The 57,671-nt window shown below is 53.6% G+C and carries 48 protein-coding genes and 3 tRNA genes (2 of these 51 cut by a window edge); 32 read left to right on the top strand and 19 right to left on the bottom strand.

Annotation, left to right across the window (positions count from 1 at the left end):
• From FFS57_RS08550 to FFS57_RS08505, 10 genes are all read right to left on the bottom strand, one after another.
• Positions 1-581: the 5' portion of an enoyl-CoA hydratase/isomerase family protein gene (locus FFS57_RS08550; RefSeq protein ID WP_137937360.1), read on the bottom strand. It extends 208 nt beyond the left edge of the window; the window shows 581 of its 789 coding nt (coding positions 1-581); its start codon is at positions 579-581; the stop codon falls past the left edge of the window.
• 3 nt (positions 582-584) lie between these two features.
• Entirely contained in the window at positions 585-1,163 is a 579-nt protein-coding gene (locus FFS57_RS08545; RefSeq protein WP_171013762.1) for a GNAT family N-acetyltransferase, read from the bottom strand.
• 14 nt (positions 1,164-1,177) lie between these two features.
• Complete coding sequence (locus FFS57_RS08540) at positions 1,178-2,785, bottom strand: carboxyl transferase domain-containing protein (protein WP_137937358.1); 1,608 nt, start codon at positions 2,783-2,785, stop codon at positions 1,178-1,180.
• 26 nt (positions 2,786-2,811) lie between these two features.
• Entirely contained in the window at positions 2,812-3,516 is a 705-nt protein-coding gene (locus tag FFS57_RS08535) for a M24 family metallopeptidase (RefSeq protein ID WP_137937357.1), read from the bottom strand.
• Positions 3,516-4,655: an acyl-CoA dehydrogenase family protein gene (locus FFS57_RS08530; protein ID WP_137937356.1), complete on the bottom strand. Its 1,140-nt coding sequence runs from the start codon at positions 4,653-4,655 to the stop codon at positions 3,516-3,518. Before FFS57_RS08530 ends, FFS57_RS08535 begins: the two co-directional genes overlap by 1 nt.
• Positions 4,652-5,134: a MaoC family dehydratase gene (locus FFS57_RS08525; protein WP_137937355.1), complete on the bottom strand. Its 483-nt coding sequence runs from the start codon at positions 5,132-5,134 to the stop codon at positions 4,652-4,654. Before FFS57_RS08525 ends, FFS57_RS08530 begins: the two co-directional genes overlap by 4 nt.
• An 18-nt stretch (positions 5,135-5,152) precedes the next feature.
• Positions 5,153-6,334, bottom strand: a complete 1,182-nt coding sequence (locus FFS57_RS08520) for an acetyl-CoA C-acyltransferase (protein ID WP_137937354.1) — start codon at positions 6,332-6,334, stop codon at positions 5,153-5,155.
• A gap of 57 nt (positions 6,335-6,391) precedes the next feature.
• Entirely contained in the window at positions 6,392-6,856 is a 465-nt protein-coding gene (locus FFS57_RS08515; RefSeq protein ID WP_137937353.1) for an ASCH domain-containing protein, read from the bottom strand.
• Between the two features lie 97 nt (positions 6,857-6,953).
• Positions 6,954-8,120: an isovaleryl-CoA dehydrogenase gene (locus FFS57_RS08510; RefSeq protein ID WP_171013760.1), complete on the bottom strand. Its 1,167-nt coding sequence runs from the start codon at positions 8,118-8,120 to the stop codon at positions 6,954-6,956.
• Between the two features lie 273 nt (positions 8,121-8,393).
• Positions 8,394-8,780, bottom strand: a complete 387-nt coding sequence (locus tag FFS57_RS08505) for a MerR family transcriptional regulator (protein ID WP_137937352.1) — start codon at positions 8,778-8,780, stop codon at positions 8,394-8,396.
• 127 nt (positions 8,781-8,907) lie between these two features.
• Between FFS57_RS08505 and FFS57_RS08500 the strand changes: the two genes are divergently transcribed.
• The 14 genes from FFS57_RS08500 to FFS57_RS08435 all read left to right on the top strand — a co-directional run bounded on the left by FFS57_RS08500 (position 8,908) and on the right by FFS57_RS08435 (position 24,362).
• Entirely contained in the window at positions 8,908-10,002 is a 1,095-nt protein-coding gene (locus FFS57_RS08500; RefSeq protein WP_249383945.1) for an MBL fold metallo-hydrolase, read from the top strand.
• 42 nt (positions 10,003-10,044) lie between these two features.
• Complete coding sequence (locus tag FFS57_RS08495; protein ID WP_137937350.1) at positions 10,045-10,881, top strand: CheR family methyltransferase; 837 nt, start codon at positions 10,045-10,047, stop codon at positions 10,879-10,881.
• Positions 10,882-11,583: 702 nt separating this feature from the next.
• Positions 11,584-11,880: a hypothetical protein gene (locus tag FFS57_RS08490; RefSeq protein WP_137937349.1), complete on the top strand. Its 297-nt coding sequence runs from the start codon at positions 11,584-11,586 to the stop codon at positions 11,878-11,880.
• A 171-nt stretch (positions 11,881-12,051) separates the two neighbouring features.
• Positions 12,052-13,260 (top strand): TolC family protein, encoded by a 1,209-nt coding sequence (locus FFS57_RS08485; RefSeq protein WP_171013758.1) that lies wholly within the window; start codon positions 12,052-12,054, stop codon positions 13,258-13,260.
• A complete protein-coding gene (locus tag FFS57_RS08480) occupies positions 13,257-13,787 on the top strand; it encodes a hypothetical protein (protein ID WP_137937347.1) in 531 nt (176 codons plus the stop codon). The genes FFS57_RS08485 and FFS57_RS08480 overlap by 4 nt, the downstream gene beginning before the upstream one ends.
• A 5-nt stretch (positions 13,788-13,792) precedes the next feature.
• Positions 13,793-14,899 (top strand): efflux RND transporter periplasmic adaptor subunit, encoded by a 1,107-nt coding sequence (locus FFS57_RS08475; RefSeq protein WP_137937346.1) that lies wholly within the window; start codon positions 13,793-13,795, stop codon positions 14,897-14,899.
• 10 nt (positions 14,900-14,909) lie between these two features.
• Positions 14,910-18,011: an efflux RND transporter permease subunit gene (locus FFS57_RS08470; protein ID WP_137937345.1), complete on the top strand. Its 3,102-nt coding sequence runs from the start codon at positions 14,910-14,912 to the stop codon at positions 18,009-18,011.
• A gap of 46 nt (positions 18,012-18,057) precedes the next feature.
• Positions 18,058-18,432, top strand: a complete 375-nt coding sequence (locus FFS57_RS08465; RefSeq protein ID WP_137937344.1) for a hypothetical protein — start codon at positions 18,058-18,060, stop codon at positions 18,430-18,432.
• Between the two features lie 647 nt (positions 18,433-19,079).
• Positions 19,080-19,595 (top strand): hypothetical protein, encoded by a 516-nt coding sequence (locus tag FFS57_RS08460; RefSeq protein WP_137937343.1) that lies wholly within the window; start codon positions 19,080-19,082, stop codon positions 19,593-19,595.
• 3 nt (positions 19,596-19,598) lie between these two features.
• Complete coding sequence (locus tag FFS57_RS08455) at positions 19,599-20,039, top strand: DUF411 domain-containing protein (protein WP_137937342.1); 441 nt, start codon at positions 19,599-19,601, stop codon at positions 20,037-20,039.
• Between the two features lie 26 nt (positions 20,040-20,065).
• On the top strand, positions 20,066-21,064 hold the full coding sequence (locus FFS57_RS08450; RefSeq protein WP_137937341.1) for a YncE family protein: 999 nt from the start codon (positions 20,066-20,068) through the stop codon (positions 21,062-21,064).
• 27 nt (positions 21,065-21,091) lie between these two features.
• Complete coding sequence (locus FFS57_RS08445) at positions 21,092-21,328, top strand: DUF2933 domain-containing protein (protein ID WP_137937340.1); 237 nt, start codon at positions 21,092-21,094, stop codon at positions 21,326-21,328.
• Positions 21,325-22,011 carry a methyltransferase family protein gene (locus tag FFS57_RS08440; RefSeq protein ID WP_137937339.1) on the top strand — a complete coding sequence of 229 codons (687 nt, stop codon included), beginning with the start codon at positions 21,325-21,327 and terminating at the stop codon, positions 22,009-22,011. The genes FFS57_RS08445 and FFS57_RS08440 overlap by 4 nt, the downstream gene beginning before the upstream one ends.
• Entirely contained in the window at positions 22,008-24,362 is a 2,355-nt protein-coding gene (locus FFS57_RS08435; RefSeq protein ID WP_137937338.1) for a copper-transporting P-type ATPase, read from the top strand. The genes FFS57_RS08440 and FFS57_RS08435 overlap by 4 nt, the downstream gene beginning before the upstream one ends.
• A 92-nt stretch (positions 24,363-24,454) precedes the next feature.
• On the opposite strand, the gene FFS57_RS08430 is transcribed toward FFS57_RS08435, so the two are convergent.
• The 6 genes from FFS57_RS08430 to FFS57_RS08405 form a co-directional block, all read right to left on the bottom strand.
• Entirely contained in the window at positions 24,455-25,831 is a 1,377-nt protein-coding gene (locus tag FFS57_RS08430) for a phosphomannomutase/phosphoglucomutase (protein WP_137937337.1), read from the bottom strand.
• 61 nt (positions 25,832-25,892) lie between these two features.
• Complete coding sequence (locus FFS57_RS08425) at positions 25,893-26,858, bottom strand: hydrolase (RefSeq protein WP_137937336.1); 966 nt, start codon at positions 26,856-26,858, stop codon at positions 25,893-25,895.
• A gap of 69 nt (positions 26,859-26,927) precedes the next feature.
• Positions 26,928-28,076 carry a hypothetical protein gene (locus tag FFS57_RS08420; protein WP_137937335.1) on the bottom strand — a complete coding sequence of 383 codons (1,149 nt, stop codon included), beginning with the start codon at positions 28,074-28,076 and terminating at the stop codon, positions 26,928-26,930.
• A 245-nt stretch (positions 28,077-28,321) separates the two neighbouring features.
• Positions 28,322-28,397, bottom strand: a tRNA-His gene (locus tag FFS57_RS08415).
• Between the two features lie 15 nt (positions 28,398-28,412).
• Positions 28,413-28,489: transfer RNA gene (locus FFS57_RS08410), tRNA-Arg, on the bottom strand.
• A 35-nt stretch (positions 28,490-28,524) separates the two neighbouring features.
• Positions 28,525-28,602 (bottom strand) — tRNA-Pro (locus tag FFS57_RS08405).
• A gap of 164 nt (positions 28,603-28,766) precedes the next feature.
• Between FFS57_RS08405 and folD the strand changes: the two genes are divergently transcribed.
• From folD to FFS57_RS08355, 10 genes are all read left to right on the top strand, one after another.
• The gene (folD, locus tag FFS57_RS08400) at positions 28,767-29,621 is read left to right on the top strand and encodes a bifunctional methylenetetrahydrofolate dehydrogenase/methenyltetrahydrofolate cyclohydrolase FolD (RefSeq protein WP_137937334.1); all 855 of its coding nucleotides are present in this window, start codon (positions 28,767-28,769) and stop codon (positions 29,619-29,621) included.
• A 316-nt stretch (positions 29,622-29,937) separates the two neighbouring features.
• Complete coding sequence (locus FFS57_RS08395; RefSeq protein ID WP_137937333.1) at positions 29,938-31,377, top strand: DNA recombination protein RmuC; 1,440 nt, start codon at positions 29,938-29,940, stop codon at positions 31,375-31,377.
• 79 nt (positions 31,378-31,456) lie between these two features.
• The gene (locus FFS57_RS08390) at positions 31,457-32,185 is read left to right on the top strand and encodes a substrate-binding periplasmic protein (RefSeq protein ID WP_171013756.1); all 729 of its coding nucleotides are present in this window, start codon (positions 31,457-31,459) and stop codon (positions 32,183-32,185) included.
• Positions 32,186-32,325: 140 nt separating this feature from the next.
• Complete coding sequence (locus tag FFS57_RS08385; protein WP_137937331.1) at positions 32,326-33,015, top strand: DUF599 domain-containing protein; 690 nt, start codon at positions 32,326-32,328, stop codon at positions 33,013-33,015.
• A 133-nt stretch (positions 33,016-33,148) separates the two neighbouring features.
• Entirely contained in the window at positions 33,149-34,195 is a 1,047-nt protein-coding gene (recA, locus tag FFS57_RS08380; protein ID WP_137937330.1) for a recombinase RecA, read from the top strand.
• A complete protein-coding gene (recX, locus tag FFS57_RS08375) occupies positions 34,179-34,637 on the top strand; it encodes a recombination regulator RecX (protein ID WP_137937329.1) in 459 nt (152 codons plus the stop codon). Before recA ends, recX begins: the two co-directional genes overlap by 17 nt.
• Positions 34,634-35,059, top strand: coding sequence for a BspC domain-containing protein (locus FFS57_RS08370; RefSeq protein WP_137937328.1), 426 nt, complete (start codon positions 34,634-34,636; stop codon positions 35,057-35,059). The genes recX and FFS57_RS08370 overlap by 4 nt, the downstream gene beginning before the upstream one ends.
• 404 nt (positions 35,060-35,463) lie before the next feature.
• The gene (locus FFS57_RS08365) at positions 35,464-36,162 is read left to right on the top strand and encodes an HAD family hydrolase (protein ID WP_137937327.1); all 699 of its coding nucleotides are present in this window, start codon (positions 35,464-35,466) and stop codon (positions 36,160-36,162) included.
• Positions 36,163-36,191: 29 nt separating this feature from the next.
• A complete protein-coding gene (alaS, locus tag FFS57_RS08360; protein WP_137937326.1) occupies positions 36,192-38,819 on the top strand; it encodes an alanine--tRNA ligase in 2,628 nt (875 codons plus the stop codon).
• Positions 38,820-39,017: 198 nt separating this feature from the next.
• Complete coding sequence (locus FFS57_RS08355) at positions 39,018-42,548, top strand: sensor domain-containing protein (protein ID WP_137937325.1); 3,531 nt, start codon at positions 39,018-39,020, stop codon at positions 42,546-42,548.
• Positions 42,549-42,578: 30 nt separating this feature from the next.
• Here FFS57_RS08355 and FFS57_RS08350 read toward each other — a convergent pair whose 3' ends face one another.
• Complete coding sequence (locus FFS57_RS08350) at positions 42,579-43,832, bottom strand: EAL and HDOD domain-containing protein (protein ID WP_137937324.1); 1,254 nt, start codon at positions 43,830-43,832, stop codon at positions 42,579-42,581.
• A 430-nt stretch (positions 43,833-44,262) separates the two neighbouring features.
• Between FFS57_RS08350 and FFS57_RS08345 the strand changes: the two genes are divergently transcribed.
• The 3 genes from FFS57_RS08345 to FFS57_RS08335 all read left to right on the top strand — a co-directional run bounded on the left by FFS57_RS08345 (position 44,263) and on the right by FFS57_RS08335 (position 49,862).
• Positions 44,263-45,570, top strand: coding sequence for a DEAD/DEAH box helicase (locus FFS57_RS08345; RefSeq protein ID WP_137937323.1), 1,308 nt, complete (start codon positions 44,263-44,265; stop codon positions 45,568-45,570).
• 808 nt (positions 45,571-46,378) lie between these two features.
• A complete protein-coding gene (locus tag FFS57_RS08340; protein ID WP_137937322.1) occupies positions 46,379-48,121 on the top strand; it encodes an ABC transporter ATP-binding protein in 1,743 nt (580 codons plus the stop codon).
• Between the two features lie 85 nt (positions 48,122-48,206).
• Positions 48,207-49,862, top strand: a complete 1,656-nt coding sequence (locus FFS57_RS08335; RefSeq protein WP_249383947.1) for an ABC transporter ATP-binding protein — start codon at positions 48,207-48,209, stop codon at positions 49,860-49,862.
• A gap of 25 nt (positions 49,863-49,887) precedes the next feature.
• Here the strand turns inward: FFS57_RS08335 and FFS57_RS08330 are convergent, their stop codons facing one another.
• Complete coding sequence (locus FFS57_RS08330; protein WP_137937320.1) at positions 49,888-50,781, bottom strand: LysR family transcriptional regulator; 894 nt, start codon at positions 50,779-50,781, stop codon at positions 49,888-49,890.
• A 158-nt stretch (positions 50,782-50,939) separates the two neighbouring features.
• Between FFS57_RS08330 and htpX the strand changes: the two genes are divergently transcribed.
• The gene (gene htpX, locus FFS57_RS08325; protein WP_137937319.1) at positions 50,940-51,827 is read left to right on the top strand and encodes a protease HtpX; all 888 of its coding nucleotides are present in this window, start codon (positions 50,940-50,942) and stop codon (positions 51,825-51,827) included.
• Positions 51,828-51,934: 107 nt separating this feature from the next.
• Here htpX and FFS57_RS08320 read toward each other — a convergent pair whose 3' ends face one another.
• Positions 51,935-52,237 (bottom strand): DUF2917 domain-containing protein, encoded by a 303-nt coding sequence (locus FFS57_RS08320; protein ID WP_137937318.1) that lies wholly within the window; start codon positions 52,235-52,237, stop codon positions 51,935-51,937.
• Positions 52,238-52,459: 222 nt separating this feature from the next.
• Here FFS57_RS08320 and FFS57_RS08315 point away from each other — a divergent pair, with 222 nt between their 5' ends.
• From FFS57_RS08315 to FFS57_RS08300, 4 genes are all read left to right on the top strand, one after another.
• Positions 52,460-53,911 carry an aminotransferase-like domain-containing protein gene (locus tag FFS57_RS08315; RefSeq protein WP_249383944.1) on the top strand — a complete coding sequence of 484 codons (1,452 nt, stop codon included), beginning with the start codon at positions 52,460-52,462 and terminating at the stop codon, positions 53,909-53,911.
• Positions 53,912-54,059: 148 nt separating this feature from the next.
• Positions 54,060-56,162 (top strand): O-linked N-acetylglucosamine transferase, SPINDLY family protein, encoded by a 2,103-nt coding sequence (locus FFS57_RS08310; protein WP_171013754.1) that lies wholly within the window; start codon positions 54,060-54,062, stop codon positions 56,160-56,162.
• A gap of 316 nt (positions 56,163-56,478) precedes the next feature.
• Positions 56,479-57,195, top strand: coding sequence for a substrate-binding periplasmic protein (locus FFS57_RS08305; protein ID WP_171013752.1), 717 nt, complete (start codon positions 56,479-56,481; stop codon positions 57,193-57,195).
• Positions 57,196-57,376: 181 nt separating this feature from the next.
• On the top strand, positions 57,377-57,671 hold the 5' portion of the coding sequence (locus FFS57_RS08300; protein WP_137937315.1) for a tetratricopeptide repeat protein. Its footprint extends 311 nt past the window's final position; 295 of the gene's 606 nt are visible here — the first part of the coding sequence; it begins with the start codon at positions 57,377-57,379; the stop codon falls past the right edge of the window.

The raw sequence follows: 57,671 nt of genomic DNA, 5'->3' as shown, positions 1-57,671 counted from the left end.
TTGACCTGATCATCCAACTGGTCAGCGGCAACCACTTCATGTACCAAACCCAGGCGCTGCGCGGTGACTGCATCAAAGCGTTCAGCTGTCAAAAAATAACGACGGGCCTGGCTGGCGCTCAATTTTCCGATTACATAAGGGCTGATCACGGCCGGGATCAACCCCAGTTTGACTTCGGACAGGCAGAAGCTGGCGCTATCACTGGCGACGACCATGTCGCAGCAGGCCACCAGGCCCACGCCGCCGCCAAAAGCCGCACCCTGGACCCGGGCAATGGTGGGGACGCGCAAACAATGCAGGGTATGCATCAATCCAGCCAGATCCATGGCATCGGCCAGATTTTGCGCTTCGCTGTAGTTGGCCATGCGCTTCATCCAGTTCAGGTCGGCCCCGGCAGAGAAGCTCTTACCCTCTGCCGACAACACCAGTACGCGCACCACAGGGTTGCTCTGCAAGGTCTGCAACTGGTGAGTCAGCTCCCGGATCAAGCTATCGTCAAAGGCGTTGTGCAGTTCAGCGCGGTTCAGGCGCAGCTCGGCCACACCACGGTCATCGATGGAAACGAGTACGGCGTCAGTCATGGCTTACTCCTTCAGTGATCGGCAAAGAATCATGCTGCGGAATGTTTGGCCATGATCTTCACGCGAGCGTTTCCGCATGATGCGGTCAAACCCCTGGCGAAACCAGAAACTCAATGCACTATCGTTGTTGATATAAACTTCTGCATAGGCGCTGTGGATACGCACATCCTTCCGTACCTGTTCTGTCAGGGCAGTCAGCGCCAACCGGCCATATTGCTTGCCCTGAAAGGCATGCCCCAGCACGAACATGGAGATATTGAACACGCCATCGCTGGGGGCGTTGAAGCGGTAATGTACGTAGCCGATTGCAGCGCCATCCAGCAGCTTGATCAACCGCACACCAAACGGTGTGGTCAGTTCCTTACCCTCGTTCTGCTGGGCGACCAGCTCATCGTACACTTCAATCGGCCAGTCGCCGAAGCTGGGGTCGACATCGGCCAGCATGGCGTTGGAATTGAACAGAGCCTGCATTACGGGCACATCGGCGGGCGTGGCTTGCACAAACTGTAACTGATCGGTTGTCCACCGCGTTGGCAGGCCAAAGATCGGGCCAAGCGGTGGGAAGTCGTATTCATTGGCCATGGGCATGTCCTCGCTTACATCCTGAACAGGCCGAATTGGGTCTCTTCAATCGGCGCATTCAGTGATGCCGAAATCGCTAAGCCCAGCACCATGCGGGTATCCGCCGGGTCAATGATGCCATCGTCCCACAGCCGGGAGCTGGCATAGTAGGGGTGGGCCTGCTCTTCGAACTGATTACGAATCGGCGCCTTGATCTTTTCTTCTTCATCGGCGCTGAGTGTTTTACCCTGTTTCTCCAGTGAATCCTTACGGACCTGGGCCATGACCCCTGCAGCCTGTTCGCCCCCCATGACCGAAATACGGGCATTGGGCCACATCCACAAAAAGCGCGGGCTGTAAGCCCGGCCACACATGCCGTAATTGCCGGCGCCAAAGCTGCCGCCAATGATCATGGTGAATTTCGGCACCTTGGTGGTGGCCACGGCTGTTACCAACTTGGCACCATCCTTGGCGATACCGCCCGATTCATATTTGCTGCCGACCATGAATCCAGTGATGTTCTGTAGAAACACCAGTGGGATGCCGCGTTGTGAGCACAGCTCCACGAAATGCGCGCCTTTCAGTGCGCTTTCCGAGAACAGCACGCCATTGTTGGCCAGAATGCCCACCGGGTAACCGTAGATATGGGCAAAGCCACACACCAGCGTGGTGCCATATAGCTCCTTGAATTCGTCGAAGCGGCTGCCGTCGACAATACGAGCAATTACCTGGCGGATATCGAATGGTTTCTTCAGATCGGAGGGGACGATGCCATACAGTTCATCGACTGGATACAACGGCGCTTCCACTTGTTTGGTGGCCAGCTGGGCTGGTTTTTTCCAGTTCAGATTAGCGACCACACGGCGGGCCAGGCTCAAGGCGTGGCGGTCGTTGTGTGCATAGTAGTCGGATACGCCGGATATCCGGGCGTGAATATCTGCCCCACCCAGATCTTCCGCGCTGACCACCTCGCCCGTGGCGGCTTTCACCAAGGGCGGGCCTGCCAGGAAGATGGTGCCCTGTTTCTTGACGATGATGGAGTAATCCGACATCGCCGGCACATAGGCACCACCGGCCGTGCAGGAGCCCATAACACACGCAATCTGTGGCACCCCTTGTGCAGATAGATTGGCCTGATTGAAGAAAATGCGGCCAAAGTGGTCACGATCCGGAAATACTTCATCCTGATTGGGTAGATTCGCCCCTCCGGAATCAACCAGCGCAATGCAGGGCAAGCGGTTGAATGCAGCAATCTCCTGCGCCCGCAGGTGTTTTTTCACGGTAATCGGGTAATAAGTGCCACCTTTTACCGTGGCATCGTTGGCGATGATCATGCATTCCACACCGGATACCCGCCCGATACCCGCGATGATGCCGGCTGCCGGCACCTGATTGTCGTGCTGGTCCCAAGCCGCCAGTTGCGACAGTTCCAGAAATGGCGAACCGGGGTCGAGCAGTGCACGGACCCGGTCACGTGGTAATAGCTTGCCGCGGGCAACGTGTTTCTGGCGGGCTTCTTCACCGCCACCCTGGCGGATCTGGGCCACTTTGGCACGCAAGTCTGCTACTAGGGTCTGCATGGCTTGCCGGTTCTGGCGGAAGACATCGGATCGGGCGTTGATGGTGTTCTTTATTGTATTCATGGAGGTGGACATCACTGTTATCGCTGTCAAAGCTCGGTCGCCTGGCCGTGCTGGTCAAAGTAATAGATGTTTTCGTATTTGAAGCCCCATTTGCCGCCAACCCGACGGATATGAGGTTCAAAGGTAAAGAACGGCGCTTCGTCCAGCCGCGCCGAGTTGTGCGCTTCGATAAACAGGCGCTCTTCGCGCCGTGTCGCAATGCTGTGGCCAACGTTGCCAAGAAAATCGAGATTTTCGTAACCGGCGGCCATGATCTGATGGTTGGCGTATTCGTACAGCTCGCCAAACTGGGTATTGGGCTCGACAAACCGCTGCATGGCTTGATGCAGGCGGCGCAACATTGCCATGCCGTGCTGGAATTCACTGGTTGCCGGTTCCAGCGTGGGGCGGCCTTGTTCCATGAAAATGGTACGGGCGCAATCACCCCATACTCGGCCAGCGGATGGGCTGAGATCGACAGTAATCACATTGGTGTCGCCCACCGGTTCCCGTGCCGGGATATAGGTGCGGCCGGATTCGGAACGACAACTGCGGCTACCCAGCAGGACCAGTACCGGACATTGGTAATACCAGGTTTCGGTCAGGCCGACAGCAGCTAGCAGTGTTTCCGCCTTGGTGACGATACTGGACTCGGTATCGTCAGGGGTGATCTGATTGACCAACTGCAGGGGAACGGACTTGGCACGGACTTGAACAGCACGGTAAGCGTCGACTGCAGTGGCGGATATCATCAGAACTCCTTGGCAATCTCGCGGGCAATCACCAGTTTCTGTATATCGCTGGTGCCCTCATAAATTTGGGTGACACGTACATCGCGATAAATCCGTTCGACCGGGAAATCGGTCAGGTAACCATAGCCACCCAGTGTCTGCAGCGCATCGGAACACACGCGTTCCGCCATTTCGGATGCAAACAGCTTGGCCATGGAGGCTTCTTTCAGGCAAGGCTCACCGGCATCTTTCAAGGCAGCCGCATGCAATACCAACTGGCGCGCTGCTTCGATTTGCGTTGCGCATTCAGCCAAGCGGAACTGTACCGCCTGATGTTCGTAGATCGGTTTGCCGAAGGTCTCCCGTTCCTTGGCATAGCGCATGGCACATTCATAGGCAGAGCGGGCCATGCCGATCGATTGGGCGGCGATACCGATGCGGCCGGATTCGAGATTGGCCAGCGCGATTTTGTAACCATCGCCTTCCTTGCCCAGTAGATTGGCTGCAGGCACAACGCAGTCGTCAAATGCGATTTGTGCGGTGTCTGAGCCGCGCTGGCCAAGCTTGTCTTCCACCTTGGTCACCACAAAGCCTGGGGTGTCGGTGGGGACGATGAAGGCGCTGATACCGCGTTTACCAGCCAATGGGTCGGTTACCGCAATCACAATGGCCAGATCGGCATTCTTGCCGGAAGTGATGAACTGCTTGGTGCCACTGAGGCGGAAGTTGGCATCGCTGCGGACTGCACGGGTTTTGATTGCCCCGGCATCCGAGCCGACATGCGGCTCGGTCAGGCAGAAGCAGCCCAGCTTGTCGCCGCGTGCCAAGGGCTTCAGAAAGCGTTCTTTCTGGATATCGTTACCGAATTGCAGAATAGGCCCGCAGGCCACTGAGTTTTGTACGGAAATGATGGTGGACAACGCGCCATCGCCCGCCGCCACTTCTTCCAACACCAGCGCGGTGGAGACATAGTCTAGACCGGCACCGCCCAGTTCGGTCGGCACCACCATGCCCATCAGGCCCATCTCTGCCAGTTCGATCAATTCGTCGGCGGGAAAGGCATGGGTCTGGTCGCGTAGGCCGGCCGTTACGATCAGCTTCTCTTGCGAGTAGGATCGAACTGCGTCGCGGATCATTTTCTGCTCATCGTTCAATATCATACAGAAACCTCGTCAGCAGCCCCTGAGGGGCGGGTGGCAACCCAGATGGCACACTCCAGGCTCATCACCATGTCGCCATGTTGGTTGTAAGTACGCCAGCAAGTGTGCACCACGCCAAACCCGGGTTTGGAGTGCGAGCGCTTGCGATTCAATACATCAAATTCAGATTGCAAGGTATCGCCCGGGCGTACTGGTTGGTGAAAGGTCAGCTTGTCGATTTGCAAGCCAATCAGGCCATTGGCAACCCGTTTCAGATCACTGTGGACAAACATGCGCATAGTCAACGCAGCGGTTTGCCAGCCGCTGGCGACCAAGCCGCCAAAGATGCTGGCACACCCACCGGCTTCGGTCAGGTGGAAGGGCTGCGGATCATATTGGCGGGCAAAGTCGACCAGTTCGTCTGCTTCCAGGGTGACCGGGCCGCCATGGAACACGCGACCTGGGTTCAAATCTTCAAAATACAGCTTTACTTCTGACATCGTTAAAACCTCAAGACCTCAAATCAACTCCACGGCCATTGCTGTGGCTTCGCCGCCGCCGATACACAGGCTGGCAACGCCGCGTTTCTGGCCGTAATGCTTCAACGCATAGAGCAGGGTGGTAACAATGCGGGCCCCGGATGCGCCAATCGGATGGCCCAATGCACACGCGCCACCATGAACATTGACCTTGTCGTGCGGCAAGTGCAACTCTTTCATGGCAGCCATGGTGACAACGGCAAAGGCTTCGTTGATTTCAAACAAATCCACATCGGAAACGGCCCAGCCGGTATTCGCAAACAACTTTTGAATGGCTCCGACCGGTGCGGTGGTAAACCAGTTCGGCTCGTGTGCGTGGCTGGCGTGGCCCACAATGCGTGCCAGCGGTTTCAGGCCACGTGTCAGGGCATCGCTTTCCCGCATCAACACCAGTGCTGAGGCGCCGTCAGAAATGGAGCTGGAATTGGCCGCGGTGACCGTGCCATCTTTCTTGAACGCAGGTTTCAGTTGCGGAATCTTATCCAGTTTGGCTTTGAACGGTTGCTCGTCCAGGTGGATCAGCTTGGTGTCACGGCCCATGGGTACCGGCACCGAGACGATTTCATCATCGAATTTGTGATGGGTGCTGGCATCCATTGCCCGTTGCAGGGAAGTGATAGCAAACTCATCCTGTGCTGCGCGGGTGAAACCATATTTTTCTGCACATTCTTCAGCAAAAGTACCCATCAGGCGGCCTTTGTCGTAGGCATCTTCCAGGCCATCCAGGAACATGTGGTCCTTGATTTCACCATGGCCCAACCGAAAGCCACCACGCGCCTTCTGAAGCAGGTAAGGGGCATTGGTCATGCTTTCCATGCCGCCGGCGACCATCACGGTGTTGTTGCCGGCCTTGAGCATGTCGTGGGCAAACATCAGTGCCTTCATGCCTGAACCACACATCTTGTTGATGGTAGTACAGTTGGTGGACAACGGCAGACCCGCCTTGATACTGGCTTGACGTGCAGGGGCCTGGCCTTGCCCGGCTGGCAATACGCAGCCCATGATGACTTCGTCAATATCACTGGCGGACAAGGTGGCGCGTTCGACGGCAGCTTTGATTGCCACGCTGCCCAATTCGGATGCGGTCAGTGCTGTAAAGTCGCCCTGAAAGCCGCCAATGGGCGTGCGGGCTGCAGAGACAATCACAATGGCGTCGGACATGGTTAAGACTCCTTAATCTAGTGCATGGTTAGGGCATTCAGGTGTGTGGCGGCATGATCAGCCCGTGTACACCATCTTGAACTGTTCGCAATACAACAAACTGTCTTCGCTGAAGGTATAGCCGAACTCGGCGGCTTCCTGCATAAAATAGCGGCGATGGCCATCACGCCACTCATCCAGCGTCTCATCCCCTTCGCCTTCTTGCTGTGCAAACGTGAAATCGACATCGCAGAAACGACGTTGCCTTACTTCCGTCGTTACAATGACACAGCGTGGGGTGCCATCCCGTTCCGTCACCAAGCTGTAAGTGCCTTCGATCGGCGCTTGGGTTGCTTGATGCTCGCATCCAGCAACAGTGCAGCAGGTGGCGCGTTTGTGACCGGTAATGACCAGTTCCACCAAATGGTGTGCCATCTCTGTGGTGCTGCCAAAGTGCCAGACCTGGCAAGGGGTATCGGCCGATATGCCCAGCTTGGTGCAGGCGTGTTGCCAAAATGTGTGTTGCTGTGATGTGGCAAACATGGCAGATCGACTTGTCTGGTTAAGTAATTGGGGAGAGTGGTATAACTTCTCTCCCTGTGAGTACGTGTCAGCTGTGGCTGACAGACAGCCAAGTGGCTCAGCGTGTTTCGTTGAATAGCTCGCGCCCGATCAGCATGCGGCGGATTTCGCTGGTACCCGCGCCGATTTCATACAGCTTGGCATCGCGCCACAGGCGGGCTACCGGGTATTCGTTGATGTAGCCATTGCCACCCAATGTCTGAATGGCTTCACCAGCCATCCAGGTGGCTTTCTCAGCGGCATACAGAATGGCACCAGCGGCATCCTTGCGGGTGGTTTCGCCACGATCCAGCGCGGCACCTACGGCATACACATAGGCACGGCAGGCAGACAGGGTGGTGTACATGTCGGCAATCTTGCCCTGTATCAGTTCAAACTCGCCAATGGCCTGGCCAAATTGCTTGCGGTCGTGGATATAAGGCACAACCGCATCCATGCAGGCTTGCATGATGCCCAATGGCCCGCCGGAGAGTACTGCACGTTCATAGTCCAGGCCGCTCATCAACACGTTCACACCTTTACCGACCTGACCCAGCACATTTTCTTCCGGTACTTCTACATCATCAAAAAACAGCGGATAGGTATTGGAGCCACGCATGCCGAGCTTATCCAGCTTGCTACCTGCGCTGAAACCCTTCATGCCTTTTTCGATCAGGAAGGCAGTCATGCCTTTTGCACCCGCAGCGGTATCTGTCTTGGCATAAACGACCAGTACGTCGGCATCGCCACCATTGGTGATCCACATTTTGGAGCCATTGAGGATGTAGCGATCACCTTGCTTATCGGCGCGTAACTTCATTGAAACGACATCAGAGCCGGCATTGGGCTCGCTCATCGCCAATGCGCCCACATATTCACCGGAGATCAGCTTCGGCAGGTACTTGCGCTTTTGCGCCTCGTTGCCGTTCTTGCGGATCTGGTTCACACACAAATTGGAATGCGCACCGTAAGAAAGGCCAACCGATGCGGAGCCGCGGGAGATTTCTTCCATGGCAACAATGTGCGCGAGATAACCCAGATTGGTGCCACCATATTCCTCTTCGACTGTCAGCCCCAACACACCCAGTTCCCCAAATTTACGCCACATCTGGGCTGGGAAGACATTATCTCGGTCGATGTCGGCAGCATGGGGAGTCAGCTCGGCTGCTACAAAGCTGCGAACTGCTTCACGCAGCATGTCGATGGTGTCGCCCAAGGCGAAATTCAGGCTGGGATAGGTAATCATGAGGTGTCTCCGTCTGGCATTCGATAGGTTGCTCGCTCAGGTGACAGCGCAATCTTTTTATCTTAGACCACCTGAGCGGCATGTGGTGCCGGTATGCATGGTGATGTGATTATTTGCGATCAGGTGATCCAGCAGGCTGAATCGTCAATGTGGATGCACTGATCGGCATGCTGCCAATGATATGACCCACTGCTACCAAATGAGCGTTTGATTGGTAGTCGCAACTCTAATTCCAGTTTACGTTAACGTCAATACGCTGACGGCAAAATGGTATCACTCGCCCAGGATCTGCTTACACCGATCAGCCAGCGCACCCATCTCCGCCAGCACAATCTCGATATCCGTCTTTTGTTGTTCCAATTGCGCGCGTTTCTTGGCAATGCGATCCAGCAGCAACCGTAGCTGCGGCTTTTCATCCTTGGCCATGTCGTACAAATCGAACAACTCGCGGATCTCGTTCAAGGAAAAACCCAGACGCTTGCCACGCAAAATCAGCATCAGCCGCGTGCGATCCCGTTGGTAGTAAAGTCGGTTGCGGCCTACCCGTTCCGGTGCCAGTAGTCCTTCATCTTCATAAAAGCGAATGGTCCGAGTGGTGACATCGAATTCACGGGCAAGATCGGTGATGGTATAGGTGGCGTCGTTGACAGCATGTTCCATAAAGGCCCCCTGTTTTGAATGGTCGGACTATAGCAGATCGGGGAGAGATTTTAACCTGACGGGGCATGAAGACGTCAGTGATCCTGTACGCTTGTGTCAATGGCAATGGCCTGTTTGTGGGCGCACAATGCAGACATTGTTGTCCGATGCCGAAGTTGAGCACCGTATGTCTTCTCCTGATCTGCCGACCCCAGCTGAAATACCGCCCCCTTTTTATCCACCGTTGATGCTGCCTGAACCAGGAACGCTGACCGAGGTTGCATCTGGGGTTTTCTGGTTGCGAATGCCGCTACCACTGGCATTGAATCACATCAATTTGTGGTTATTGCGGGATGGTGATGGTTGGACAATTGTCGATACAGGCTTTGGTAATGCAGCTACGCAGGCGCATTGGCAGCAGATATTCGATCAGCATCTGGCAGGTATGCCAGTCAACCGTATCCTGGTCACGCATAATCACCCCGACCATATTGGCAATGCAGCCTGGCTGGCCGAACGCTGGCAGGCACCAGTCTGGATGAGCGAAGGTGAGTTCCTGTCGGCCCATCTGGTATGGCGGGACTTGGCAGGGTATTCCCATGCGGAACTGGTGGATTTCTATCGTTCGCATGGTGTGGCGGGGTCACTGCTGGAGATGTTGGCCGCACGTGGTACGCGTTACCAGGTGGGTGTGCCTGCCTTACCGGCCCAGTTCAGGCGGATTTTGCCAGGCGATGTGATCCGGATTGATGAGCAGGATTGGCATGTTATCCCGGGTTATGGGCATTCGCCCGAGCATGTGGCGTTATATTGCCCCGCACTACAGGTGTTGATCGCCGGGGACATGCTACTACCCACGATCAGCACCAATGTCGCAGTGTGGGCTGGTGAGCCGGATGGCGATCCGGTTGCCATGTTTCTGGCGTCGTTGCAGCGATTTTTGCCGTTGCCGGCCGATACACTGGTGCTGCCCTCTCACGGCAAACCTTTTCAGGGTGTTCATGCACGGGTATCAGCATTACAGATGCATCATGCAGACCGTTTGGCCGCGTTATTGGCTTTTTGCAATCAGCCACGGCATGCCGTCGATTGTTTGCCGATTCTGTTTCAGCGTGTATTGGATGGTTACGAGCTGTTTTTTGCATTGGGTGAAGCCGTGGCGCATCTCAACCATTTGATGCATCGTCAGCAGTTGAATCGCATCCGAACGGATGACGGGATTTATCGCTTCGAGGTAGTCTGATCGTGCTATAACGCATCATCAGCCAGTGTTTCTGAGAGACCCATGAACGACGCTAGCCGTGAGTTTCACTTTACACGTGACGATTTCGAACGCGTACGCAAAATGATCTATGACTATGCCGGCATCGCCTTGCACGACGGCAAGCAGGATATGGTTTATGGTCGGCTGGCGCGCCGACTGCGTGCCTTGAACCTCAACTCGTTCAAGGATTACCTGGCTTATCTTCAAAAAGGTGATCAGCGCGAGTGGGAAGCATTTGTCAACTCGTTGACGACCAATCTCACCTCTTTCTTTCGTGAGGAGCACCATTTTCCAATTTTGCTGGATCATCTGAAAAAGCGGACTGGTGGTGGACCAGTCTCCATTTGGTGTGCGGCGGCTTCGACGGGTGAAGAACCGTATTCGATTGCGATGACGATGTGCGAAGCATTCGATTCGTTAACCCCGCCAGCCAAGCTGATCGCGACGGATCTGGATACCAATGTGCTGGATTTTGGTGCCAAAGGGGTCTATCCCGCAGACCGAGTCGACAAGCTGTCCCCCGCTCGGATCAACCGCTTTTTTGCAAAAGGTGCCGACGGCAATCTGACTGCCAAACAGGAGCTGAAAAATCTGATCACCTTTCGCCGGCTGAATCTGATTGACCCAACTTGGCCGATTCGCGGGCCGTTCGATGCCATTTTCTGCCGTAATGTCATGATTTATTTTGATAAGCCTACCCAGGTTTCCATTCTGAAGAAGTTTGTTCCGTTGATGCGGCAAGATGGTTTGTTGTTTGTCGGGCATTCTGAGAATTTCTACCATGCATCCGACTTGTTCCGCTTACGCGGCAAAACTGTCTATGAGCTGGCCAGTACAGCCAATGCCCGGATTGACTAGTGGTGCGATGCATATGGCCATCCACAAATGCTGTGGATAATGCCGTGAGTGGGTGAGTTAACCAACTGAGCAGTCAGGAAAAAACAAAACTGATCAAAAAATAGGCGCGGCTGTGGTGCAGTCATTGCAGTGCACGGGCCTGCTGTTGCGGATACAGCTTGTTGCCTGCCCACAGAATAGGGTGTCAAATCATGATGTATCTGGCTTATGCCCGATGGCGTTCATGAAGCAATCGAATTGGCATTGTTAACCCGAGCATCCGTCTGGATGGGAAACGTTGTAATGACAGCCGCCCCTTCAATGTCGACGAGGGTGTCGATATCTCGCGTTTTTCCTGCCAGCAGCAAGTGGTGGATGTCAGGCATCCTGACGGGGGCATTACATACTATTCAGATGTATTGTCCGCATGAACGGATTTGGGTTGAGCAATAAGCTTAACCACCGTGGATCATCCACAATGGCTGTGGACAAGTCCGTGGGCGGGCACGGCAATGTATTCATCCGCCTGAATTTTTCACAATTGCCTTATTTTTAGGCAGCGGCAATACTGTTTGTTATCCAGACGTAATCAAGTAGGTGGTGGACTGCCATCAGGATGGTTGCGTCAAGACCGATAACCTGTGCTACATTCTGCTGATTATGCGTTGGCTCAAGTGGATTCTTTTTTGTTGGATTGCCGTCTGCCTACCAGTGAATACCGTCATGGCAGCGTTGATGCCGCTTTGCATCAACGGCAAACCGGCTGAAGCGAGGGTGGTGTCCGTTGAGAACCACACTCACGTCGATGAAAACGGGAATGCGACCACGCATGAACATACCCATCCCTCTGAATCCTGCAAGATTGCCTGTGAAAAATGCGATCTCTGTAACCAGGCTGTCCTGAATACTCCTGCACTCAAATTACCCACGCTGCCGTTGCAAACGCAATTGACGCCAAATCTGGTAACTGAGCGCCCGCAACATATTCCGCTACCCCCATTCCGCCCTCCGCTCGCCTGATTCAGGCATGACCCGGGCAGCTTGCTGATCCGGTAAATCATATGACGTACTCTGCCATGGGTCGTCATCTGCCGGGTATTGCTATCGACCATTGTCTAGGGTGGCGCAAGGTTATGCCATGACTATCGTGGTCGAGCAACCCACATTGTGATCAGGATGAATGAGGTTCTCATGAATCGATTTTCTCAATGCCGCGGCTGGATAGGATTGTGGGCAGTATTGCTCGCGACACCTGTCAACGCGGTGACACTACATCAAATTCTGGAAGCAGCTTGGACCCGTCAACCAGAAGGGCAGGCGATGCAAACCCGCCAAGCGGAATATGCAGCGCGACGGCAAGCGGTCGACGCGTGGATACCGAGCCCTCCATCCATGTCGATCATGCACAAAACGGACCAAATCGACCGAAATCATGGCTACCGTGAGTGGGAGGCTGAGCTGTCGGCACCCCTTTGGATGCCGGGTGATCGTCATCGCATGGCAATGGTCGTGGATCGTGAACGGGCTGGGTATACCCTGCTGCAACAAGCCGCCCGCTTGAAACTGGCTGGTGAATTACGCGAGGCTTGCTGGGATGCACAGTTGGTGCGCAGCGAATGGCAGTTGGCCAAACAAAAGCTCAGCGAGGCACAGCAATTGGCGCAGGACGTGGCACGACGTGAGCAGGTAGGGGATCTGTCAAAGGTCGATCTACAACAGGCACAGTCGCAGGTGCATGTTGCCCAGGCATTGGTTTTGCAGGCGGAGGTGGCATGGCAGCAGGCCAAATTGCGTTGTCAGGTAATCAGTGGTGTGGAGGGATTACCAGAGATGGCTGAGCAACTTGCAACGCCAGCCAGCTTTCATATTGATTCACATCCCGCCTTGATTGCGGCACAGGCTGTCGTGGCTACGGCTCAGGCCAAGTTGGCGCAGGTACGCGGTTCACAACGAGACAATCCGGAATTGGCGTTGGCCTACGCGGCCGAGCGCGATCAATTTGGCGCCCGTTACGACAGCAAAGTCGCACTGCGGATTCGTATCTCGTTTGGAGGGGACAGCCGTAATCAGCCACGTATTACCGCCGCCAATGCAGAGCTGATCGAAGCCCAGGCCAGGCAAGCACTGATCAAGCATCAGCTGGAAAGCGAGCTGGCAATTGTGCAGGTAGCGCTGCGGCAGGCTTATGCCTTGTTCACGCTGGCCGAACAGCGTGCAAAGCTCACAAACGATACCCTGCAATGGCAGGAAAAAGCATTCAAGTTGGGCGAACTCGACTTACCTGGCTTGGTTCGTGCCCGATCGGGTTACTCTGATGCTGCGTTGGCCCTGGCCCGGGCCAGCATCGAACGTAGCCGAGCTGTGTCCCGTTATAACCAGGCCGCAGGAGTCCTGCCATGACACGCTATCTGGTGATATTGCTTAGCACGTTGTTAACAATGGCCCCCACCTTGGCGCATGAAGGTCACGATCATGGGGCTGCACCGGCCGCGTCGCTGCCGGCGGTCAGTAAGCCCCGAGCGGAAGCGCAATCTGATCAATTTGAACTTGTGGTGGTGTTGGAAGGCGATCAGTTGGTCCTGTTCCTGGATCGCTTCGCTGATAACCAGCCTGTCGACAAGGCGCGCATTGAAGTGGAAAGCGGCACTTGGCAAGCAATTGCCTCGACCATGCCCGACGGCACCTTTTCCATCAAAGCACCTGCATTCGCCAAGGCAGGCAAGTACCCGTTGGTCTTCACCATCACTGCGGGTGCCGATAGCGATCTGTTGGAAACGACCTTGATCGTAGCCTCGCCGCCTCCGTCTGTTACAGGGCGGGGACATCGTCAACCGGGTTGGGCGGCTGGCTGGATTGGATTGGGATTGTTGGTCTTGCTGGGCGGCGTGGTCACGATGCGTCGTCGCCAAAAGCCGGTGAAAGGGTAAGCGCCATGAATAAATTTTGGACGATTCTGTTAGCGGTGGGTGTGTTCATGGCCCGCCCTGTATTGGCGCATGAAGGCCACAGTCATGGAAAAGAAGGTGCATCGGCGACGAATGGGCCTATTGTTGGAGACCGGCCACAGCGCCTCTCAGATGGAACTGTATTTTTGCCCAAACTGGCCCAACGTCGTTTGATGATTCGTACGACTGTGGCGATTGTGCGTGCGGTTCCTGTATCGGTCGAGATGAATGGCCACGTCATTATGGACCCGAATACTGGTGGTCGTGTGCAATCAAGCCTGGCAGGGCGCATTGAGGCGGGGCCCAAGGGGTTACCCATGTTGGGGCAGACTGTCCGTAAGGGGGAACTATTGGCCTATGTCAAACCCACCATTGGGAGCGTGGAACGAGCAGGGCAGCAGGCGCAATTGGCTGAACTGCATGCTGCACTGGGCCTGGCAGAGAAGCGACTTGAGCGGCAGCAATTGCTGGTGGGCACTGTACCACGCAAGGAGCTGGATGCAACCCAAGCTGAGGTCATTAGTCTGCGCCAGCGCATTCGCGTGATCCAGTCTGGTGTGAGTGGTGGAGAAGCCTTGTTGGCACCGGTTGGCGGCACAATCGCTAAAGCCGAGGTGTTGGCTGGGCAGGTAATTGATGCCAAGGATATCCTGTTCGAAATTATCGACCCCAAGCACTTGATGATCGAAGCACTTGCCTATGATGCTGCAATTGTGACGGAGATTCGAACCGCTACGTTGGCCGGAATGCCAACACCGTTACGCTATCTAGGTGGTGCACGTAGCCTACGTGATGGGGCGCTCCCCTTACTGTTTGCCGTGGACAAGCCAGAGACGCCGCTGGCTATTGGCCAACCGGTAAAGGTCATCACACAAACCTCGCGCCAGCTCAATGGTACCTCGGTGCCAATGGCTGCCGTAGTCCGCAATCCCAACAACGAGCCGACTGTGTGGCTGCATGAGACTGCGGAGCGCTTCAAACCAGTGGTCGTCACGGTACGTCCACTCGATGGCGCGACTGTGGTTGCAACGGGTATACCCGACAAAGCACGGGTGGTGGTGAATGGTGCCCCCTTATTGAACCAGATTCGTTGAGGGCGCGACCATGTTCAATTGGATTGTCCAGAGCAGTTTGCGCAACCGCCTGATGGTGCTGGCGGTGGCGTTGATCATGATGTGTTATGGCGGGCTGACCGCATGGAATACGCCCATCGATGTGTTTCCGGATCTCAACAAGCCCACTGTGACGGTGATGGCAGAATCCGGTGGCATGGCGCCTGAGGAAGTTGAACAGCTGGTGACCTTTCCACTGGAAACCGCACTGAATGGCATGCCAGGGGTGACACGGGTGCGGTCAGTATCAGGCGTTGGTCTATCCATTGTGTATGCCGAGTTTGACTGGGGTAGCGACATCTACCGCAACCGCCAATTGGTGGCTGAACGTTTGGCAGAGGTCCGCGAGCAATTACCCGCTGGCATCACGCCGAACATGGGGCCGATCTCGTCAGTGATGGGCGAGATCATGCTGATTGCGCTACCGGCCGACCCGATCAAGGCCAGCCCAATGCAAGTACGTGAATATGCGGACTTTGTACTACGGCCACGTCTGTTGTCTATCCCTGGGGTGGCACAAGTAATCCCAATTGGTGGGGAAGTCCGGCAGTTTAGGGTCGAGCCAAACCCGACCATGATGGCACAGTTGAGTATCAGTTTCGACCAGCTGGAATCCGCTCTCAAGGCATTTTCCAGCAATACCAGCGGTGGTTTTCTGGAGCAGAATGCACGCGAATACCTGATTCGCAATCTCGGGCGTACAACTCGGCTTGAAGACCTGCAGAACATTGCCGTGGCAGTCAACAATGGCCAGCCGATTCTGCTCAAGCAGGTGGCCGAGGTGAAATTCGCGGCGGCTTTCAAGCGGGGAGATGCCGGCTTTGATGGCAGGCCAGCGGTAATCGTCAGCGTGCAGAAGCAACCTGGGGCTGACACCACCCAGTTAACCCGTGATATTGACCAAGCGTTGGTTGAGTTGACTCGATCACTACCTGTTGGCATCAGCAAGCCAAGCATCTCGTTTCGGCAGGCTGATTTCATTGAGGCCTCGATCGACAACGTCGCAGAGGCCTTGCGCGATGGTGCTGTGATGGTGGCACTCATTTTGTTCCTGTTTCTGATGAATGTGCGGACCACACTGATCTCGCTGACGGCGATTCCATTGTCACTGGCCATCACCGCACTGGTATTCAAGGGGATGGGCTTGTCCATTAATGTGATGACGTTAGGAGGACTGGCGATTGCAATAGGCGAATTGGTGGATGATGCGCTGGTGGATGTTGAGAATGTACTGCGACGATTAAAGCAGCAGAAGCCTGTTGGTGAAGTGGCCATCGTCAAGGTGATTGCAGCGGCTTCCAACGAGGTCCGGTCTGGGGTGGTGGTGGCGACCTTGGTGGTGGTGATGGTGTTCGTACCGCTGTTCGCTTTGCCGGGTATTGAAGGCCGGTTGTTTGTACCGCTTGGCGTGGCCTATATCACATCGATACTGGCCAGCATGCTGGTGGCGCTGACTGTGACACCGGTGATGTGCTATTACCTGTTGCCACACATGAAGCAAATCGATCATGGTGATTCGCGATTGGTTGGTTGGCTCAAACGATGGGATCGGCGCTTGCTGGAGGCGGCCTTCCCACATGCGAGGTCTATTTTGGCAGGAAGTTTGGTGCTGCTGTTGTTGGCAGTGGCAACGATACCGTTTTTTCCCAGAGCTTTTTTGCCACCGTTCAACGAAGGTACGCTGACCATCAGCTTGTTACTGAATCCAGGCACCTCGCTGGATGAATCGAACCGTATCGGAGCCTTGGCCGAGACGTTGATCAAACAAGTGCCAGAGGTACATAGCGTGGGGCGTCGTACTGGCCGCGCCGAGCTGGATGAGCACGCCGAAGGTGTACATTCCAGTGAGCTGGATGTGGATTTGAAGCGCTCGGGTCGGTCCCGCGAGCAGATCATGGCCGATATTCGACAACAGCTGGCTCCGTTACCAGCAACTGCGTTGCTGGGTCAGCCCATCTCACACCGCCTGGATCATCTGCTATCCGGTGTGCGGGCGCAGATTGCCATCAAGTTGTTCGGTGATGATCTTGATACCCTGCGTGGTCAGGCAGCAGCCTTGCGTGATCGATTGAGCACGGTGCCAGGACTGACCGATCTACAGATCGAAAAGCAGGTGCTGATTCCACAAATCAAGGTGCGGTTGGATTATGCCCGGGCTGCGCAATACGGCATTCTGCCCGGGGCCTTGCTCAGTACACTCGAGACGTTGACTGAAGGCGATACCGTGGCGCAGATCATTGATGGCAACAAGCGCTTCAACCTGGTGGTCCGTCTGCCGGATACGGCACGTGGCACACAGGGGTTGGCCAGTGTGTTGATTGATACCCCGCATGGGCGCATTCCGCTGTCGCAGGTTGCCACGATTGAAGAAGGTGATGGTCCGAACCAGATCGGTCGCGAAAATAGCCGACGACGGATTGTGCTGGCGGCCAACAGTGACGGAGCTGACATGAGTGCCATCATTGCGCAGATTCGCCAGGTGGTGGCGGAGTCCAAATTGCCGGAAGGCTATTTCATCAGCCTGGAAGGGCAGTTTCAGGCACAAGAGCAGGCCACTCGGCTGATTGCCATTCTATCGATGATCTCGCTGGCATTGATCTTCATGGTGTTATACAGCCGTTACCAGTCAGCCAGACTGGCCTTCATGGTGATGGGCAACATTCCTATGGCGCTGGTCGGCAGCATCATCGGTATGTGGCTGGCTGATATCTCGCTGTCGGTGGCCTCCATGGTGGGTTTCATCACCCTCACTGGTATTGCCACGCGCAACGGTATTCTCAAGATCAGCCACTACATCAACCTATGCAAGTTCGAACACGAAACCTTCGGCATACCGATGATTGTGCGTGGTTCGCTGGAGCGTTTGACCCCTGTGCTAATGACTGCGTTGGTGGCGGCATTTGCGTTGGTTCCACTGCTGTTCGCCGCGGATGCGCCCGGCAAGGAAATTCTGCACCCGGTGGCGGTGGTAATTTTTGGTGGGCTCGTGAGTTCCACCTTGTTGGATACCTTACTGACGCCGCTGATGTTCTGGCTGTTTGGCCAGCAACCGCTGGAAATCTTACTGAAGGCTCATCATCACGATGCTTATTGAGTGGGTTTGTGTGGTGTGCGATGTTGTCTTGCAAATGAAAGGAAGCATGATGAAAAAACGGTTTGTTGGACTGGCCTTGTATGGGGTAATGGCCGGGCAAGTTTGGGCTCATGGTGATCTGAAAGCAGGCAATGGTGGTGTGATCGTGGAAGGCAAGTTGGTCACTGTCGAAATGGTAGCCAAACCGGATAGTATCCGTATTTTCTTGACCGATCATGGTAAACCCATTGATGTAAAAGGAGTAACTGGTGAGGTGGTGATGTTGAGCGGGTCAGAGAAAGCAACAGTCAAACTCAACCCGGTTGCCGGTAATGAGTTGTCTGCCAAAGGGGCTTACAACGTGGCGGCCGGCACCAAGGCCATTGTCAAGATCACCTTGCCGAACAAGGAGATGGAGCAGATCCGGCTGACGGTCAAGTAATCGATCCACCAGACGATGGGGCGTTGAATAATCGATTGCCCGTGACTTGATCCTTGTCAACGTCCTGCCGAATGGTCTAACTATACTGATATGACGTTATTGCCCTTTGCTTGCCATGCATATGCTTCGACAATACCTGCAAAACATCTGTTGCCTGTTGGCTGCAGTGTGGGTGTTTGCAATGGCTGCTGGTGTGATTCAAGGTTGCCTGTTTGTACCGCAGCAGGAGGCAACTCATCATGGCAAGACGGTTGCTGCGGAGCACTTGCTTCATGCCGCACCAATATCAACGTCGGACTCTCATGATGCGGCACTGACATCCTGTACCAAGTATTGCGAAGATAGTTCCGTCAGCACACCCAAGACCAGTACTTCAGAAGTCAGCTCTACGGCGGTGTTGATACTAGTGATGTATTTGCTACCTCATTTGATGTCCCCACGGTGTCATCACCTTATTACACCGTATTTGTCATTTCCCTTGGCTTTTCTCGCTGACCCGCCGGCAACCCTTCGTTTTCACCGCTTTAACGATTAGCCAACTCTGACCTCCCATTGGGAGGATCTGACCTGTCCGCGCAAGCCATACTGATGGCGTGCGCGACCTGCGTTATCTCGACTTATCTGTCTCACTTGAAAGGAACGTCATCATGAACAAGATGCTAGCTATGGGTACATCCGTTTTCATTTTATTGGCTACAGGCAATGCCGGTGCAGTTGAGGCACATCACCCGCCACAAGACAAACCTGCTGCCGTTGATAAAAGCAAGGCCAGCAAACCGGCCAAACCGAGCAACTCGACACCAGCGCCTGCCGCACCGTCAGCCATGCAAATGCAGCAGATGGACGACATGATGAAGCAAATGCGGGATATGCACGACAAGATGATGGCTGCCAGCACCCCTGGCGAGCGCCAGAAATGGATGGTTGAAGAGCGCAAGCTGATGAAGGATGGCTTGGCGTTGATGAAGAATTCAGACAGCGGGATGGCTTGCCCAATGATGGGCGGCAAGGATGGTGGCGGCATGATGATGGGTGCCAGCGGCAGTGGGGACATGATGGGGTGCGGAATGATGGGGGGCATGGCCAAGCGGATGGACATGATGCAAATGATGATGGAGATGATGATGGATCGAGAAGCAAGCAACATGAATATGGGGAAATGAACAATGCGACGATCCAACCTGTTCAAGATCTGCTATGCCGCCCTTGCGCTGTCTGCAACCGTGGCCCAGGCGGCCGTGCCGGTCACCCTTTATAAAAGCCCAACGTGTGGCTGTTGCGATGCCTATGTTCGTTATCTGCAGGCCAATGGCTTCCAGGTGACTGCCGAGAACCGCAACGACATGGACCAAATCAAGCAAACCAATCATGTTGGCCGGTTAGGCAGTTGCCATACGGCCCTGATCGCCGGCTACGTGGTGGAGGGTCATGTACCTGTCACCGCCATTCAAAAACTACTCCGGCAGAAACCCAATGTGGTGGGCATCAGCGTACCGGGCATGCCTGCGAACTCGCCAGGTATGGGCGCCATGAAGCCGGGTATGTTGCCGGTCTATACCCTGACCCGTGACCAGGCAGCCCAGCCGGCTGTGTTTTCTGTCGAATGATCCCTGCGTATCAGGAGTGTCCAATCATGTTACGAGTCGTCAACGCCACCGTCATTGCCACCATGTTCAGCCTGGGCGCCGCTGTGGCCGAACCATCAGGCACGGTGTATACAGCCAACGAGTTGGCAGGGTCCATTAGTCAGGTCCAGCTGGGTAGCGGCAAGACCACTACCGTGCCACTCGACATTGCACCTCACAACGTTCAGGTTTCGCCGGACGGCAAATGGCTGCTGGTGGTCGGCATGCCAGGGCAGGGGGCGCATCAGGGACATACGGCCGGTGGACAATTGCAGGTATTCGATACGGGCGACCTGAGCAAACCAGCCATGGCGTTATCAGCCGGGCAGCATCCAGCGCACGTGGTGACTGATCTGGCCGGTCAGCGCGCCTATGTGACTGATTCAGCGGCCAACGAAGTACAGGTTTTTGATCTGACCGCCCGGCGTAAGATCGCGGTAATCAGAACCGGCAAATTCCCGCATGGGTTGCGGCTGAGCCCAGATGGCAAACTGCTTTATATCGCCAATATGAAGGGGAACAGCGTATCGGTGATCGATACCGCACAAGGCAGGGAAACGGCGCGGATTGCCGTTGGCAAGGCACCGGTGCAGGTTGGCTTTGCCCCGGATGGCCGTGAAGCGTATGTCTCGCTGAGTGCCGAGAACAAGCTGGGCGTCATCGACACCGCGAAGCGGGCATTGGTGGCCACCATACCGGTTGGCAGAATGCCTATTCAAATGTTTGCCACGCCTGACGGCAAACAGCTGTATGTCGCCAATCAGGGCAGCAACAAGGCACCGGATGACAAGGTTTCCGTCATCGATCCGGCACAACGCAAAGTGTTGGCCACGCTGACTACCGGGCCGGGGGCACATGGGGTTGCAGTTGATCGGTCCGGTGCCTATGTGTTCGTCAGCAACATCCAGGCTGGGACTTTTTCGGTGATCGACTCTGCCACCAAAACTGTGGTGGCGACCCATCAGGTTGGGGCCGGGCCGAATGGCATCAGCTTTCAGCCTGATTGACCGAGTGAACAAAGCGAGGTGGGTACCATGCAGTCTCGACATCAACAACGTCATCACAATTGGGTGTTATGGGGATTTATCGCCGTGGCAGCCTTTTTTCTGCTGACCGAGCACACGGCTCATGTGATGGGAATCTTGCCTTATCTGCTGCTTGCTGCATGTCCGCTGATGCACCTATTCATGCAACGGCATCACGGTGGGCACCATGATGCCAATGGCAAATCATCACCATCCCAAGAGCAAGATGAGGGGGAGGGATCATGAGCGCTGAGCAATCCAGTTATGGTTTATGGTCGTTGGTGATCATCAATTCAGTGGTGTTCATCATCTTTGCCTTCAGCTTTGCCAAGCCCAGTTCACCACGCGACTGGCGTTCCTTGGGCATGTTTTCGGCGTTCATTGTTGCGCTGTTTACCGAGATGTATGGTTTTCCCCTGACCATCTACCTGCTCATGCCTTGGTTGACCAAGACATTCCCTGGCGTGGATTTTCTGTCACATGATGCTGGGCATCTCCTCGAAATCATGTTTGGTTGGCGCCTCAACCCGCATTGGGGGCATTTCCATGTACTCAGCACGGTATTCATCTTTGGCGGGTTCTGGCTGCTTTCGTCATCGTGGCGGGTGTTGTACCAAGCCCAAGTTCACCAACAGGTGGCGATGACTGGGCCGTATGCTCGGATACGGCACCCGCAATATGTGGGTTTTGTAGTGATCATGTTCGGCTTTCTGCTGCAGTGGCCGACACTGGTGACCCTAGTGATGTTCCCATTGTTGGTGCTGGTCTATGCTCGACTTGCACGGCAAGAGGAGGCTCAGATGCTTGACCGTTTTGGCGAGGACTTCCGGCGATATCAAGCGCAAACGCCTGCCTTCATCCCCAGATTGCACAGCGATGAACCTCGCCAGCCCCCGCATCAGCCTTGGATCAAACGGGGTGGATCATGAACAACCGGCATGACCATCGCACCGCCGCATTGCCACATGAGCACCCACCGATTGGGCTGAGGCCACCCATGTCAGCGGCTTCATACACGTGTCCGATGCATCCTGAAGTCGTGCAGGATCGGCCCGGTACCTGCCCAATTTGCCATATGGTGCTGGTGCCCGTGGTCAACCGGCATCGTGATGTTGAGCAAATGGCGGAACCTGAGCAGCAGATCGCCGGAAAGCCGGCAATGCCGCCCGGAACGATCTATACCTGCCCCATGCATCCGGAAATTCGCAGCGCTCAACCGGGCAATTGCCCCAAGTGTGGCATGACGCTTGAACCGATCATGCCTGATGTGGGGGATGACGATCATCCCGAACTGCAAGACTTTAGCCGCCGGTTCTGGTGGACACTGCCCATCACCGTCGCGGTCACCTTGTTGGCAATGATGGGGCATCGCCTCGACTGGGTCAGCATGGCCACCCAGAGCTGGATTGAGTTGGTGTTGTCGTTACCTGTGGTGCTCTGGGCAGGTATGCCTTTCTTCGTTCGTGGCCTGCAGTCTGTGGTTCATCGCAGCCCCAACATGTGGACATTGATTGGCCTGGGGACGGCCGCCGCATTTCTGTACAGCCTGACGGCCACGATGGCACCGCAAATCTTTCCGGCATCATTTATGTCGATGGGGCGGATCGGCGTGTATTTCGAAGCGGCCGACGTCATCATCTCGCTGACCTTGTTGGGGCAGATACTGGAACTGCGCGCCCGCTCGCAAACATCGGCTGCCATCAAGGCCCTGCTCGGTTTGGCTCCCAAAATGGCGCGACGTGTTCGCGAGGGGGGCACCGACGAGGACGTGCCCATCCAGGCAGTCAGGGTCGGCGATCTGTTGCGGATACGACCCGGTGAAAAAATACCGGTTGATGGTGTGGTGACGGAAGGCAGCAGTTCCGTTGACGAATCCATGCTGACAGGCGAGCCAATACCAGTGGCCAAGTGCATAGGGGATAAGTTGATTGGCGCAACCTTGAATATCAGTGGTGCCTTGCTGATGCGTACAGAACAGGTCGGCAACCAGACCGTGCTAGCGCAAATTGTTCAGATGGTGGCCATGGCACAGCGATCCAAAGCACCCATGCAACGCATGGCTGATGTCATTGCAGGATACTTTGTGATTGGTGTCATTGTTGTTGCCATCCTCAGCTTCTTTGCGTGGGGATGGTTCGGGCCAGAGCCGAGTTGGGTCTTTGGTCTGCTCAATGCCGTGTCGGTGCTGATCATTGCCTGTCCTTGTGCGTTGGGGCTGGCCACGCCCATGTCGATCATGGTGGCGACGGGCAGGGCCGCCACGCAGGGTGTCTTGTTCCGTGATGCTGCGGCGATCGAGCATCTGCGCCGCATCGACACCTTGATTGTCGACAAGACCGGCACGTTGACCGAAGGCAAGCCGACGTTTGAGCGTGTCATCGTGGCGCCCGGCTTCAACGAAGCCGACATGCTGAGAATGGCCGCCAGCCTGGACCAACACAGCGAACATCCGCTGGCTGACGCAATCGTGCGCGCAGCGCATGAACGCGGCCTGCCGCTCGACAAGGCAACGGATTTCGAATCGTCGTCCGGCATCGGTGTGCGTGGCCGCGTAGCCGGTCATGATCTTATCTTGGGTAATCGTGCATTGATGGCGCAGTTTCAAATTGAGGATGATACGTTTGCAACTGAGGCCGAGGCCGCACGGTTGACAGGGGCAAGTGTGATCCAGCTTGCCGTGGATGGCCGGCTGGCAGGTTTGCTGGTGGTATCCGACCCAATCAAGAGCAGTACGCCGGCTGCCCTGCAGGCATTGCGGCAAGCGGGCATTCAAGTGGTGATGGCCACGGGTGACGGTGTGGATACGGCGCGTGCAGTCGGGCGACGTCTTGGTATCGATGCGGTGCATGGCGAGGTCAAACCGGCAGACAAGTTGGCACTGGTCGAACAGTTTCAACAACGGGGGCGTGTTGTTGCCATGGCTGGTGACGGGATCAATGACGCGCCGGCGTTGGCAAAGGCGGATGTGGGGATTGCGATGGGAACCGGGACCGATGTGGCGATGCACAGCGCGCAAGTGACACTGGTCAAGGGCGACTTGCGGGGTATCGCCATCGCCAGACATATTTCTGTCGCCACGGTTGCCAACATGAAACAAAACCTGCTGTTTGCACTGCTGTATAACGCATTGGGGGTGCCCGTTGCTGCAGGTGTGTTGTACCCATTCACCGGGCTACTACTATCGCCTATGATTGCCGCATTGGCGATGAGCATGAGTTCGGTGTCTGTGGTTGGCAACGCACTGCGGTTACGTCAACAACACTCACGTGAGTTTGAATGAGGGGTGCGGCTAAACCAATGTTGATGCCAGGTGAACGTAAAAAAGCCCGTACATGTACGGGCTTTTTAGTTGAAGTGCACCTTCGATCGTATTTAGAACGGCAGTTCAAGTTCTGGTGCTGCTGTTTTCAGTACGCGACGGAAATCATCTTTGATGGCATCCAGCGAGGCTTCATCGTTGGCTTCGAAACGCAACACGATCACGGGTGTGGTGTTCGATGCACGTGCCAAGCCAAAACCTTTTTCATACTCTACACGCAGGCCGTCGATCGTGATGATATCGACCGGATTGGTGAATTGGGCTGTGGCCTGAAGCTTGTCGATCAGCGCATAATGCTCGCCTTCCTTCATCTTTACATTGAGTTCTGGTGTGCTGACCGCGTTTGGCAGGTTGTTCAGCACGGCGCTTGGGTCATCCACTTGCGACAGGATTTCCAGCAGGCGGGCACCGGCGTACAGGCCGTCATCGAAACCGTACCAGCGTTCTTTGAAGAATACGTGCCCACTCATCTCGCCGGCCAATGCCGCGCCGGTTTCCCTCATTTTCTGCTTGATGAAGGAGTGGCCGGTACGGGCCATGATCGGCTCGCCACCGTGCTCTTTGATCCAAGGCGCCAGATTGCGGGTGGATTTGACGTCATAGATGATCTTGGCTTTTTTGTTACGCGACAGCACGTCACCGGCAAACAACATCAGCTGACGATCCGGGTAGATGATCTGTCCATCTTTGGTGACCACACCCAGTCGATCGCCATCGCCATCAAAGGCCAAGCCCAGCTCGGCATCGGTGCTGGCCAGGGCATGGATCACATCCTGCAGGTTTTCTGGTTTGGCGGGATCTGGATGATGATTGGGGAAGGTGCCATCCACCTCGCAGAACAGCTCACGCACGCGGCAGTTCAGACGACGGTAAAGTACGGGTGCAAATGCTCCCGGTACGCCATTGCCGCAATCGACAACGATATTCATCGGGCGGGACAGTTTGATGTCGCCCACGATGCGAGCTAGGTAGTCCTCAACAACGTTTGCCTCACTGAATTTGCCTTCACCATGATGCAGGTTGTCGTTTTCCAACCGCTCACGCAGATGCTGGATATGTTCACCAGCCAGCGTCTCGCCACCCAGCATCATCTTCAGCCCGTTGTATTCAGGCGGGTTATGGCTACCTGTCACCATCACACCGGAGAACGTTTCCAGATGATAGGCTGCGAAATACAGCATGGGAGTGGCTACACGGCCAACGTCAATCACATTGATGCCAGCTTTCTGAATCCCGCGTGCCAAAGCTGCACTCAGGTCGGGGCCGGACAAGCGGCCGTCGCGGCCGATGACGATGGTCTTCAATTTACGATCCACGGCTTCTGAGCCGATGGCATGACCGATACCTTCGACGATTTCGGGAGTCAGGGTTGAACCGACAATCCCGCGCACGTCGTAGGCTTTGAAAATTTCCTTGGGGTAACGTGGCATGATATGAGCCTAGGCTATGACATTCGGCAAAGATTCTACCATCAAACCTAGCAGATACTGATTACAAGAAGCGACGAAAATGCAGTTCCAGCCTATGTGGCAGCCAGTCCAGATGCCCTGGGAATTCCCCGCTCAGAAAGCCGACATGTCCACCATGTTCCGGATACTCTGTCTGTACTACTGATGCTACCTCATGTCGTGCTGGCAAAGCATGCGCGGGCAGGAATGGGTCATTACGGGCATTTAGTACCAATGCCGGCACTTTCACCTGCTTCAACCACGGTTTGCTGCTGGCCTGTTGCCAATAGTCATCCTTGTCCCTGAATCCATGAATCGGGGCTGTAAAGGCATCGTCGAACTGTGAGAAGGTGCGCGCCATCAGAATCCGTTTACGGTCCGCCAGATGCGGGAAGCAAGCCAGTTTTTGAAGCGCCTTGTGCCGCAAGGTTTGCAGAAAATTGCGGGTATAGATGTGGCGACTGAGCCCTGCATCCAGTGCGATGCCGGCAACGGCAAGATCCAGCGGTACGGAAATACCGGCAACGGCACTGACAATTGATTGGGCGTGACTGGCTTGCTCACCTGACCACTTCAAGAGCATGTTGCCACCGAGCGATACACCGGCTGCGAAGATTGGTACATCACCAGACTGTGCGCGTAATCTGCGTAGAATCCAATCAACTTCCGCCGAATCACCGGCATGGTAAGCGCGTGGCAGTCGGTTCAGCTCGCCACTACAACCGCGAAAATGCGGAACGACCCCACGCCAACCCAAGCGGTGGGCATGGCGCATCAAAGCTAACGCATAGTGGCTGGCTGACGACCCCTCCAAGCCATGGAATAACACTACCAACGGGGCATGAGGCGAACCGTCGACCCAGTCGAGATCGATAAAATCGCCATCCGGTGTATCCCAGCGTTCGCGACGATAGCGTAATGGTTCAGGGCGACGGGCGACTGCAGGAAAGATGGTCTGTAGATGGCCGCCGGGAAGCCAGCGTGGGCTGTTGTAACTGTGCTCAGTCATGCGGTGATCCTTTGCCGCATCAGGCATGACACCAGTTGGACGACAAGGTGTTGTTCAACTGATCATGAGCTAGTTTGCGGCGGTTTGGATTGTCTCAGCCGATTTTACCCGGAAATTGAGTGCGCTGCCTGGGGCCGGCACTTTGACTGGCGCTTGAGATGTCTGCCGTATCAGTTTCTGGAATTCATCGAGGTCACCTGTCGTGTCTTCACGCAATATGGCTGTTTGTGGTTGATGGATATTTTCCCAGCGGATTGTGACGATATGACGCGGTTTGGTACTTCTCAGAATATGTTCAGGATACCGGTCGGCTTTGTAAAAGCGACTCACGCCAAGGAATGCGACATCGACGGGGGCGCGATCGGTATCGTCCAGATCCGGTATATTGCCCATACCATAGTTGGAGGGGGCGTCTTGATAAAAGGCTCGGAAAGCGACAGCACCATTCGCATTCAAAAAGTCAATTAGGTAGGCAAAGCTTTCGCCCGCTGGATAGTTGCGTGGTAGGCGTGGCAGCTTGTCCTGATCTTCATTTAACTTGCCGTTCGCCAACATGCCAACGGGACTGACCAAGTCGGTATCAATCGCCATGAAGCGAATGCGCTTGTTACGAGTGTAAATCCACTCACCTGGTGCGGCACCAGATGCTGCTTTTTCATTGATGGCAACGAGGCGTGATTTGTCGATAGCCGGTGTCAGCAGGTGTTTGGCGGTTTCACCACCATAGATTTTGGCGTGTGGCGCGCGTGCTTCGGCAATGTAGGGTACGTCAAGTGCGCGATAGTAATGTGAGCCGGAAAGTAGAATGGCATCGATATGGCTGATATCGTCAGTCAGGTTGTTATCGATCAGATCAAGACGAGGCTTGCGAGGAATCAACAGTTCCCAAGAGGCAAAGTTGCTGAAGAACGGTGAGGTGAGGATGGCGTCCTGGCCACGTTTCAATAGCAATCCACCTCCGCCGAGATATTTGATTTCGACCTGATCTTCATATTGGGTTTGAGCCGGACCCTTTACCAGCTTTTGATTCTTGGGCGCGGTAGAGCACGCTGCCAAACAGGCGGTAATGAGTACTACTGCAACAGCTCGGACATATTTCATGACGCGCTCCCCATGCAACTCGATATCAAGCTGGCGCTGTTCCGAGCCAGCTGTGATGACATGACACAACAATGTCTTGTGCTTGACCGTGTGTTGAGCATCGACAGCAATGATCATTACACGGAACTACACAACCGGCGTTGTGCGTGTTTGCCTACTGAAAATAAGCATTTAATGCTGATTCGAGTAATTGCTTTAATTTAATTGCATGGTAATGCAATCGATGAGGGGTATCAACTGAAGTATCAGCGAATCAGGAGGGAAAGGTGACGGAATAGAAAATGAAAAAAGCCCTGATTCAAGGAATCAGGGCTTTTACACTGTTTGTATCATCAAGCTTAAGTGTTTGATAATGCGAAGAGTGGGGCGAATGATGGGGATCGAACCCACGACACCTGGAGCCACAATCCAGTGCTCTACCAACTGAGCTACATCCGCCATTGAAACTTGTTTTGGCCTGCCCGACAGGAATCGAACCTGTAACCTACGGCTTAGAAGGCCGTTGCTCTATCCAGTTGAGCTACGGGCAGCCCGTCGGAAAGCCAAACTTTAAAACTGGGTCTTCTGGTCGGGGTGGTGGGATTCGAACTCACGACCCCCTGATCCCAAATCAGGTGCGCTAACCAGGCTGCGCTACACCCCGCCGAAGAGAGGCCGAACTATACGGAACTCTTTTCATGGTGTCAACTCTGCTTGAGCCTTTCATGCAAAAAATGAGAAAATTGCTCCATTGTCCTGTGGAAGCCAGCCAAGGCTGACTTTTGCTTTTTTTATATTCAACAATACCCTATCACACAGATCCCATCCATGAGCGCGACCATCATCAGTGGCAAAGTTGTTTCCGAATCTATCCTCAATTCTGTGGCGGAACGTGTCAAAACACGTATTGCCGCAGGCAAACGTGCGCCTGCGCTGGCTGTGGTATTGGTTGGGCAGGACCCCGCCTCGGCCATTTATGTCCGTAACAAACGCCTGAAGTGTGAAGCCACTGGCATTCGCTCGGTTTCTTATGATCTGCCTGACACGACTTCACAGGACGACCTGATGAAATTGGTCAAACAGCTGAATGAAGATCCCAGCATTGATGGCATTCTCGTGCAATTGCCACTCCCTAGACATTTGAATGCCGAGGCAGTGATTGAAGCAATCAATCCGGAAAAGGATGTAGATGGGTTCCACCCATACAATATCGGGCGACTTGCATTGAAGATTCCATTGCTGCGTCCCTGCACACCGCGAGGTGTCATGACCTTGCTGGAGACGACCGGCATCGACTTGAAGGGTAAGCATGCCGTGGTGATCGGGGCTTCAAATATAGTTGGTCGCCCACAGGCACTGGAGTTGCTACTGGCACGCTGTACGGTCACGGTCTGTCACAGTGCCACCTATGATTTGCCGGGGTTGGTGCGCCAGGCAGATATCGTTGTGGCGGGGGTGGGTCGTCCACATTTTGTGAAGGCGGAATGGTTGAAGCCTGGTGCGATTGTCATCGATGTGGGCATCAACCGGTTGGACGATGGCAAAGTTGTTGGTGATGTCGATTTCGACGGAGCCAAAGATGTGGCTGGTTGGATTACGCCAGTGCCTGGTGGTGTTGGTCTGATGACGGTTGCAACATTGTTGCAGAATACTGCAGATGCCTGCGATCGACTGACACCCTGATTTTACTTGCTGGTGTGCCCCGAGATTGATTGTGGCACGTAGCTAGGGCCTGCCGTAGTGAGCCGTCAATCCGGTCTGATTGACGGCTTTTTCAACTTGCGTTGCGACTAAAAGCTGTATTGCTGTATCTCATTTGTCGCATAACGGCGCACCTTCACAATTGGCGCGCTATACTCCGCTGAGCTTGCCCCAAATCCCAATCCCGTCCTGTATTTGCAGAACGTTGGCTACCGCGAAATCAAAGGGGAAGCCTGCAGTTATTCCTGTATTCGCCCCCGGCTTGTCTGGGACATTGTTTCATTGAGGTTGTTCAATAATGCTAGAGACCCTGTTTGGTTTGGCAACGATTTTCATTTTGTTAGCTGCTGCGGTGGTGGTGTGGAAGCTGGGCCAGTTGACCGCATCGCAAGAGTCGCTGGCCGTCGGCGTGATGCAAGCACTGGAAGAAAAACACCGCGCAATGGTGGGCGATATTCACCACGTGCTAGGGGATTTTGGTGACCGTTTAGCGCGTACAGATGCTGAAAATGGTGAGCGGTTACGCACGGCGATGACTGAATCCTTCGAACGCCTGAGAAATGTAGTGGTGACCGAGCTGCAACTGGCACGCCAGCAAATGCAGGCTGTACAACAAGCCCAGGCTGAACAATTGGCGGCCAATCGCGAAAACATGATCAAGCAGCTGGCGGATTTTTCACAGGCCATGGCGGGTCGGCAGGACGCGTTGAAAGAAGAGTTACTTCGTTGCGTGTTCGAGATACTGGCAGAACAAGGCAAACTGCAGTTGGATACTGTCCACTCCACCATGAAAGTGACAACTGAGCAGTTGACTCGTACCGTAGAGCAATTGACCCTGGCTGTGGATGCTCGTCTGGAGCAGATTTCCGGCAAGGTATCAGATCGCTTGGAGGAAGGCTTTAAAAAGACCAATGAGACCTTTGCCAATGTGATGGCTCGATTGGCCGTGATTGATGAGGCGCAGAAAAAAATTGATGGATTAACCACTAACGTGGTCAGTCTGCAGGAGCTGTTGGGCGATAAGCGCTCGCGTGGCGCATTTGGTGAGGTTCAACTGGAGGCGTTGGTCGTTAATATTCTGCCGGCGCAGTTCTATAAATTTCAGGAAACGCTGTCCAATAAGATGCGCGCCGACTGCGTGTTGCACCTGCCGGAGCCAACAGGAACAGTGGCCATCGACTCCAAATTTCCCTTGGAAAACTATCACCGCATTTTCGCAGCAGAACAGGCATCCAGTGAGCGAGTTGCGGCGGAAAAGCAGTTCAAGATTGACGTGAAACGACATATCGACTCCATCAGTGAAAAATATATTGTGCCGGGGGAGACCTCTGATGGTGCACTGATGTTTGTTCCAGCAGAGGCCGTTTTTGCTGAAATTCATGCTTACCATCCTGAGTTGGTACAGCATGCACTACAAAAGCGGGTGTGGATTGTATCGCCGACGACAATGATGGCAGTCTTGAATACGGCGCGGGCCGTAATCAAGGATGTGGAAACGCGCCGCCAGGTTCATATCATTAAGGATGCCTTGTCCAAGCTGGGCGTCGAGTTCAAGCGTTTTGACCAGCGTATGGCCAAACTTGCGGATCACATTCGTATGGCACATCAAGATGCGGAGGCGGTGCAAATTACCAGCCAGAAGATTTCGCGCCGATTTGAGGAAATTGAACATGTGCGACTGGAAACGAACGGTGAAGTGACCCCGCTGCTGGAGGAGGGGGTGACGGGCATCAAATGATGGTGCCATTTTCCGTGGCCAAATACAGCTGGATTAGCTAATGTTAATTTCCTGTTACCGAAATTGCGACGGAGGCTTTATGCGTAAACGAACGTTGATATCTCTGATTCTTGTCGTTGGAGCATTGGGTACTGGCGGTACTGCTGGTGCGCTTACCCTGACCACTGAAGATTATCCTCCATTCAATATGCCAGAAGGTGGCAAGGTCAGTGGCATTTCAACGGAAATTGTTCAAGAGGCGTTGAAGCGCGCCAAGGTTGATGCCAAGATCGAACTGCTACCCTGGGAACGGGCATTGAGTATGGCTAAAGGCCAGGCGGATGTTTGTGTCTATTCAGCGGTACGTAATGCCGAGCGTGAAAAACTGTTCAAATGGATCGGCCCCCTGGTGGCAGACGAAATTACCCTGTTTGCCAAAGCAGATAGTCCAATCAAGATCAGCTCGCTGGACGAAGCCAAAAAGTACAAGGTCGGTGGCTACAATGGTGATGCCTACGGCGATTTTGTCGAGAAGCAGGGGCTAAAGCTGGAGCGTGTTGTTCAGGATGTGCAAAATCTGCCGAAACTGGCGGCCGGGCGCATCGATCTGTGGGTAGGTGGAGCCAAGAGTGGCGTGTTCAAGGCCGGACGCGAAGGTTTCAAGGGTAAGATCAAGTCGGTCTATCAGCTCGGAGACCCCAAAGATAGCCAGATGTGGCTGGCCTGCAACAAGGGGGTACCAGACGACGTGGTGAATAAACTGAATGAAGCAGTGAAATCCGTAGTCAGTGATGGTACGGCTGATAAAATCGGGAAGAAGTATCAGTAACGTTCAGTTCATTCGGTGGATTGGCTGGGCCGTCGCAGTGGGCGACGGCCTTGTCGTTTTATAATGCTGACAGGTTGTAGGTGCTAGCTCAGGTGCTGCTTTTTCGTGTGATTTAACGGCTTGAAACCATTGGAGGCAGGGTGGAGCAAGGTATTGCTGGATTGTTGGCCAACCCCATCGATTTGATATGTTTGATCACATCGACGTTTTTACTTTGGCTGTATCAGCAGATGGTCAAGATCCGCACTCGGCGTGACCCGCACTATTCCTTGTTTGGTATGAGCAACGAAGCAAGGAAGGAATGGTTGGTCATGCTGGCAAAACGTGGCGGGGATGACATCCTGGCCGTGCAGACATTGCGAAACTCCACCATGGCTGCAACATTTCTTGCCTCAACAGCAGTCTTGCTGATCATTGGCACCCTGAGCTTTGGTGCGCAGGCAGGGCACAATGGCAGTATCAGCCTGTTTGGCATTCGCTATGGTTTGACACCAGGGTTGTTGCTGGTCAAGGTGATGGTTATTGTACTACTGCTGATCTCTGCTTTTTTCTGCTTCACAACGGCCATCAGAATCTTCAATCATCTGGGCTATGTATTGGCAGCATTTCGCGATCCGGAAAAAGTGCCAACTGCTTTACCACGTGCAACTATGCTGATCAATCGGGCAGGGGGCTATTACAGCCTGGGTATGCGTTGCTATTACTTTCTTATTCCTTACGTATTCTGGTTGTTTGGCGCCGGCTACCTGCTCGCGGCAACTTTGGGAGTCATGGCTGTGCTGTATAGAATCGATCGCGCGCCCGCTTTACAGCACGATTTGACAGATTGAGCAGCTGGTTGAATGTGAAGATTAGCTTGCAGGAATGAATTGAATTCTGTATAAATATACAGTCTTTGATGGCGCCGAATGGGCCACGCTGATTATGCAATAATTGATTGACTTTTCAAAGGACTCGACGCTGATGGATGACAACAAGAACAAAGCGCTGGCTGCGGCGCTGGCGCAAATCGAAAAGCAGTTTGGCAAGGGCTCAATCATGAAGATGGGCGAAAACCAGATCGAGAACGATTTGCAAGTCGTCTCCACCGGCTCGCTGGGCCTGGATCTGGCGTTGGGTGTGGGGGGGCTGCCCAAAGGCCGTATCATTGAAATTTACGGTCCGGAGTCATCTGGTAAAACCACTTTGTGTCTGCAGGTAGTGGCCGAAGTACAGAAAATGGGGGGGGTTGCTGCATATATTGATGCTGAAAATGCGCTTGACCCAACCTATGCCGCCAAATTGGGTGTGAATGTACCGGAAATGTTGATCTCTCAACCAGATACTGGTGAACAAGCGTTGGAAATTTCCGACATGCTGGTGCGTTCTGGCGGTGTTGACATCATCGTGATTGATTCAGTAGCCGCCTTAGTTCCCAAAGCAGAAATTGAAGGTGAGATGGGTGACAGCCATGTGGGCTTGCAAGCACGCTTGATGAGTCAGGCACTGCGTAAGCTGACTGCCAACATCAAACGTACCAACACCTTGGTGATCTTCATCAACCAGATCCGCATGAAGATCGGTGTGATGTTTGGTAACCCAGAGACTACCACTGGTGGTAACGCGCTGAAATTCTATGCGTCGGTTCGTCTGGATATTCGTCGAATTGGCTCGATCAAGAAGGGTGAGGAAGTCATCGGTAACGAAACTCGCGTCAAGGTTGTCAAAAACAAGGTTTCACCACCTTTCCGCGAAGCATTGTTCGATATTCTCTATGGCGAAGGTATTTCCCGTGAGGGGGAAATCATTGAATTAGGTGTGCAGTTCAAGATCGTGGAGAAATCTGGAGCTTGGTATTCCTATGGCGGCAGCAAAATTGGCCAGGGCAAGGATAATTCCCGTGAATACTTGCGTGAAAATCCAGCCATCGCCAAAGAAATCGAAAACAAAGTTCGGGATGCTGCGGGTGTAAACAAGACTTTTGCAAACACCGATATCGTTAATGATGCAGAGGATGAGCCCGCGTTCTGACAATGAAGTTTCGTTGCGTGACCGGGCTTTGCGGATCTTGGCACGCCGCGAACACTCACGCACTGAATTGGCTGCCAAGCTGGCTCGTTATTGTGAGGATAGCGCTGAAATAGACACCTTGCTCGCTACTTTGTGCGAGGAAGGGTGGTTGTCCGATAACCGATATGCCGAACAGATGGTTCGCCATCGCAATGGCCAGTTTGGTACCCGTCGAATCCGTCAGGAATTGCGCGAGAAGGGTGTAGCGAGCGAAATCATCGATGCGGAGCTAAATGCGGTAATGCATGATGATCTTGCTGTGGCACGCGCGTTGTGGCAACGTAAATTTGGTCAGTTGCCAGATAGCGATAAAGAGAAGGCTAGGCAGGTAAGATTTTTGCAGAGTCGTGGCTTCGGCTATGATGTCATCCTCAAGATCTTGCGGAATCTGGAGGATGAATGAGGCCCGTTGCCTGGATTGTATTGTTTAGTGTGACAATAATAGGTGTAGCGCAAGCCAGCACTTATGAAAAACGTGTTGCCTACTATCAAACCTTGGAAGGTATGCCCGATTTCATGCCTTTCTGCATGGCTGTTACAGATGATGTTATTGGTAAGAGCCGGGCCTTTGACCGTATCGGTTATGTCGATACCGACCAAAAAGATAAGCCCAGCTATCTGTCGGCAGACAAGATTCCGTTCAATCAGGTGTTCAGCAAAGCCAAACCACGTAAAGTCGATGAGCTGGTGACTTTCAAGGCGATTGCCCGAAAACGTCAAAGTGGTGTGCAATGGTCTGCACTGGAAGTCCGTTGTGGCTTGAAAAACGGTAAAGCGATTGCAATTGATTACCGTGAAATGGGTATGTTGGCTCCCGGAGGCTGATTGCCTATTGGTGACTTCTCATCGAGAGCAGCATTCTCCATCTGGTGCGATGGTGTAGATCAGTTTCAATGGGTGATAGTTGTCATGTGTAGTAGGTCTGGGCACGAAATCTTATAAGCTGTCGTCCTCCACAGCCTTGGTCAGTACCGTTTCCGATCTCACCACCACTGTCAATGTATCAAATACCAAGAGATGTGAACGGGCTTATCTGAGCGGTGCGCTTCATGCGTTGAGCGTGTATATTCCTGCTTTTGGCCTGCCAGCCAATGTGGCTTCCCTGTCAATATGGTGTTTTGTCTGACTATATACATGACTGTATGTAGCTTGGCTTGTTTTTGAGATGAGTCAGGGATTGGTTACTGGCAGGTATATTTGTCTGAAGAGTCTATGCTTTGAAACTGATCATGTTTGACGTTGACGGTACGCTCGTCGACTCACTGCACTACGATGGCGAACTGTTTTGCCAAGCCGTCGATGAAGTACTGGGTATTCGTGAAATCAACCCGGACTGGCGTGCCTATACGCATGTCACATCCTCCGGTATCCTTGGTGAGATTGTCCTGCGTGCATTTGGACGGTTGGTGACTGAAGAGGAATCTGCAGCAGTTCAGGGACGATTCAATGGGTTGATGCGTGCTTATCATGCTGTGCATACCACGCACTGCCAGCCATTGCCAGGCGGCATTCCCTTGTGGGCGGCTCTCAAGCAGCGATCGGATGTGGCCATTGCAATTGCTACCGGAGGCTGGGGGGCAGAAGCTAGGCTGAAGCTGGAAGGTTGTGGTTATGATTTACAGCAAGTCCCGTTTGCGGCTGCATGTGAAGCAACATCTCGTCAAGCCATCATGCAATTGGCTCATCATCGCGCCTTGACGCAATATGCAGTGACAGCGTTCGATGCGGTCGCATATGTCGGTGACGGTCATTGGGATCAGACAGCGACGCGGTCTTTGGGCTGGCGATTTGTGGGTGTTGGCGCCGAGCTACAATCAGTGATGGCTGACGATGAGTTGTGGTGGCCAGGGCCGCCAGCCGTGAATGAATTGCTGGAATGTTTGGGGTGGTGTATGGCAAGTCAGACCTGCACGACACAAGCTGAATAAAAGATAGAGAACGATAAGGTTTGCACAGGATGAAATCCGCAGAAATCCGACAGAAATTCCTCGACTTTTTTGCTTCGAAGGGCCACCAGGTTGTGGCATCGTCCAGCTTGGTACCGGGTGATGACCCGACATTGTTGTTTACCAATGCAGGTATGAACCAGTTCAAGGATGTCTTCCTTGGTTTTGACAAGCGCGCCTATACCCGTGCCACGACTTCTCAGAAATGTGTTCGTGCAGGTGGTAAGCACAATGACTTGGAAAACGTCGGCTACACTGCACGTCACCATACTTTCTTCGAGATGTTGGGTAATTTCAGCTTTGGTGACTATTTCAAACAGGATGCCATCAAATACGCATGGGAATTCCTGACTTCGCCACAATGGTTGAACTTGCCACAAGAAAAACTCTGGGTGACCGTTTATGCCACAGATAATGAAGCCTACGATATCTGGCATAAAGAAGTCGGTATTCCTGCCGAGCGCATGATCCGCATTGGCGATAACAAAGGTGCGCCTTACGCGTCTGACAATTTCTGGACGATGGGTGATACAGGCCCGTGTGGCCCGTGTACCGAGATTTTCTACGATCATGGCCCGGAAATCTGGGGTGGGCCTCCCGGATCACCTGAGGAAGATGGTGATCGCTACATCGAAATCTGGAACAACGTATTCATGCAGTTCAACCGTGACGAGAGTGGTACGCTGCACCCACTACCGAAACCCTCCGTCGATACTGGGATGGGGTTGGAGCGTATTTCTGCTGTGCTTCAGCATGTACATTCCAATTATGAGATCGACCTGTTCCAGACATTGATCGAGGCGGCGACACGTGCAACGGGTGCGGCAGACCGTAACAGTCCGTCACTGAATGTCATTGCAGATCATATCCGTGCCTGTTCATTCCTGATCGCTGACGGTGTTATGCCATCCAATGATGGTCGTGGTTATGTATTGCGCCGAATTATCCGTCGTGCGATCCGCCACGGTTACAAACTGGGCCAAAAGGGCCTGTTCTTCCACAAACTGGTGCCAACCTTGGTTGAGGTGATGGGGGATGCTTATCCTGAGTTGAAGACTGAGCAAGAACGTATTGCTTCTGCACTTAAGCAGGAAGAAGAGCAGTTTGCAAAAACGCTGGATAACGGAATGGGGCTGTTGGAAGCCGCTTTGGCCGATGGCACGAAAGTGCTATCCGGGGACGTGGCTTTCAAATTGTACGATACGTTTGGTTTCCCGGCAGATCTGACCAACGATATCTGTCGTGAGCGTGAGGTGGAAGTCGACATGGGGGGCTTCGAGCGCGAGATGGAAGCCCAGCGCGACCGCGCACGTGCAGCATCAACCTTCAAGATGACTGGCAACGTTGAATACTGTGGGAAGGATACCTGTTTCGAGGGGTATTTGAAGTCCAGCGTGGATGCAACTGTGCTGGCATTGTATAAGAATGGTGAAGCTGTCGAGCAATTGCAGACTGGTGATGAAGGGATTGTCGTCCTCGACAATACGCCGTTCTATGCTGAAGGTGGCGGTCAGGTGGGTGACCTTGGTGAAATTTCTGCCGCAGGCGGTTTGGATGCGCTGTTCGATGTACTGGATACCCAGAAAATCAAGGCGGCCGTGTTTGGCCATACTGGTCAACTAACACGTGGGGCATTGAAAGTGGGCGACGCGGTACAAGCCACTATCGATCTGCATAAGCGTGTGGCGACGGCCCGTAATCACTCTGCGACACACCTGTTGCACGCTGCATTGCGCGAGGTTTTGGGTAGGCATGTGTCGCAAAAGGGCTCGTTGGTGAATCATGAACGTACCCGTTTCGACTTTGCCCATACTCAAGCTGTCACTACCGAAGAACTGGCTCGTATTGAGGCGGTGGTTAACCACGTTGTTGCATCCAATTACGATGTGACCGCTACCTTGATGTCCTACGATGACGCAATACGTGCTGGCGCCATGGCGCTGTTTGGCGAAAAGTATGGCGATGAGGTTCGTGTGCTGAAGATGGGTAATTTTTCCACTGAACTGTGTGGTGGAACACACGTGCATCGGACTGGCGATATCGGCTTCTTCAAGATTATCTCCGAAGGTGGTGTGGCCGCAGGTGTGCGTCGTATCGAGGCTGTGACCGGTGAAGGTGCATTGGCTTTCGTACAAGCACAGGAAGCCCAACTGAAAGAGGTTGCAGCCTTGGTCAAGGTGCAACCAGCTGAACTGCTGAGTAAGATTGGCCAAATTCAGGAAAACGTCAAAGTCCTTGAGAAAGAACTGGCACGTTTGAAAGGCAAACTGGCTTCCAGCCAAGGTGACGAACTACTGGCCCAGGCTAAGGAGATTAAAGGGCTCAAGGTGCTGGCTGCGGTGATTGATGGTGCGGACGGCAATACCCTGCGTGACATGATGGACAAGCTCAAGGACAAATTGGGTTCGGCAGCCATCGTTCTGGCGACAGTGAATGATGGTAAGGTATTACTGGTTGCAGGTGTCACTGCCGATTCAACGAGCAAGGTCAAAGCGGGTGAGCTAGTCAACTTTGTTGCCCAACAGGTAGGTGGCAAAGGGGGCGGTCGTTCCGATATGGCTCAGGCGGGTGGTACCCAACCGGAAGCGCTGCCAGTAGCGCTTGTTAGCGTAGCCGATTGGGTTGCAGGCAAGCTGTAATGCCCAAGTGGCGGCAAACAAAATGGCTGGCGTGAGCTGGCCATTTTGTTTTTGAGGTCCTCATTTGCACGATGACGTATTTTCGGCGATAACGGTAACAGCGCCTGTATTATGCCAAGTAATGTCAGCGCGTTTGCAATTGACATGAGCACCATGATTTTGGTGTGACATGCACTAACTGGCAAGCAGTCGGTTGGCATGGCTGCCCATATACTCGTTATTCAACCTGATGAGGACATGTTGAATCGTCCCAATTTCGGCGACTCCAGAATTGCAACTGCAATTTGGGGTGTGCTGGTTCTGTTTTTCTTCTCTGCCCTTTCCGGCTGGGTTTACCTGTCGATGGATATCTTGCGGCAACAGCGAGAGCCCGATGGCTTGGCTGCATTGCCAAACCTGATTTCAGCGGCGATTGGTTTTACGGCCGCAGGGATTTTGCTACTGCTGCTTTCCTTCCGGGTGCGTCGTGCTGGGCATACCATCAAACAGCGTGATGCCGAATTGCGGGCTGTGTTTGATTTCTCCAGCAATGCGATTGCGGTATTGGAGGCGGGGATGGTGGATATGGCTAACCCGGCCTTCCTGCAGATGTTTGGCTTTGCCAACGCCGGTGAGCCGATTGGCATTGCGTTTGCGGACATGCTTGCACAGAACGAGCAGACGGCCGTAGTGTCCTATATGCAGTCCATTCTGCAAGGTGGTGTGGTGCCGCCACCATTGGTGATGACGGCACGACGACGTGACGGTTGTCTGTTTCAAGCACAACTGATTGCTCGTCGCCTGCCCGGCGCATCGTTAGATCGATCGCTGATCTGGGTCAACGACATTACCGAACGGCTCGCTTATGAAACGCAGTTGCGTCGTTCGGCAGCCTATTATCAAGCACTGTTTGACGATAACCCGCACATGATGTGTGTATACGAACGTGGCAGCAATCGCATCCTAGCGATCAACCATGCGATGCTGTCCCGCTATGGTTACCGGCCACATGAGCTGGCAACCAGCACGTTGGACGAAGTCATTGCCTGTCATATGTTACCGGATCTACATGTGATCCAGCAGGATGATAGTCAGGATGGTTTGGCGCTGGGCGTATGGGAGACACGGAGCAAAACCGGTGAATTGATCCTCGTGGACGTATTCAGCCATGCGGTGGAATATGGTGAAATGCCAGCGCGTCTGATCATTGCAGATGATGTGACGGAAAAAGTTCAAGCGCAACAGCAATTGAACATCAGTACAGCTAGGCTGACACGTTTGTTCGAATCGAACCTGCTGGGTATCGCTTTCGTATCCAGTGATGGATACCTGACAGAAGCCAATGACATTTTCCTCGCGTTGTCTGATCGGACACGACAGCAACTGGCAGAAGGTCGTACGCACTGGCGAAGTGTGCTGCCAGATGATTTTGCTGAACCTCTGGCAGAAACATCGAATGATTCAGGGTATTCCAAACCATTTGAAATTCATCTTCGGCATGACGATGGTAGTGAGCATGCGGTATTGGCTGGCCGGGCTTCGTTGCCGAATGGCGAGGGTATTCTGTTTGCTGTGGATATTTCGAATCTCAAGCAGGCCCAGGCAGCCCTGAACGAAAGTGAACAGCTCTACCGTCGTCTATTTGATACTGCGCCAGTGTCATTGTGGGAAGAGGATTTCACCGAGGCACTGAGTTTTTTACAGGCCTTGCAAAGCCAACATCCCAATGCATCGCCAGAGGCATTGCTGGCCAATCATCAGATCCGACAGGCATTTTGCGATCGTATCAACCTTCATAACGTCAATCAGACGGCGATGGAAGTATTTGGTGCCTCATCCAGGCAACAATTGCTGGCCAATTTCAGACAAATGCTGACTGAAGATGCCTTACATGATTTTGCGAAGATCGGCTGTGCGATTCTGAGAAACGAAACAGCGACTTATACCGAGACCGAATACAACACGCTGGATGGCAAGCGCATCCAGGTCGGGACAAGCTGGGGTTTGGGCAAAAGCGGATCGCAATATCACCGAGTATTGGCCGCGATCAATGACATCACGGAGATGAAGCGTGCAACCGAGCAGCTAAGCAAACTGTCATTGGCGGTGGAGCAAAGCGGTAATATGGTGATTATTACCGATGCGTTGGGCGACATTGAGTATGTGAACCCCAAATTTTGTGTTACCAGTGGCTTCAGTCAGGAAGATGTGCTGGGTAGGAGCCTGCAGGCACTGGATACCGAGCCGGGTTCCCATGATGCGTTTGCTGGCATGTTGCGTGACATGCTCAGCGGCAGGGAGTGGCATGGTGAGATCAATTACCGGCGGAAGAATGGCGAACAATACTGGTGCTTGCAGACCGTAGCACCCGTGCGTAGTGCGGCCGGGCAGATCACGCATTTTGTGGTCGTGGCGGAGGACATCAGCGAACGTAAATTTGCCGAGAGCACTATTCGTCATCTGGCGTTCTATGATGCGCTGACTGAATTGCCCAATCGTCGCCTGTTCAGAGATCGCCTTGAACTGTTGGCAGTGTCAAACCAGCGGGACGGCGCGCCGTTTGGCGTGTTGTACATGGATCTGGATCGCTTCAAGACAGTCAATGATACGCTGGGCCATGGCATAGGTGACCAGTTGTTGCAAGAAGTGGCGCAACACATGCAGCAAGTACTGCGACGTGGTGATACCTTGGCAAGACTGGGAGGCGATGAATTTGCGCTGATCGTACCGGAGATACCACATGGCGACTTCCTGTCACATATCGCGGAAAAGATTCAGGGGGCGGTGCGTCGCCCGATCGAAATCGATGGGCATCACCTGTTTGTTGGGGTCAGCATCGGGATTGCCATGTTTCCGAACGATGCAGATGATATCGATACCCTGCTGCGCAACGCCGATGTGGCGCTATATAGAGCTAAGGAACTGGGGCGTGACAACTTCCAGTTCTATCACCCGGAAATGAATGCTCGTGCCATGGAGCGACTGGTGCTGGAAGCCCGCCTGCGTGGTGCAATCGATCGTAACGAATTCGTGGTGTACTACCAGCCCCAGGTTGATCTGGACAGCCGCCGTATTGTCGGACTGGAGGCGTTGGTGCGCTGGCAGTCTCCTGAATTGGGGTTGATCTCACCTGCTGAATTCATTCCGTTGGCAGAAGAAACCGGCATGATTGTCCCCATTGGTGAATGGGTATTGCGTACAGCTTGCCAGCAGATGCGTGCCTGGCAATTGTCCGGTATTGCCCCGGTTTGTGTTGCGGTCAATTTGTCGGCTCGCCAGTTCCATCTGAAGGATGTCGACAATGTGATCATGGATACCTTGCGTGATACTGGCTTAAGCCCGTCTTTGTTGGATATTGAGATCACCGAAAGCACGGCTATCCAAAAGCCGGATGAAACGCGCTTGACCTTGGAACGTATGAAGAGTGTGGGGATCAATATCTCGATGGATGATTTCGGGACCGGTTATTCCAGCCTGAGCTATCTGAAGCGCTATCCGTTGGATACGTTGAAGATTGATGGCTCGTTCGTGCGCGATATCAATGTCAATGACGACAATCCGGGGCTGGTGGACGCCATTATCGCCATGACCCGCAGTCTGAATATTCAGGTACTTGCAGAAGGGGTGGAGACCGAAGAGCAAGGCCGTTTTCTGGCCAGGCTGGGTTGCCAGGTGGCCCAAGGTTTTCTATTTGGACGGCCACTGCCTGCACATGAGATTGAACCGATGTTGAGGCGGGGACATGTGTGATCCGTGCCCGGATTAAGGTGCAGGTAAGGTTCAGTTGTGCATGTCGGCACTCAATTCATTGACCCAGCGCAGTGCTTCGGTCTGAAGTCGATTGACGATGGTGGTGCCCAGCTTCAAATATAACTGAGACGGGGTTTGTACCTTGCCCCGTGTTTCTGTCTGGATGGCTACCTGCAGCATTTCACCTGATATGCCTTCCCGTGCCAGTAAAGCCTGGTTGATATCATTGGCCAGGTTCAGTGGGGTCAATAGCTCCAATAGTGGCTTGTTCAGCAGCGCATCCAACAGAGACAGCAGCCCGACAGTAAAGGCCCGCTCACGTAATGCATAATCGTCAGGGTACAGGTGGATGGACAGAAGTTCCATGAAACGGCCGCGTGTTGAAGCCAATTGCATCAACGGGCTTGGCCCTTGCTGTGGATGGTGGCCGTAGGTGTAAAGTAATAATTGAAGCCATCGTTGAAGCTGGCGACGCCCCAGTATCGTGATTGCGTGATGCAAGCTGCTGATTTTATAGCTCAAGCCAGATGCGACAGAATTCACCAGTTTCATCAGATTGATGGACAAGTCCGCATTCAATTTCAGGCATTCCTCAATTTCTGCTGTTTCCGCATCCCGCATGGTTAACCCAAGCAGCTTGAGAAGTGCCATCTCTGATGGTGTTGAGGCTCGCCCCGACAGTACAGTAGGGCGCGCAAAGTAATAGCCTTGAAACAGGCTAGCACCCGCCTCATTGCATTGAGTAAATAGCGTCGGTTCATCGACCTTCTCCGCAAGGATTTTTACGGGCCGATTTGCCAATTGTTGGCATAACTGCCGTACTTGGGTCATGTGCAGATTGGGGATGTCCAACTTGATGATGCTGATCAATGGCAACAATGTTTTCATTTGTGGTGTGAGTGTGACAACATCGTCCAGCGCAAATCTGAAGCCCTTTTTGTGCAGCTGCTGGCATCGTGCAATGACGGTAGGAGATAGCTCCACCGTTTCCAGAATCTCCAGCACAATTCGTTGGGCTGGCAGCAATTCGATCGCGTCGGACAGCAACAAGTCTTCTGAGACATTGATCAACCCAAAATAGGGCCCCAGTACTTCCTGAATGCCCACATCACCAAAAGCATGGCTGATGACTGTGGCGGTGGCTGATACGTCATCAGGTACGTCGGCGGCATTTGACAGGCCACATCGAAACAACAATTCAAAACCAACCAATCGTTGTTGGCGATCGACTACGGGTTGCCTGCCCAGGTAAAACTCACTGACATCCATGAAATATCCGGTCATGTCGATTTTTCACATTTGCCGAAAAGCAGAGTGATGGCGTACCCATCCGGTACAATATGGCCCTGCTGATCACACGAGCCACCATGCATTGTTGTGCTGCTTGTTTAGTCACGATTCGGAATCTGGTCGCCTGACTTGTATTCTAGGCGGTGTGGACACAAGATTCCGGATTGCAACTTGGCAGTTGTAATGCTGATGTGGATGGCGTGATCGGAGGTGAATTTATGACGATTACCCGTTTGTCTGCAAATTGGCGCGACAGACATGGGAGTGTACGGTCATTTGTGGTGAGTCAGCCTAAAATATGTTTGTTGACAATACGTTGTTAACGTATTTCTTATATAATCAAAAAATTCAGCTGTGATGCGCTTATCCGCGCATCCAGACCATGTTTGACCAGATACGAAAAACGTATCAGCAAGGAGTATTGATGTCATTTGCCGATTTGGGCCTAACACCAGAACTATTGCGCGCGGTCGCCGAGCAAGGGTATAGCGAGCCGACGCCGATTCAGGCCCAAGCGATCCCCGTCGTGCTGGCAGGTCGTGATGTGCTTGCCGCTGCACAAACTGGCACAGGTAAAACCGCTGGTTTTACATTGCCGATATTGCAGCGGTTGCAACCAGGGGCCAACAATAGCCCTTCCCCGGCACGTCACCCACTGCGTGCCTTGATCTTGACACCAACTCGGGAGTTGGCCGATCAAGTGGCAGACTCTGTCAAGGTGTATTCCAAGTATCTCCCGCTGCGGTCGACGGTTGCATTCGGCGGGGTCAATATCGATAGCCAGATTCCTGCTTTGCGTGCTGGGGTTGAACTCCTGGTCGCGACGCCTGGCCGTCTTCTGGATCACGTGCAACAAAAGACCGTGGTATTGAACCGTGTTGACATCCTGGTGATGGATGAGGCTGACCGTATGCTGGACATGGGTTTCCTGCCGGATATTCGCCGCATCATTTCCCTGTTGCCGCCGGAACGGCAGACGCTGTTGTTTTCGGCAACTTTCTCGCCAGAGATCAAGAAGCTCGCAGATCAATTCCTGCGTAGTCCGCAAGTCATCGAAGTGGCCCGCCGTAATTCCACCAATGAGCAGGTTACGCTGGTGGTCCATCAAGTGGATGGATTTCGCAAGCGGTCTACATTGGCGCACCTGATTCGCCATCACCAGATGCAACAGGTCATTGTGTTCTGCAATACGCGCCAGGGGGCGGAGCGTCTCTCTCGCGAGTTGGCACGTGACGGTTTTGCTGCGGAGGCCATTCACGGTGATAAAACCCAGCAGCAACGGCTTGAGACACTGGCCCAGTTCAAAGAGGGTAAAGTCAAAGTGTTGGTAGCAACCGATGTGGCTGCACGAGGCCTGGATATCGAAGACCTGCCTTTTGTCGTCAACTATGAGATTCCCAATACCCCGGAAGACTTTGTACACCGTATTGGTCGTACTGGCCGGGCTGGTGCGACCGGAACGGCGATTTCGCTGGTAGGTGATGACGAAACCAAGCAGTTGGCAGCTATCGAAAAACTGGTCAAGAAGACACTTGAACTGGCTCCTGTTCCTGGGTATGCCACTGCCAGACCGGCCACTGGCGCGTCATCCGCACCTATCGGTAGTGCCCTTATGTCATCGGGGCGTGCAGCAGAGCCGGTTCGGCCGCTCTACCCAGGCATGTCGCCTCGACAACCCGAGCAACAGATCGCAGCATTGTTCTTGCCGCCGCGTTATCAGCGTACTTCCTGAGCTCGATACCAAGCGCGACCGATAATAATCCTGATACCTTTTGCCACCTTGCCGTATCCCTGTCATGTCTACAGCAGCAATGTATTGCCTCCGTTATTTTCCGAGGTTACGCACGGGCTTTGCAGTCAAAGGTCAAGTGGCCTGTTTGGGTGCTCTGTGTTGCTTGCCGAAAGCGGCAAAAGAAACCCCGCAAAGGGGAAAGCCAGAACTAGGCGGCAAGCTGCCAAAGACTTGGCTTTTCGTTCCTCCTCTGTTGAGGCTGCACGTAAACAACTTTTGCTGTGTTCCCGCCCCATGTTGTGCTGCTCGGCAAGGCTAAACGGGATCAAGGCTCGTTGTGGCCGCTGGGATTGACATGCCATCTGTTATCCTTCAGTAGTCAACGTATATCTGGCTATCAATTCTGCGCAACATCAGCTGTTTTGTTAGCCACGCTAAATCGTTGGATGAAAATGGGACGGGATGCCACTAGATGGGCATCCTGTTTTGCTTGGGCGGGTCAACATTATCGTTATTCCGGTTTTCACGTTTCGCATCAGGCTGGCAATTGTTTGATCCGAATGGAAAGGCCCGGGATGGGTAACCTCCAGATACAACGATCATATCCATGCCTGAAACATGCCATCAATCATATTCGCATTTAAATTCGAAAACGGCTGTACATCCCGCCACTGCTTGCTTGTAGAATAACCGGCTCACTCATCCGATAGCCATGGTGGTGCGATATGGCCGGGTCTTGCAGGGTTTCTGCTGACGTATCGTAATTCTGCCAAGGCTTGACTGTATGCGTACTTAACAGGACGTGCGCATGACGTTTTCCCGCTTATTGATCCGTTTCGTTCGCCAGCATTGGCGTGCTTACCTTGTCTCTGCCTTCATGTTGGCTGGTATTGCAGCCTTGACCGCTTGGCTGCCCCGCCAGGTTGGTAATGTGATTGATTCCATGGTGGCAGGCCAATTGACCGGCATGGCACTGATATGGCAATTGTCTGTGCTGGTGGGTTTGGGCATTGTCATCTATTTTCTGCGCGTGGGTTGGCGCCTGACTTTGTTCAAGGCGTCGTACCGGCTAGGCGTGTCACTACGTGAACAGCTTTACAGTCGGCTGACATTGCAAGGCCCGGCATTTTTTCATCTTCAGCGTACCGGTGACCTGATGGCCTGTGCCACCAATGATATCGACGCGGTGGAAATGGCGGCAGGTGAGGCTTTTCTGGCGGGGTTCGATGGCTCGCTGACTTTTGTGCTGGTGATTGCCATGATGACACTCGGTATCGATTGGCGACTGGCACTGGTTGCACTATTACCATTCCCGTTCATGGGACTGGCCTTCTGGTACATCTCCAATCATGTGCATGAGGCATCTCGTACGGCATTGGACCGCTTCAGTGCACTGAATGATCACGTGCATGAAACCTTGTCTGGCGTACGGACATTGCGGGCCTTGGGACTGGAAGGACGGAGTGCCCAGCAGTTTGCCAGTATGGCTGAAGATGCCGCTGAAGCGGGGCTGGTTGCGCAGCAATGGGAGGCAGCATATGAACCGGCTGTTGGGGTGGCATTGACTCTGGCCAGCGTATTTACTCTGGCATTAGGGGGGTATCTGGTGTGGCATGGTCAGCTGACGATTGGTGCGATGACCAGCTTTACCATGTATTTGGGACAACTGATCTGGCCTATGTTTGCAGCAGGTTGGGTGCTGTCACTGATTGAGCGCGGTCGTGCTGCCTGGGGGCGTCTGGAACCAGTATTGAATGCCCCGTTGACCATTGATGACCATGGCACACAAACGAATGTTCCCACGGGAACACTGGCATTCGAGTCAGTGTCGTTTACTTACCCAGGTCAAATTCACCCAGCTTTGCAATCGGTGCAACTGTCATTATCACCAGGGCAAACGGTTGGCGTCGTTGGCCCGACTGGCGCAGGCAAATCCACATTGATCAGGTTGCTGCTACGCCAATATGGCATTGCCAATGGTCATTTGCGTTGGGCTGGCCAGGAATTGGCCGAGCTCAAATTGGCGACACTGCGCCATGCAATCAGTTGGGTGGCGCAAGAGCCTTTTCTGTTCTCTGCTTCGCTTGCGGAAAATATCTCCCTGGCCAAGCCGGATGCTTCCCGAGAAGAAATCGAGCATGCCGCCCGTCTGGCGGCAATCCATGAGGACATCATGCGTTTTCCCGATGGCTATGACACGCCAGTGGGTGAGCGGGGTGTCACCCTGTCGGGCGGTCAGCGACAACGGGTGGCGATTGCTCGGGCCTTGCTGACAGAAAGCCCGGTACTGTTGCTGGATGATGCGTTATCGGCGGTTGATACCGAAACTGAAACCCGTATCCTGCAGCATTTGCGAGGTACCAGACGCGGCCGCACAGTGATGATCGTCAGCCATCGACTGAGTGCCGTAGCGGATGCCGATTACATTGTGGTGATGAAACATGGCTATATCGTTGAAGCCGGCCAGCACGAGCAATTATTGGCCCTGAACGGCTGGTATGCCAGCCAATGGCGCTATCAACAACTGGAGGCCAGCCTTGAGTCGATTTGATCTACAGCAATCTGAACAGGGCAGGGCGGTGGCTTTGCTCAGCAAGGCTGCTGCACCGGAAAAGGCACATTTGTGGTCAGGCCTGATGTGGCTGCTGGTCGCCACGGGGCTTGAGATGGCAGGCCCTATCCTGGGGAAGATATTTATTGATAATCACCTGTTGCCCCGGCAATTTGAGGGGCCGATGGTCGTTGGGCTATTGCTGGCTGCATTGTTGAGTGGTGTGGTCGCTACCATGTTGCGCTATATTCAGCTGATTCGTTTGGCTGGTGTGGCGATGCGATCAGTGCGCCGATTGCGAGAAACCGTCTACAGCCATGTGCTGGCACTGCCAATGGCCTATTTCGACAAGGCGATCACTGGCCAGTTGGTCAGTCGTGTTACCAACGACACCGAAGCCGTCAAAACCTTGTACGTGCAGGTGCTGTTTGTCATGCTCGACAGCTGCATTCTGCTGGTTGGGGCATTGATTGCCATGGCGTGGCTGGATTGGAGACTGATGCTGATCGTATCGTCGCTGATCCCGGCCGTGGTGGTGATTGTTTGGTTCTACCAGCGTTTGAGCGCACCTGCTGTGACTCGTGCGCGACAATTACGCAGTGACATCAATGCACAAATGGCGGAAAGCATTGCCGGCATGGCTGTATTGCAGGCCAGTCAGGCCGAGACCAGGTTTTCCCAGCGCTTTGCAGAGACTAATGGGGCACATTATCACTCCCGGTTGGTGGAAATCCGGGCCAACGCTTGGTTGCTGCGGCCTGCCCTGGATCTGCTGAATGTATTGTTGCTGGTGACGGTCATATTCTGTTTTGGCTTGCGTGAATTCAGCGGGCTTGAGATTGGCATCCTGTACGCCTTTGTCAGTTATATTTCGCGCGTTGTTGAGCCACTGATTCAGATCACAATGCAATTCAGTCAGTTGCAGCAATCAGTGGTGGCTGCAGCACGTGTGAACACCTTGCTAAAGGAGGCTGAAGCGCCACCGGCCAGTGGCGATGCCAAAGTCACTGCGGGGGCCGTATCCATACGGGATTTGCAGTTTGGTTATCTACCGGACCAGCGGGTGTTACATGACTTGAATCTGGAGATTCCTGCAGGTGGTTTCTTCGGTATCGTCGGCCACACTGGTAGTGGCAAATCCACCCTGTTGAGCCTGTTGTTACGTTTCTATCAACCTCAGGCAGGTGAGATCGATATCGATGGGATTGCCCTGACTCACTATAACGATGCTGCGTTTCGTACCGGTGTGGGGTTGGTGCCACAAGAGCCGTTTTTGCTGGCAGCCAGTGCCCGCGAGAACATCGATATGGGGCGTGGGTTGACCCAGGTCCAAATCGAGACGGCAGCCAAAGCGGCACAAGTGCATGAATTGATTCTGTCGCTGGAACAGGGGTACGACACCAATCTGGGCGAAGGTGGTGTCAGGCTGTCCACAGGGCAAAAACAACTGATCGCCATCGCTCGTGCTTTGGCGGGCCGGCCACGCGTGTTGTTGCTGGATGAAGCCACGGCGCATATCGATAGTGAAACGGAACAAGTGGTGCAACGTGCATTGAGTGCGCTGCATGGCAAGGTTACCTTGGTTGCCATAGCCCATCGCTTGTCCACCATTCGCGATGCTGACCAGATTGTGGTGCTGAACCACGGCCGGGTTGCCGAAATGGGTTCACATGATGAGTTGATGGCGATTGAGCAAGGCATCTACCAACGCTTGTACTTGCTTCAGCAATTGGAGGAATGAGCTGCGTTTTGTCACCAATTGCAGATCAGCTTACCTGGCTGGTGCGAATGGCTTCAACGGCAGGGTGTAGAATCCGGCGATCACTGTGAATGGCATAGATCGGTGCGGCCATGCCAGGTAACTGGCCAACACAGGCAACATCCAATTGCTGAGCCATATCCTCTTTACTGAATGCGGGTAGTGGGAACAAGCCCAACCCCTGTCGCCCAAATGTGGCCAGTAAGGCGCTGTCTTCAAATTCACCAATGATATCAGGGCGGATATCATTGGCAGCAAACCAATGCTCCAGTCTGGCGTGCAGCGCATTGTTACGGGTAGGCATCAGCATGGGCGCGCGATGCAGGCTGTCGGGGAACCCATTCATATAACCTGCAGCCAGCGCAGCTGTGCCGAAAATCATGACCGGGCAATTGGCAACCGCATCGCTATGCAAGCGCAACTGTGTACCATGCGTCGCTGGTCGATCGGCCAAGACCATATCCAGGCGATGTAAGGCCAAATCGGCCAGTAGCGAGTCAAATTCACCTTCGTTGCACACCAGTCGCATGCGCTGCGCCAGCTGTAAAGCTGGGGATAGTAAGCGATAAATCAAAGTCTTAGGTAGCGCATCGGATATGCCGACAGAGAAGCGGAGGGTATGGCCCAGGGTATCTTCCGCCAATGCTTCTTGTAATTGGGCTCCCAGTAAAAAGATCTGATCTGCATAGCCCAACGCAACCCGTCCAGCTTCTGTCAATACCAGGCCGCGTCCTTGCTGCGTAAACAGTGCTCGTCCCAAGTGTTGCTCCAGCAACGCGATTTGTCCGCTCACGGTTTGTACGCTCATGTCCAACCGGTCGGCGGCACGGGTAATGCTGCCTTCCTTGGCGGTTGCCCAGAAATAGCGAAGATGCTTGAAATTGAGATCAGTGATCTGCATTTGAGTATTCGGGAAATTCGAAAGATAACTAAATTTTTATCCGATTTTTTCGTTGTGACAAGTCGCGTACCATTGCAGAGACATTTCTTGGCATATTGCCAGGTACCGGCAGGTACGCTAATGCCCGCCATTTATTGCTTGTAAGGAGATTACTGATCATGAAACGCGTCGTATTGCTGATTGCAACCAACATCGGCGTGATGTTGGTGCTGAGCGTGGTTGCCAGCCTGCTCGGCGTGAACCGCTATCTGACGTCCAACGGCCTGAATTTGGGCATGTTGCTGGTGTTCGCGGCCATCATGGGTTTTGGCGGTGCATTCATTTCGCTGATGTTGTCCAAAACCATGGCCAAGTGGTCAACAGGTGCTCGCATTATTGAACAACCCAGTACCGAAGCGGAATACTGGTTGATGCAAACCGTCAGGAAACTGGCTGATCGTGCCAATATTCCCATGCCAGAAGTGGCCATTTATGATGGCGAGCCAAATGCTTTTGCCACTGGACCCAGCAAATCCAACTCGCTGGTTGCGGTTTCGACTGGTTTGTTGCACAGCATGAACGAGCAGGAAGTCGAGGCTGTGCTGGCGCATGAAATCGCGCACGTTGCGAATGGTGATATGGTGACCCTGACGTTGATCCAAGGAGTGGTCAATACCTTCGTGTTCTTCCTGGCGCGAGTGGTTGGCTATTTTGTCGATTCGTTCTTGAAGCGGAATGACGACGAATCGTCCGCTGGTACTGGCATTGGCTACATGGTTACGGTGATCATCTGTGAGATTCTGTTTGGGATTCTTGCCAGCATCATCGTCATGTATTTCTCACGTCAAAGGGAATACCGTGCCGATTCAGGCGCTGCGTATTTGCTGGGTGGGCCGCAGGCGATGATTGCAGCGTTGCATAGGCTGGGTGGGATGCAAGCGGGCGAACTGCCTCAAAATATGGCTGCGTCTGGTATCTCGGGCCGTGCTGGTTGGATGTCGTTGTTCTCCAGTCACCCGGCATTGGAAGACCGGATTGCTGCATTGCAGGGGCAGGCAGTACGCTAAGCGTTGCCAATATCCGATTTCGTGATCTAAGTAAAAAGGTGGAATCATTTTCCACCAACTGCAACGAAAAAGGCCCAGTCATCAGAGGATGACTGGGCCTTTTTCGTTCATGAGGCCAGTGTTTTCACTCGGCGAAGTCGCGCCAGGCTGGCAATAAAACGTTGTTGAACATGATCAAGGAGCGTAGCCACCTTGACCAACGCCGGGTGCTCAATGGACACCGTACTGTAGGCCAGCGGCTCAATCACTGTGCGGTCCATGCCGCGAATCCGGTGACTTTCCCCGCATCGCAACACAATATCCTGGCCCGCCTCGGTCAGCCACACCATGCCACGGGTACAGGTAATCAAGGCGGTGCGACCGCGATCCAACCTGAGAACGGTTTGCATGGCTAATTGATAGGTTTTCATGGTGTGGCTCCTTTCACGTATCGATCCAGACCTGCGCACTCGACGAATGCGGGTTGGTATTGCATATGGTAGGGAGTTCGTACGGAAGATATCAGCCTCAAACTGTTACGTTTACTGGGAGTACAGTGCAAGTTGCGTACAAACTGTTATGCTCATGTAACGGGGTAACTGTTACTGGCCGGGTGTGGGCGTTATCACCACGCTGCCAGGTGGAGAGATGTGATGAGTATGGAAAAATCGGGATTGTTGTATGAATCATTGGCAAGCGAGATTGCCGGCATGATTGCCAGTGGGGCGATGAAGACGGGCGATAAACTGCCATCGATCAGGAAGTTGTCGAATCAGCGGGATGTCAGCTTATCGACCGTGATCCAGGCATTTCGTGTACTGGAAGACCGTGGTTTGATCGAGGCTAGACCTCAGGCCGGCTTTTTTGTACGTCGTCCGCTCAACCAGTGGCGTGAGCCCACCATCAGCCAACCGCCAACAGTACCCTGTGAGGTCGAAATCGATGAATTGCGTTGGCAGATTCTGTATCTATCACAACGTGGAGAAGGGGCTGGTCTGGGGTGTGCGGCGATTGATCCGGAACTGTTCCCCAATCAGGCGCTGCAGCGTATTTTGTCATCGACGGCACGACGCCATGCCCGCATGATTGGTTCGTACGCTTTTCCGCCCGGTAACCCGCAATTGCGGCGGCAGATTGCCCGCCGTTCCCTGGAGTGGGGTGGGCAATTACGGCCGGATGATCTGATTATCACCAATGGCTGTATCGAAGCGCTCAATCTGTGTCTGCAAGCCGTAACACGACCTGGTGACGTGGTGGCGATCGAATCGCCCGCTTATTTCGGGTTATTGCAGCAACTGGAAAGTTTCAAGCTCAAAGCCCTGGAAATCCCTACCCACCCTGTTACGGGAATTTCGCTGGATGCACTGGAGTTGGCGATGCGAACCAGTGACGTCAAGGCAGTGGTGGTGGTTTCCAACTTTTCCAATCCACTGGGCAGCCTGATGCCGGACGAGCACAAGCGCCGATTGGTTGAGTTGTTGGCCAACCGTCGTGTCCCACTGATCGAAGACGATATCTATGGTGATTTCCATTTTGGTGACCAGCGCCCCTGGCCGGCCAAGGCGTTTGATACCTCCGGCAATGTGCTGTACTGCTCTTCATTCAACAAAGTGCTGGCACCTGGGTTCCGGATTGGCTGGGTGGCGCCCGGACGGTATTACGCTGCAGTACAGAACCTGAAAATGATCAGTTCAATGTCGACACCAGAGATCTTGCAACTGACATTGGCACAGTTCGTGGAAAGTGGCGGGTATGACCACCACCTGCGCAAGTTACGGCGATCAGTGGAGGGGCAACTACATAAGTATGCTGAAACAGTGCTGCGTTACTTTCCAAGTGGTACGAGATTGACGGTACCGCAAGGTGGCTACGTACTGTGGCTCGAGTTTCCCAAGGGTTTTGACAGCGTTGCGTTGTTGCGTAAATCGATTGTGGAAGACATTCCGTTTGCCCCAGGGGCTCTATTCTCCGCCAATCAGGATGCTTACCGCCATTGTTTGCGCATCAATTGTGGATTGCGTTGGTCGGCCAAGGTTGAAGCCGTGTTGCAACGCCTAGGAGATTTGGCACGTGAGCAATTGGCACATCACACGGTATCACATTGAGCTGATGGGAGTGGAGTATAAGCTCTAGTGGCTGTGTATAATGGCTGCCCAGTAAAACCTGAAATGAGCAGGCATGTGGCTTGGACTGTGAGTAGCCGCTCTGTTCTTGGTGCCAATGTTGTTCATATTGGGATGGGGCCATTCAGGTATGCATAAGATCGCTATCGGGGCCTTGAATGTCATGACACAGCTCACCACTCTATTTACTCAGGTTCAGACAGCGCTGGCCGAGCGCCGCGTGGCAGAAGCGGCCGTGCTGGCCACCAAGGCACATACCTTGGCGCCACAGGATCCAATGTGCTCCTACTTCATGGCGGTGGTGGCGCATCGGATGCACAAGTATCGCACTGCCCATCAGTTTCTGGATGAAGCCTTGATGCAGTCCCCTGAGCAGGGGGCCGCCATGCTGGAAAAGGGGCGGGTTTATTATTCACAAGGTGCGTTTGAGCAGGCACTGACATGGTTCAATCATGCTTGGCTTGTTTTGCCTGATCACCCTGCCGTTGCCAGAGATCTGGGGCTGTTGCTGATTTTGTTCAAGCGATGGAAAGAGGCGATTCGTTACCTGCAACTGGCGGCCAAAATGCTTACGAAGGATCAGGATTTGTTCCGGGCATTGGGGGTGGCTTTTTGTAGCGCCGGAGACATAAAAAAGGGAATGGCTGCATTTGAAAAAGCCATTCCAGGCAAGCGTAGCGATGCTGAATGGCATGTGGCGCTGGCCAAGGTTTACCGCTCGGCAGGTCAGAATGAAGCCGCGTTGAAGGCGACCGGCAATGCGTTGGAAATCGACAAAAACAATTTGAATGCACAGGAAGTGCGCTATGCGATCTTTAATGATCGTCGTGATTTTCATGCTGCCTATGTTGCACTCGACCAGATCCTGCAGCGGGTACCTACGGCTGCCATGCTAGGTCGAAAGGCTGTTCTGCTGGCTTCAATGGGTGACTATGTGGCGTCAGTGGCAGCATATGAGCAAGCCTTGGCGCAAGAACCGGACAATCTGGACATACTCTCCCACTATTGTTTTCACAGTACCTATATGGACGTGGTGACACCACAAGCCAGCTTCGAGCTGCATCGCCACTATGGTCAATTGCTGGAATTGCGTCATCAGGCGCCAAGTTATGAAATACTGGATAAGCAGACAGGCAGGAAACTGCGCATTGGTTACGTCTCCGGTGATTTTTGCCTGCATGCTTTTGCACAATGGGCGTTACCGCTGTTTCGTGGACATGATCACGCTCAGTTCGATATTGTTTGTTACTACACCAAACGTGGCATTGATGACACCACTCGACAGTTCATGCAATTGGCCGATGTGTGGCGAGATGTGGAGGCCATGAGCGACAGTCAGTTGGCGGCGCTAATTGTTGATGATCGTATCGATATCCTGGTGGATTGTTCAGTACATACCAGTGGACATCGATTGCCAGTATTTGCTCGCAAACCGGCCCCCATTCAGGTCAGTTGGGGGGGGATGCCCACCACCACCGGTTTGACACGTATTGATTATCGCCTGACCGATGCAAGTCTGGATCCACTAGGGACAACCGAGTGCTTTCATACAGAAGCGCTGTGGCGTTTACCACGTGTGACCAGCGTCCTCACTCAAGATGAAGATTACCCGGTAGCGGGGCCGTTACCCGCTCTGCGAAATGGCCATATCACCTTTGCCGTTTTCAACCGCCTTGCCAAAATGAGCGATATCAGCATCCAATTCTGGGCTGCCGTATTGAACCGTGTCCCCAATAGCCAGCTGATGCTGACAGTTTTGCCAACCGATGGTCGTCGCACACCGCAAGTTGACAGGCTATTGGGCAAACTGGCCGATGCAGGCATTGATGACTGTCGCATTCGGCTGGAGCGAGCCCGTGGTCTGCAGGCTTTTCTGGTATTGCATCAGGAGGTTGATATCCAGCTGGACACATTCCCCTATACTGGGTCTACGACAACGGCCATGTCGGTTCGGATGGGTGTACCGGTTGTCTCGCTCACTGGGTTGCACCCTACTACCCGAGCTTCATTCCATAATCTGAATGCCATTGGCCACCCGGAGTGGGTTGGCGCGAATACCGAGCAGGCTGCTGAAATTGCTATTAAGCTCGCCGGTGATCTGCATCATTTGTCGGAATTGCGAGCAACGTTGCCGACTCAGGCGGCCAGTTCGCCACTATTTGACGGGTCTGGATTTACCCGGGCTGTCGAGGCCGCATATCGCCAGATGTGGGTTAAGTGGTGTACTGGCTGAGCTGCTGGTAACCGTGACCAATACCCAGTCTCAGCACCAGCCATACCCTTTGCTCTGCTGCCGCTTGCCTTGCTTCACTGTATTCTCGCTTGCCACGGCATATTCGTATGCGTCTTATCTATACTGCTAATGTTGGCAGGCTGAACTGATACTTGGGTTCATGTCAGCCGTGGTCCGGTAGGTGATATCAGATCAGCAGAACCTGAGCGCCGAGGTGGATCAATCAACAGGGCACATTGTGCTTGCGTTCCCCGGCCGCCGGGGATTCGGTGTCATTCCGTCAGGTGTACCAATGACGAGGTGGGCGTGTTGTTTCATGCTGATTGGTATCTGGGTCATTCCATGGCGGAGCTTTGCCAGTCAAGTCATGGAGGTGTCGACGCTGCTTGAGCCAGATCCTGCCACGACGGTTGCAACCAGGATTTTGACCGAGGCTTATGCTGAACTCGGGATTACGCTTAACGTCATCAAAATGCCTGGTGAGCGTTCATTGGTGAGTGCCAATGTTGGCAGCACGGATGGTGAGCTTTACCGCAAGCTGGGGATGGAGCAGCAGTATGCCAATCTACGAATCATCCCGGTCATGTTGATGCGTTATGAGATTGTGGCTTTCTGCAAATGTACGCCTTTCCAGTTAAATGGATGGGAAAGCCTGCGGCCCTACCGACTGGGGTTTGTGAAAGGCATCAAGATTGTTGAGGCCAATACGGTTGGCATGAAGATTGAGCCTGTACCTACACTTAGCCAAGCATTTGATAAGCTGGAATTAGGACGCTCAGATCTGGTGCTGGTCAATCGCTTGTCTGGCGTGGCGATGCAGCAACAAAAAGGCATGACGGATATCACCCAGTTGATGCCAGCGTTGGCCAGTTTCCCGGTTTTTCATTACGTTCATAAGAAGCATGAGGCGTTAATTCCCCAGTTGACTGAAGTGATGCGACGACTGGAAAAAAATGGGGTCATCGAACGCATCAATCACGAAGTGTTCAGTGAGCTGGAACGTCGACCGCCTACCAAGGCAAAAGGCAAGTAGTCGGTTTGAATTAAGCTCGGATGATTGACATACATTAGTGCATTTATTGAATCGCCTTGCTTCACTTGCTTCCTTGCAACCGTAAACGGCGCGTTGACACCGAATGGTGTGCTATCTAGAATCTTTGCTCTATCTTTTCTGAAAAGCCCAGCCAAGCGGCTTGATCACTACTCGAGAAGGAATGGATGTGAAGCAGAGTCGTTACTTAATGGCATTGATTGCGATATTGACTTCGGGTCTTGTGCAAGCTGATTATGAAAAAGGCCTGAATGCATACCGAGGCAAGGATTATGGGACAGCATTCAAAGAATGGGAGCAGTCTGCGTCACAGGGCGATGTCAAATCCACGAAGAATCTGGCCATGCTGTATCTGTTGGGACAAGGGGTGGCGGCAAATGCGGATAAAGCGGTCGAATTGATTCAAAAAGCAGCGGCGGCCAATGATGCCGAAGCATTGCGGATGATGGGGCAGTTCT

It is taken from the genome of Chitinivorax sp. B, from assembly GCF_005503445.1.
Lineage (GTDB): Bacteria > Pseudomonadota > Gammaproteobacteria > Burkholderiales > SCOH01 > Chitinivorax.
Note: the sequence above shows the minus strand (reverse complement) of the source record. Positions and strands in the feature narration are given on the sequence as shown.

Coding starts and splice junctions, on each gene's coding strand:
- FFS57_RS08395 (WP_137937333.1), top strand. CDS start 29,938: ATGCTAGAGACCCTGTTTGGTTTGGCAACGATTTTCATTTTGTTAGCT.
- FFS57_RS08505 (WP_137937352.1), bottom strand. CDS start 8,780: ATGGAACATGCTGTCAACGACGCCACCTATACCATCACCGATCTTGCC.
- FFS57_RS08370 (WP_137937328.1), top strand. CDS start 34,634: ATGAGGCCCGTTGCCTGGATTGTATTGTTTAGTGTGACAATAATAGGT.
- FFS57_RS08345 (WP_137937323.1), top strand. CDS start 44,263: ATGTCATTTGCCGATTTGGGCCTAACACCAGAACTATTGCGCGCGGTC.
- FFS57_RS08530 (WP_137937356.1), bottom strand. CDS start 4,655: ATGATATTGAACGATGAGCAGAAAATGATCCGCGACGCAGTTCGATCC.
- FFS57_RS08320 (WP_137937318.1), bottom strand. CDS start 52,237: ATGAAAACCTATCAATTAGCCATGCAAACCGTTCTCAGGTTGGATCGC.
- FFS57_RS08500 (WP_249383945.1), top strand. CDS start 8,908: ATGCAGACATTGTTGTCCGATGCCGAAGTTGAGCACCGTATGTCTTCT.
- FFS57_RS08510 (WP_171013760.1), bottom strand. CDS start 8,120: ATGATTACCTATCCCAGCCTGAATTTCGCCTTGGGCGACACCATCGAC.
- FFS57_RS08315 (WP_249383944.1), top strand. CDS start 52,460: ATGAGTATGGAAAAATCGGGATTGTTGTATGAATCATTGGCAAGCGAG.
- FFS57_RS08535 (WP_137937357.1), bottom strand. CDS start 3,516: ATGATATCCGCCACTGCAGTCGACGCTTACCGTGCTGTTCAAGTCCGT.
- FFS57_RS08330 (WP_137937320.1), bottom strand. CDS start 50,781: ATGCAGATCACTGATCTCAATTTCAAGCATCTTCGCTATTTCTGGGCA.
- FFS57_RS08390 (WP_171013756.1), top strand. CDS start 31,457: ATGCGTAAACGAACGTTGATATCTCTGATTCTTGTCGTTGGAGCATTG.
- FFS57_RS08525 (WP_137937355.1), bottom strand. CDS start 5,134: ATGTCAGAAGTAAAGCTGTATTTTGAAGATTTGAACCCAGGTCGCGTG.
- recX (WP_137937329.1), top strand. CDS start 34,179: ATGAGCCCGCGTTCTGACAATGAAGTTTCGTTGCGTGACCGGGCTTTG.
- FFS57_RS08495 (WP_137937350.1), top strand. CDS start 10,045: ATGAACGACGCTAGCCGTGAGTTTCACTTTACACGTGACGATTTCGAA.
- alaS (WP_137937326.1), top strand. CDS start 36,192: ATGAAATCCGCAGAAATCCGACAGAAATTCCTCGACTTTTTTGCTTCG.
- folD (WP_137937334.1), top strand. CDS start 28,767: ATGAGCGCGACCATCATCAGTGGCAAAGTTGTTTCCGAATCTATCCTC.
- FFS57_RS08425 (WP_137937336.1), bottom strand. CDS start 26,858: ATGACTGAGCACAGTTACAACAGCCCACGCTGGCTTCCCGGCGGCCAT.
- FFS57_RS08520 (WP_137937354.1), bottom strand. CDS start 6,334: ATGTCCGACGCCATTGTGATTGTCTCTGCAGCCCGCACGCCCATTGGC.
- FFS57_RS08470 (WP_137937345.1), top strand. CDS start 14,910: ATGTTCAATTGGATTGTCCAGAGCAGTTTGCGCAACCGCCTGATGGTG.
- htpX (WP_137937319.1), top strand. CDS start 50,940: ATGAAACGCGTCGTATTGCTGATTGCAACCAACATCGGCGTGATGTTG.
- FFS57_RS08450 (WP_137937341.1), top strand. CDS start 20,066: ATGTTACGAGTCGTCAACGCCACCGTCATTGCCACCATGTTCAGCCTG.
- FFS57_RS08440 (WP_137937339.1), top strand. CDS start 21,325: ATGAGCGCTGAGCAATCCAGTTATGGTTTATGGTCGTTGGTGATCATC.
- FFS57_RS08465 (WP_137937344.1), top strand. CDS start 18,058: ATGATGAAAAAACGGTTTGTTGGACTGGCCTTGTATGGGGTAATGGCC.
- FFS57_RS08335 (WP_249383947.1), top strand. CDS start 48,207: ATGTGGCTGCTGGTCGCCACGGGGCTTGAGATGGCAGGCCCTATCCTG.
- FFS57_RS08310 (WP_171013754.1), top strand. CDS start 54,060: ATGCATAAGATCGCTATCGGGGCCTTGAATGTCATGACACAGCTCACC.
- FFS57_RS08445 (WP_137937340.1), top strand. CDS start 21,092: ATGCAGTCTCGACATCAACAACGTCATCACAATTGGGTGTTATGGGGA.
- FFS57_RS08485 (WP_171013758.1), top strand. CDS start 12,052: ATGAATCGATTTTCTCAATGCCGCGGCTGGATAGGATTGTGGGCAGTA.
- FFS57_RS08545 (WP_171013762.1), bottom strand. CDS start 1,163: ATGGCCAATGAATACGACTTCCCACCGCTTGGCCCGATCTTTGGCCTG.
- FFS57_RS08340 (WP_137937322.1), top strand. CDS start 46,379: ATGACGTTTTCCCGCTTATTGATCCGTTTCGTTCGCCAGCATTGGCGT.
- FFS57_RS08540 (WP_137937358.1), bottom strand. CDS start 2,785: ATGAATACAATAAAGAACACCATCAACGCCCGATCCGATGTCTTCCGC.
- FFS57_RS08435 (WP_137937338.1), top strand. CDS start 22,008: ATGAACAACCGGCATGACCATCGCACCGCCGCATTGCCACATGAGCAC.
- FFS57_RS08475 (WP_137937346.1), top strand. CDS start 13,793: ATGAATAAATTTTGGACGATTCTGTTAGCGGTGGGTGTGTTCATGGCC.
- FFS57_RS08420 (WP_137937335.1), bottom strand. CDS start 28,076: ATGATCATTGCTGTCGATGCTCAACACACGGTCAAGCACAAGACATTG.
- FFS57_RS08455 (WP_137937342.1), top strand. CDS start 19,599: ATGCGACGATCCAACCTGTTCAAGATCTGCTATGCCGCCCTTGCGCTG.
- FFS57_RS08365 (WP_137937327.1), top strand. CDS start 35,464: ATGTTTGACGTTGACGGTACGCTCGTCGACTCACTGCACTACGATGGC.
- FFS57_RS08490 (WP_137937349.1), top strand. CDS start 11,584: ATGGCAGCGTTGATGCCGCTTTGCATCAACGGCAAACCGGCTGAAGCG.
- FFS57_RS08460 (WP_137937343.1), top strand. CDS start 19,080: ATGAACAAGATGCTAGCTATGGGTACATCCGTTTTCATTTTATTGGCT.
- recA (WP_137937330.1), top strand. CDS start 33,149: ATGGATGACAACAAGAACAAAGCGCTGGCTGCGGCGCTGGCGCAAATC.
- FFS57_RS08430 (WP_137937337.1), bottom strand. CDS start 25,831: ATGCCACGTTACCCCAAGGAAATTTTCAAAGCCTACGACGTGCGCGGG.
- FFS57_RS08480 (WP_137937347.1), top strand. CDS start 13,257: ATGACACGCTATCTGGTGATATTGCTTAGCACGTTGTTAACAATGGCC.
- FFS57_RS08350 (WP_137937324.1), bottom strand. CDS start 43,832: ATGACCGGATATTTCATGGATGTCAGTGAGTTTTACCTGGGCAGGCAA.
- FFS57_RS08355 (WP_137937325.1), top strand. CDS start 39,018: ATGGCTGCCCATATACTCGTTATTCAACCTGATGAGGACATGTTGAAT.
- FFS57_RS08515 (WP_137937353.1), bottom strand. CDS start 6,856: ATGTTTGCCACATCACAGCAACACACATTTTGGCAACACGCCTGCACC.
- FFS57_RS08305 (WP_171013752.1), top strand. CDS start 56,479: ATGCTGATTGGTATCTGGGTCATTCCATGGCGGAGCTTTGCCAGTCAA.